Source organism: Prolixibacter bellariivorans ATCC BAA-1284 (assembly GCF_000621705.1).
Taxonomy (GTDB): Bacteria; Bacteroidota; Bacteroidia; order Bacteroidales; family Prolixibacteraceae; genus Prolixibacter; species Prolixibacter bellariivorans.
Genome location: NZ_JHXO01000006.1, coordinates 173,015 through 230,685, shown reverse-complemented (window position 1 = coordinate 230,685; position 57,671 = coordinate 173,015). Strand labels below are relative to the sequence as shown.

At 43.5% G+C, this 57,671-nt stretch carries 51 protein-coding genes, 1 tRNA gene and 1 pseudogene (1 of these 53 cut by a window edge); 22 read left to right on the top strand and 31 right to left on the bottom strand.

Translation table 11 applies throughout. The annotated features are described in order from the left end of the window. Window positions 1-159: 159 nt before the first annotated feature. From T426_RS0106485 to T426_RS0106445, 9 genes are all read right to left on the bottom strand, one after another. Window positions 160-1,284 carry a cytochrome d ubiquinol oxidase subunit II gene (locus tag T426_RS0106485; protein WP_234406411.1) on the bottom strand — a complete coding sequence of 375 codons (1,125 nt, stop codon included), beginning with the start codon at window positions 1,282-1,284 and terminating at the stop codon, window positions 160-162. Window positions 1,285-1,298: 14 nt separating this feature from the next. Beyond that, a complete protein-coding gene (locus tag T426_RS0106480; protein ID WP_025863359.1) occupies window positions 1,299-2,864 on the bottom strand; it encodes a cytochrome ubiquinol oxidase subunit I in 1,566 nt (521 codons plus the stop codon). Between the two features lie 25 nt (window positions 2,865-2,889). Next, the gene (locus tag T426_RS0106475; RefSeq protein WP_025863358.1) at window positions 2,890-3,102 is read right to left on the bottom strand and encodes a DUF4492 domain-containing protein; all 213 of its coding nucleotides are present in this window, start codon (window positions 3,100-3,102) and stop codon (window positions 2,890-2,892) included. Between the two features lie 385 nt (window positions 3,103-3,487). Next, window positions 3,488-4,600: an AI-2E family transporter gene (locus T426_RS0106470; protein ID WP_025863357.1), complete on the bottom strand. Its 1,113-nt coding sequence runs from the start codon at window positions 4,598-4,600 to the stop codon at window positions 3,488-3,490. A gap of 201 nt (window positions 4,601-4,801) precedes the next feature. Beyond that, complete coding sequence (lon, locus tag T426_RS0106465; RefSeq protein ID WP_025863356.1) at window positions 4,802-7,252, bottom strand: endopeptidase La; 2,451 nt, start codon at window positions 7,250-7,252, stop codon at window positions 4,802-4,804. Between the two features lie 179 nt (window positions 7,253-7,431). Next, window positions 7,432-7,695: a type B 50S ribosomal protein L31 gene (locus T426_RS0106460; protein WP_025863355.1), complete on the bottom strand. Its 264-nt coding sequence runs from the start codon at window positions 7,693-7,695 to the stop codon at window positions 7,432-7,434. A gap of 134 nt (window positions 7,696-7,829) precedes the next feature. Continuing rightward, entirely contained in the window at window positions 7,830-9,065 is a 1,236-nt protein-coding gene (locus T426_RS22960) for a GNAT family N-acetyltransferase (protein ID WP_051568951.1), read from the bottom strand. A 95-nt stretch (window positions 9,066-9,160) separates the two neighbouring features. After that, window positions 9,161-9,871 (bottom strand): DNA alkylation repair protein, encoded by a 711-nt coding sequence (locus T426_RS0106450; RefSeq protein WP_025863354.1) that lies wholly within the window; start codon window positions 9,869-9,871, stop codon window positions 9,161-9,163. Window positions 9,872-9,875: 4 nt separating this feature from the next. Next, window positions 9,876-11,192: an MATE family efflux transporter gene (locus tag T426_RS0106445; RefSeq protein WP_027585429.1), complete on the bottom strand. Its 1,317-nt coding sequence runs from the start codon at window positions 11,190-11,192 to the stop codon at window positions 9,876-9,878. 231 nt (window positions 11,193-11,423) lie between these two features. On the opposite strand from T426_RS0106445, the gene T426_RS0106440 reads away from it, so the two are divergent. The 15 genes and pseudogenes from T426_RS0106440 (at window position 11,424) to T426_RS0106370 (ending at window position 27,998) form a co-directional block, all read left to right on the top strand. Beyond that, window positions 11,424-11,500 (top strand) — tRNA-His (locus T426_RS0106440). Window positions 11,501-11,783: 283 nt separating this feature from the next. Beyond that, window positions 11,784-11,969, top strand: a pseudogene (locus T426_RS25495) (T9SS type A sorting domain-containing protein); the annotation flags it as partial. A 169-nt stretch (window positions 11,970-12,138) separates the two neighbouring features. Continuing rightward, window positions 12,139-12,783: a hypothetical protein gene (locus T426_RS0106430; RefSeq protein WP_025863351.1), complete on the top strand. Its 645-nt coding sequence runs from the start codon at window positions 12,139-12,141 to the stop codon at window positions 12,781-12,783. A 112-nt stretch (window positions 12,784-12,895) separates the two neighbouring features. After that, window positions 12,896-13,852 carry a DMT family transporter gene (locus T426_RS22955; RefSeq protein ID WP_025863350.1) on the top strand — a complete coding sequence of 319 codons (957 nt, stop codon included), beginning with the start codon at window positions 12,896-12,898 and terminating at the stop codon, window positions 13,850-13,852. Then, window positions 13,797-14,297 (top strand): YkgJ family cysteine cluster protein, encoded by a 501-nt coding sequence (locus T426_RS0106420; RefSeq protein ID WP_199898463.1) that lies wholly within the window; start codon window positions 13,797-13,799, stop codon window positions 14,295-14,297. The genes T426_RS22955 and T426_RS0106420 overlap by 56 nt, the downstream gene beginning before the upstream one ends. A 102-nt stretch (window positions 14,298-14,399) precedes the next feature. Then, on the top strand, window positions 14,400-15,428 hold the full coding sequence (gene porQ, locus T426_RS0106415) for a type IX secretion system protein PorQ (protein WP_051538542.1): 1,029 nt from the start codon (window positions 14,400-14,402) through the stop codon (window positions 15,426-15,428). Between the two features lie 67 nt (window positions 15,429-15,495). Then, window positions 15,496-16,203 (top strand): (d)CMP kinase, encoded by a 708-nt coding sequence (gene cmk / locus T426_RS0106410; protein ID WP_025863347.1) that lies wholly within the window; start codon window positions 15,496-15,498, stop codon window positions 16,201-16,203. Next, window positions 16,193-17,047: a 4-hydroxy-3-methylbut-2-enyl diphosphate reductase gene (locus T426_RS0106405; protein ID WP_025863346.1), complete on the top strand. Its 855-nt coding sequence runs from the start codon at window positions 16,193-16,195 to the stop codon at window positions 17,045-17,047. Before cmk ends, T426_RS0106405 begins: the two co-directional genes overlap by 11 nt. Window positions 17,048-17,135: 88 nt before the next feature. Next, window positions 17,136-18,161, top strand: coding sequence for a 6-phosphofructokinase (gene pfkA, locus T426_RS0106400; protein WP_262502813.1), 1,026 nt, complete (start codon window positions 17,136-17,138; stop codon window positions 18,159-18,161). Window positions 18,162-18,264: 103 nt separating this feature from the next. Next, on the top strand, window positions 18,265-20,757 hold the full coding sequence (priA, locus tag T426_RS0106395) for a replication restart helicase PriA (RefSeq protein ID WP_025863344.1): 2,493 nt from the start codon (window positions 18,265-18,267) through the stop codon (window positions 20,755-20,757). A 269-nt stretch (window positions 20,758-21,026) separates the two neighbouring features. Beyond that, window positions 21,027-21,827, top strand: coding sequence for a ParA family protein (locus tag T426_RS0106390; protein ID WP_025863343.1), 801 nt, complete (start codon window positions 21,027-21,029; stop codon window positions 21,825-21,827). Between the two features lie 32 nt (window positions 21,828-21,859). After that, a complete protein-coding gene (locus T426_RS0106385) occupies window positions 21,860-22,735 on the top strand; it encodes a ParB/RepB/Spo0J family partition protein (RefSeq protein WP_025863342.1) in 876 nt (291 codons plus the stop codon). 28 nt (window positions 22,736-22,763) lie between these two features. Continuing rightward, window positions 22,764-23,399 carry a DUF5683 domain-containing protein gene (locus tag T426_RS22950; RefSeq protein WP_148303681.1) on the top strand — a complete coding sequence of 212 codons (636 nt, stop codon included), beginning with the start codon at window positions 22,764-22,766 and terminating at the stop codon, window positions 23,397-23,399. Between the two features lie 8 nt (window positions 23,400-23,407). Beyond that, window positions 23,408-25,042, top strand: a complete 1,635-nt coding sequence (locus T426_RS22945) for a lytic transglycosylase domain-containing protein (RefSeq protein ID WP_051538540.1) — start codon at window positions 23,408-23,410, stop codon at window positions 25,040-25,042. Between the two features lie 553 nt (window positions 25,043-25,595). Beyond that, window positions 25,596-27,998 carry a TonB-dependent receptor gene (locus tag T426_RS0106370; RefSeq protein WP_025863339.1) on the top strand — a complete coding sequence of 801 codons (2,403 nt, stop codon included), beginning with the start codon at window positions 25,596-25,598 and terminating at the stop codon, window positions 27,996-27,998. Window positions 27,999-28,051: 53 nt separating this feature from the next. Here the strand turns inward: T426_RS0106370 and T426_RS0106365 are convergent, their stop codons facing one another. The 4 genes from T426_RS0106365 to T426_RS22940 form a co-directional block, all read right to left on the bottom strand. After that, window positions 28,052-28,582 carry a hypothetical protein gene (locus tag T426_RS0106365; protein ID WP_025863338.1) on the bottom strand — a complete coding sequence of 177 codons (531 nt, stop codon included), beginning with the start codon at window positions 28,580-28,582 and terminating at the stop codon, window positions 28,052-28,054. 266 nt (window positions 28,583-28,848) lie between these two features. Beyond that, on the bottom strand, window positions 28,849-29,052 hold the full coding sequence (xseB, locus tag T426_RS0106360; RefSeq protein ID WP_025863337.1) for an exodeoxyribonuclease VII small subunit: 204 nt from the start codon (window positions 29,050-29,052) through the stop codon (window positions 28,849-28,851). Then, window positions 29,049-30,512, bottom strand: coding sequence for an exodeoxyribonuclease VII large subunit (gene xseA / locus T426_RS0106355; protein WP_027585426.1), 1,464 nt, complete (start codon window positions 30,510-30,512; stop codon window positions 29,049-29,051). The genes xseB and xseA overlap by 4 nt, the downstream gene beginning before the upstream one ends. 20 nt (window positions 30,513-30,532) lie before the next feature. Beyond that, window positions 30,533-32,179, bottom strand: a complete 1,647-nt coding sequence (locus tag T426_RS22940) for a S8 family serine peptidase (protein ID WP_025863336.1) — start codon at window positions 32,177-32,179, stop codon at window positions 30,533-30,535. A 144-nt stretch (window positions 32,180-32,323) separates the two neighbouring features. On the opposite strand from T426_RS22940, the gene T426_RS0106345 reads away from it, so the two are divergent. Next, window positions 32,324-33,394 carry a DUF3810 domain-containing protein gene (locus T426_RS0106345; protein WP_025863335.1) on the top strand — a complete coding sequence of 357 codons (1,071 nt, stop codon included), beginning with the start codon at window positions 32,324-32,326 and terminating at the stop codon, window positions 33,392-33,394. Here T426_RS0106345 and T426_RS0106340 read toward each other — a convergent pair. The 7 genes from T426_RS0106340 to T426_RS0106310 form a co-directional block, all read right to left on the bottom strand. Further along, entirely contained in the window at window positions 33,391-34,188 is a 798-nt protein-coding gene (locus T426_RS0106340; RefSeq protein WP_153637567.1) for a toxin-antitoxin system YwqK family antitoxin, read from the bottom strand. The genes T426_RS0106345 and T426_RS0106340 overlap by 4 nt on opposite strands. 146 nt (window positions 34,189-34,334) lie before the next feature. Beyond that, complete coding sequence (gene nqrF / locus T426_RS0106335) at window positions 34,335-35,597, bottom strand: NADH:ubiquinone reductase (Na(+)-transporting) subunit F (RefSeq protein ID WP_025863332.1); 1,263 nt, start codon at window positions 35,595-35,597, stop codon at window positions 34,335-34,337. Window positions 35,598-35,634: 37 nt separating this feature from the next. Next, window positions 35,635-36,252 (bottom strand): NADH:ubiquinone reductase (Na(+)-transporting) subunit E, encoded by a 618-nt coding sequence (nqrE, locus tag T426_RS0106330; protein ID WP_025863331.1) that lies wholly within the window; start codon window positions 36,250-36,252, stop codon window positions 35,635-35,637. A gap of 27 nt (window positions 36,253-36,279) precedes the next feature. After that, the gene (locus T426_RS0106325; RefSeq protein WP_025863330.1) at window positions 36,280-36,930 is read right to left on the bottom strand and encodes an NADH:ubiquinone reductase (Na(+)-transporting) subunit D; all 651 of its coding nucleotides are present in this window, start codon (window positions 36,928-36,930) and stop codon (window positions 36,280-36,282) included. A 1-nt stretch (window position 36,931) separates the two neighbouring features. Then, on the bottom strand, window positions 36,932-37,636 hold the full coding sequence (gene nqrC / locus T426_RS0106320) for an NADH:ubiquinone reductase (Na(+)-transporting) subunit C (protein WP_025863329.1): 705 nt from the start codon (window positions 37,634-37,636) through the stop codon (window positions 36,932-36,934). An 11-nt stretch (window positions 37,637-37,647) separates the two neighbouring features. Further along, entirely contained in the window at window positions 37,648-38,802 is a 1,155-nt protein-coding gene (locus T426_RS0106315; RefSeq protein ID WP_027585424.1) for an NADH:ubiquinone reductase (Na(+)-transporting) subunit B, read from the bottom strand. A 39-nt stretch (window positions 38,803-38,841) separates the two neighbouring features. Further along, the gene (locus tag T426_RS0106310) at window positions 38,842-40,194 is read right to left on the bottom strand and encodes a Na(+)-translocating NADH-quinone reductase subunit A (RefSeq protein ID WP_025863328.1); all 1,353 of its coding nucleotides are present in this window, start codon (window positions 40,192-40,194) and stop codon (window positions 38,842-38,844) included. Between the two features lie 203 nt (window positions 40,195-40,397). On the opposite strand from T426_RS0106310, the gene T426_RS22935 reads away from it, so the two are divergent. Then, window positions 40,398-41,711 carry a type IX secretion system plug protein gene (locus tag T426_RS22935; protein ID WP_051568949.1) on the top strand — a complete coding sequence of 438 codons (1,314 nt, stop codon included), beginning with the start codon at window positions 40,398-40,400 and terminating at the stop codon, window positions 41,709-41,711. Window positions 41,712-41,752: 41 nt separating this feature from the next. On the opposite strand, the gene T426_RS24995 is transcribed toward T426_RS22935, so the two are convergent. Continuing rightward, window positions 41,753-43,846 (bottom strand): PAS domain-containing sensor histidine kinase, encoded by a 2,094-nt coding sequence (locus T426_RS24995; protein WP_025863327.1) that lies wholly within the window; start codon window positions 43,844-43,846, stop codon window positions 41,753-41,755. 231 nt (window positions 43,847-44,077) lie between these two features. Between T426_RS24995 and pruA the strand changes: the two genes are divergently transcribed. The 3 genes from pruA to T426_RS0106285 all read left to right on the top strand — a co-directional run bounded on the left by pruA (window position 44,078) and on the right by T426_RS0106285 (window position 46,835). Further along, a complete protein-coding gene (gene pruA, locus T426_RS0106295) occupies window positions 44,078-45,715 on the top strand; it encodes an L-glutamate gamma-semialdehyde dehydrogenase (protein ID WP_025863326.1) in 1,638 nt (545 codons plus the stop codon). A 103-nt stretch (window positions 45,716-45,818) separates the two neighbouring features. Beyond that, window positions 45,819-46,118 carry an FtsB family cell division protein gene (locus T426_RS0106290; RefSeq protein WP_027585423.1) on the top strand — a complete coding sequence of 100 codons (300 nt, stop codon included), beginning with the start codon at window positions 45,819-45,821 and terminating at the stop codon, window positions 46,116-46,118. A 138-nt stretch (window positions 46,119-46,256) separates the two neighbouring features. After that, window positions 46,257-46,835: a YqgE/AlgH family protein gene (locus T426_RS0106285; RefSeq protein ID WP_025863324.1), complete on the top strand. Its 579-nt coding sequence runs from the start codon at window positions 46,257-46,259 to the stop codon at window positions 46,833-46,835. A gap of 20 nt (window positions 46,836-46,855) precedes the next feature. On the opposite strand, the gene T426_RS0106280 is transcribed toward T426_RS0106285, so the two are convergent. Genes T426_RS0106280 through T426_RS0106260 form a run of 5 tightly spaced genes read right to left on the bottom strand, consistent with a single transcriptional unit; the run spans window position 46,856 to window position 50,641 of the window. Next, a complete protein-coding gene (locus T426_RS0106280; protein ID WP_027585422.1) occupies window positions 46,856-47,713 on the bottom strand; it encodes an aminotransferase class IV in 858 nt (285 codons plus the stop codon). Between the two features lie 30 nt (window positions 47,714-47,743). Then, entirely contained in the window at window positions 47,744-48,253 is a 510-nt protein-coding gene (locus T426_RS0106275) for a D-glycero-alpha-D-manno-heptose-1,7-bisphosphate 7-phosphatase (RefSeq protein WP_025863322.1), read from the bottom strand. Next, entirely contained in the window at window positions 48,254-48,853 is a 600-nt protein-coding gene (locus T426_RS0106270) for a rhomboid family intramembrane serine protease (protein ID WP_025863321.1), read from the bottom strand. Window positions 48,854-48,863: 10 nt separating this feature from the next. After that, on the bottom strand, window positions 48,864-49,865 hold the full coding sequence (gene holA, locus T426_RS0106265) for a DNA polymerase III subunit delta (protein WP_027585421.1): 1,002 nt from the start codon (window positions 49,863-49,865) through the stop codon (window positions 48,864-48,866). Window positions 49,866-49,867: 2 nt separating this feature from the next. Continuing rightward, a complete protein-coding gene (locus T426_RS0106260; protein ID WP_025863320.1) occupies window positions 49,868-50,641 on the bottom strand; it encodes an AMP nucleosidase in 774 nt (257 codons plus the stop codon). A gap of 97 nt (window positions 50,642-50,738) precedes the next feature. Here T426_RS0106260 and T426_RS0106255 point away from each other — a divergent pair, with 97 nt between their 5' ends. Further along, window positions 50,739-51,185 (top strand): type I restriction enzyme HsdR N-terminal domain-containing protein, encoded by a 447-nt coding sequence (locus T426_RS0106255; RefSeq protein ID WP_199898461.1) that lies wholly within the window; start codon window positions 50,739-50,741, stop codon window positions 51,183-51,185. Here T426_RS0106255 and T426_RS0106250 read toward each other — a convergent pair. The 4 genes from T426_RS0106250 to T426_RS22920 all read right to left on the bottom strand — a co-directional run bounded on the left by T426_RS0106250 (window position 51,182) and on the right by T426_RS22920 (window position 56,655). Continuing rightward, a complete protein-coding gene (locus tag T426_RS0106250; protein ID WP_025863318.1) occupies window positions 51,182-51,715 on the bottom strand; it encodes a GNAT family N-acetyltransferase in 534 nt (177 codons plus the stop codon). The genes T426_RS0106255 and T426_RS0106250 overlap by 4 nt on opposite strands. Then, a complete protein-coding gene (locus T426_RS22925; RefSeq protein ID WP_025863317.1) occupies window positions 51,693-53,675 on the bottom strand; it encodes a glycosyltransferase in 1,983 nt (660 codons plus the stop codon). Before T426_RS22925 ends, T426_RS0106250 begins: the two co-directional genes overlap by 23 nt. A 61-nt stretch (window positions 53,676-53,736) precedes the next feature. Then, the gene (gene recR, locus T426_RS0106240) at window positions 53,737-54,363 is read right to left on the bottom strand and encodes a recombination mediator RecR (RefSeq protein WP_025863316.1); all 627 of its coding nucleotides are present in this window, start codon (window positions 54,361-54,363) and stop codon (window positions 53,737-53,739) included. Window positions 54,364-54,441: 78 nt separating this feature from the next. Continuing rightward, window positions 54,442-56,655 carry a pyruvate formate lyase family protein gene (locus T426_RS22920; protein ID WP_081782358.1) on the bottom strand — a complete coding sequence of 738 codons (2,214 nt, stop codon included), beginning with the start codon at window positions 56,653-56,655 and terminating at the stop codon, window positions 54,442-54,444. Window positions 56,656-56,902: 247 nt separating this feature from the next. On the opposite strand from T426_RS22920, the gene T426_RS25915 reads away from it, so the two are divergent. Further along, a complete protein-coding gene (locus T426_RS25915) occupies window positions 56,903-57,274 on the top strand; it encodes a hypothetical protein (RefSeq protein WP_159103294.1) in 372 nt (123 codons plus the stop codon). Window positions 57,275-57,314: 40 nt separating this feature from the next. On the opposite strand, the gene T426_RS0106225 is transcribed toward T426_RS25915, so the two are convergent. Further along, on the bottom strand, window positions 57,315-57,671 hold the end of the coding sequence (locus T426_RS0106225; protein WP_025863313.1) for a carbon starvation CstA family protein. 1,098 nt of this gene lie beyond the right edge of the window; only the last 357 of its 1,455 coding nucleotides appear in the window; its start codon lies beyond the right edge, outside the window; the stop codon is at window positions 57,315-57,317.

Genomic DNA, 57,671 nt, shown 5'->3' with positions numbered 1-57,671 from the left:
CCCTTGAATAGTTTTAAACAAACCGGTTTATTCTTCCTCCAGTTTGTGTTCATATTTTTTGAGTGCATACTGCACCGCTTTTAAGCTGATATAGATAAGTACCGGCCAGCTCAACAACCATAATATCGATTCCAAATACATAGACTTAATTTTTTCGGTTTAATAAACATGACCTTCACCCTCACCGGAAATTTCCGATTCAGTGATTTTCTCGCGATTTATGGCTTTCCATGCATACCAGATATAAGCCAATACAAACGGTACCATCAGCGATACATAACTCATCACCGTAAGAGTAAACTTCGATGAAGAACTATTGACGATGTTCAGCGACGACTGCAAATCGAAATTCGATGGATAGTAACAGGTATTGTTGTAACCGGCAACCAACATCAAAGCAAATACGGTTAATACGGTACCAATTCCTGCATACCATATTCCGTTGGTCTTATCCTTCAGCAGCGAGCTGATGATGCCCCAAAGCACCCCGACAACGCCAACCAGGAAGATAATCAATACCACCGGCATCTGCAGGAAGTTGTGCAGGTATTTATACGGCTCCATCGATACCTCGAGCGTTTTGGGGTCGTAAGCAAATCCTTTGATGAAAAGCAAACGTATCACAAAGTACAGGAAGAATACCAGGAACGGAATGGTATTGTACAGCAACTGTTTCTTGGCATTCCGGAAAATAGGCTCGTGATCGATGCTGTTCATGAAATACAGAAGAGCCAGAACCCGTGCCAGGAAAAATATTGCCAGTCCTAAAGCCACGTTGCTGAAAGTAAGAACCGCTTCCAAACCGTGTGCCGGGTTTTCCCACCGCGAAAGATTCATGTTGCTGACCGAAAAATTGGCTCCGTTGAAGAAGGTGCCGACCACTACGCCAAGTAACACGGTTGCAAGTAATCCGTTTGCGAACAGAAAAGCATCAAAGGTGCGTTTTCCGAGGAAGTTGCTCGGACGGCTTCGAAATTCATACGAAACAGCTTGAATGATAAAGGCGAACAATAAGGCCATCCAGGCCCAGTAGGCTCCGCCGAAGCTGGTTGAATAAAATAATGGGAACGAAGCAAAAAATGCTCCACCGAAGGTTACCAGCGTGGTAAACGTGAATTCCCATTTACGTCCCAATGCATTCACAATCATGGTCCGCTCGTTACTGGTTTTTCCCAGTCGGTAAATTAGCGTCTGGCCTCCCTGAACAAACATCAGGAAAACAAGCAGCGCTGCCAAAAGTGCTATGATGGCCCACCAATAGTGTTGGAGGGTTAAATGACTCATTGATCCAAACATGGTTAGTGTCCTCCGTCTTTAGGTCCGATTTTAATTTGCTTAGTCATGATTTTCACTTCAGCAATTAACAGCAGAGTGAATACAAAGGCGAATAGCCAGAAAGTCACCTGAACAGCGCTAACACCAATTTGTGATACCGCAGCGACTGTAGGAAGCAGATCCTGAATAACCCAGGGCTGGCGGCCAACTTCGGCCAAAATCCAACCCGACATGGAAGCCAGATAAGCAAGTGGCATCGTAATCAACGCCAATCGGAGGAACCACTTCTTCTTTTCTAACGTTCCTCTGGTAAGCCACAAGAGGGTAAAAATGAAGAAGAATACAAAATAGGTCCCCAACATCACCATGATACGGAAACTATAGAATACCATCGGAATATCCGGAATCAAATCGGTCGGATTCTTAATGTATCCATATCCAAAGTACTTAAAGTAATTTTTCTGAAAATCGTCAGACATGAACTTGGCCCGCAATGTAGAAGCTTCTTCCGCATTTCCATCATCCTTGGCCATCTTGTAATCCTTCAAAAGCTGGATAGCCATTTTCCCCCGGGCAATTTTTTCCGGTGCCGACAAAATGTTGTGTTCACTATTGCCATCCAATAAATCCTTTATTCCCGGCATAAACTGCGTTGTATTAAGATAGGCAAGAACAGACAACCCTTTGGGAATTTCGACACGGAATAAAAAGTCTTTCAGTTGTTTATATTCCGGATCTGTTTTTTTGGTAGAAAGAACGCCCATAGCAATCAAGCCAGGACCATTCTGACCTTCGTAAAGACCTTCCATGGCAGCCAGTTTCATCGGCTGGTGGTAAGCTACCTGCTGTGTTGATGCATGACCGAAACCGATAACAAAAACCGAGCTTATCAAACCAAAAACTGCAGCTACGAGGATACTTTTGCGTGCAAAAATAACTTCCCTCTTCTTCAGAAGGTACCAGGCTGAGATACCAATAACAAAAATGGATGCCAGCTCAAAGCCTGAGAAGATGGTGTGCAAAAATTTGCTGGTTGCTACTGGTGAGAGAAACACATCCCAGAAATTAACCATTTCATTTCGGGCGGTATCCGGATTAAACTGCATTCCTACCGGGAATTGCATCCAGCCGTTGGCGACCAATATCCACAATGCCGAGAGATTAGCTCCTAATGCAGTTAGCCAGGTAGACACAAGGTGGAACCTTTTGCTCACCTTTCCCCAACCGAAAAACATCACGGCAATAAAGGTCGACTCCATAAAGAAGGCCATGATACCTTCGATGGCCAGAGGAGCACCAAAGATGTCACCTACAAACCAGGAATAGTTAGACCAGTTGGTTCCAAATTCAAATTCCAGAATAATTCCGGTTGCCACACCAATGGCAAAATTAATCCCGAATACTTTCATCCAGAATTTGGTAATTTTTTTCCACTCAGGATTTCCGGTCTTCACATAGATAGTCTCCATGATCGCCAGAATAAATGTAATCCCAAGTGTCAGTGGGACGAATAACCAATGGTACATCGCGGTGAGAGCAAATTGAGCCCTCGACCAGTCTACCAAGGATAGATCAAGTAATTCATTCATGTTTTACGATTATTTGATTAATTGATTATTTGATATTGGTCAGATTTTCGATAACATGCTCACTCCGTTGCTTATCCGTCTTAAAATTTTGTTTTAGCAAATCTGGAAAGAAAAACAGTTTGAGCACAAAAAACATTACAAACAGTTTCACTAAAATGATTACCCAGAGACTCTTTCCCCATGTCATCTGCCTGAAGCCTTCATAATAGAAGTGGACGATTTTCTTCAATATTCTCATTTCGTGTAAAACATTATGTGTAAAAAACCAACTAAACCACTTAACAAAATAAATTGGGAGTTGTTTACTTAGTTTCATTCTGAATAAGCATGTCATTCATAAAGCCCCCCAACATAAAAATGTCGTTGGTTATTATTCTAAGAATCTGAAAAATGAATTTGAATATTATGTATTGTTGTATGTCGTTTAGGTATAGCGTTGTCCGCCAACATTTGTTTACAATGGCTCAAGATAAAAGCATCAAAATAATATTCATCCCAAAGCAATCATGTTTTACGGCAGCTTTTTGCAGGGCATCAACCCCTAAACACATCTATTCCAGCTAGAAAGGCAATTATAATGCAGGTATTAAAATACTGACAAAAATTAGCTTTAAGCCCAAAAACTAATCATCCATCATATTGGAAGTCAATTCGCGCACCAGGCGAAATTGCGACAGGAATTCGCGGGCAATAACCCGAAGGACAGTATAAACGGGAATGGCTAATATCATTCCGGCAATTCCTGCAAAGCTTCCTGCCATGAGAATAACCAGGAAGATTTCCAGCGGGTGCGCCTTCACACTATTGGAATAAATCACCGGCTGAAACACCACATTATCGATCACCTGAACGATAATCACCACCAAAAGAACCAGCAATATCAGCGGTAAAGTCACGTCCGGGAAACTATCGCCAAGATGTGTTGCAATAGCAACCAAGATACCAAATGCCCCTCCAATCCATGGTCCAATGTAAGGTATGACATTCATAACTCCGGCAAAAACCGCTACGACCAATCCGTGATTGAACCCCAGGCCAATAATGGAAAATCCGATGGTATCCAACGTCATAACGCCTAATACTTCGAAGATTATACCAATAAAATATCGCTTCAGAAGATGATTAATGGAGGTCATGACATGCCTGGCTTTTTCCTCATATCTCAGCGGGACAAAAACCAGAATAATGTGGCTGAATAACAGCTCTTCTTTTAAAAAGAAGAACAGAATAAAAGAAACGGAAAAGAACATCAGAAACAAATTCCCTAATGTTCCGGCTACTGATGAGAATAGGTCGGTTACCTGTCCAAAGTTCATCATATTGGCCAGCTGTCCCTGAATATAATCCTGCATTCCTGAATCGGCACCACTGTAACTAATAAAATGTGGCATTTTATCAGACAAATGAGCAAAAGCCACGTCAAGATAATCCATCACCGAGGTAATGTTGATAGCAGATAGATCCTTTATTTCCATAGCCACCAACGGAATTAAAGCAGCTAAAAAACCAATGGTCGCCGCCAACATGAGCAGTAAGGTAATCAAGGCACTGGGAATCTTTCCGAGATGCTTTTTCCAAAACGGAATGCGCTGGATTCCCTTCATAATAGGTCTTCCAATCAACGAAAGCACCCCGGCAATGAGGATATAAGCGACAATATTTCTGAAATAAAATAACAGGAAAATCAGGATACTAATCCCAACAAACAAGATGACATTGCGGGTGCGCTGGCTCATAAATTTAGCATTTCGGATAAACAAAAATACAAATTAGTTCCTCGTTTTGCATCTGTTAGCAGATTTATCCTCAGCATTTGTATTTTGCCCGAGTAAATTATCAGAACCGGCTTATACTGCATAAAAAAGGAACTGTCCGGTCGGTACAGTTCCTTTTCTGTTTTCAAACAAAGAATAACAGGTGTCAATTCCCTGTTTTCACTATCTAATTCTTAATGGACTATTTACTTTTTGTTTCAGCAAGGCAATTTCCAGAACATCCATTACCGTTTCAACAAAATGAAATTTTAGTCCCTTAATGTAGATGGGTTTAATCTCTTCCAAATCTTTTTCATTCTGCCGCGAAATAATTATTTCCTTGATGCCTGCCCTCTTGGCCGCCAGTATTTTTTCCTTTATTCCGCCTACCGGCAGTACTTTTCCCCGTAAGGTAATCTCTCCGGTCATCGCCAGATTACGTTTTACTTTCCGTTGCGTAAATGCCGAAGCCAACGAAGTGGCCATCGTAATACCCGCCGAAGGACCATCTTTGGGAATGGCGCCTTCCGGAACGTGAACATGGACATCCCATTTTTCAAACGACTGAGAAGTCAGGCCTAAATCCGGAGCATGCGAACGAAGATATTCCAGCGCAATGGTGGCCGACTCCTTCATCACCTCACCCAGATTTCCGGTTAACGTGAAACGGCCTTTCCCCTTACTTAAACTGGTTTCAACATAGAGAATTTCTCCTCCAACAGCAGTCCAGGCCAAGCCGGTTACCACACCGGCAAACTCATTTCCTTCGTAAGTCTCACGTGTATAAATCGGAACGCCGAGGTATTCCTTTACATCTTCAACTTTGAGCTTCTTGTTATATTTTTCGCCAAAGGCTATTTTTCGCGCTACACGACGAGCCACCTTGGCCAATTGCTTATCGAGCGCACGAACACCCGACTCGCGTGTATAATTCTCGATAATGCGAACCAAAACTTCTTTGGGAAAAGTCAGACTTCCCTTGGCCATTCCATGATTCTTCAACTGACGGGGAACAAGGTGCCGCTTGGCAATTTCAGTCTTCTCCTCAACCAGGTAACCACTTACATCAATCAATTCCATCCGGTCGCGAAGTGCCGGTTGTATGGTGCTCAATGTATTCGCGGTAGCAATGAACATGACACGCGAAAGGTCAAAGTCGACGTCCAGGTAGTTATCGTGGAATTCCGAATTCTGTTCGGGATCCAATACTTCCAACAACGCGGAAGCCGGATCGCCATGAAAATCCTGTGAGACCTTGTCTATCTCGTCAAGAATAAAAACCGGATTGGCAGAACCCGCCTTCTTCAGGTTCTGGATAATACGTCCGGGCATAGCGCCAATATACGTTTTCCGGTGTCCGCGAATCTCCGCCTCATCGTGCAGACCGCCCAGACTCATCCGGATGTATTTCCGGCCCAGTGAGCGAGCGATGGATTTACCCAGTGAAGTTTTACCTACTCCGGGAGGTCCGTACAAACAGAGAATGGGCGATTTCATATCACCTTTCAACTTGAGTACTGCCAAATGCTCCAGGATACGCTCCTTCACCTTCTCCAAACCATAATGGTCATCATCCAGCACTTTTTCGGCATGTTGCAAATCGAAATTATCCTCGGTGTATGCGTTCCATGGGAGATCGAGCAAGGTTTCGAGGTAACCCACCTGAATGGAATATTCTCCGGCAGCCGGGTTCATCCGGTTCAGCTTTTCCACTTCCTTGTTGAAAAAGCCTGCCATTTCTTCATTCCACTTCATCTCGGCTCCCCGTTTCTTCAGCTCCTCAATCTCCTTCTCAATGGGGTTTCCGCCAAGTTCATCCTGAATGGTTTTTATTTGCTGATTAAGAAGATATTCACGTTGTTGTTGATCCAAATCAACCTTCACCTTACGCTGAATATCTTTTTTCAACTCCATCACTTGAACCTCACGAACCAGGAAGCCCATCAGCTGGTTTCCGCGGCTACGAATGTCATTCTCTTCGAGCAACTCTTGTTTTTCGTGCGTTTCAAGCTCGACATTGTTACAAATGAAATTGATGAGGAAAGTCGGGCTCTCAATATTCTTGATGGCAAACTGGGCCTCTGGCGGAACATTACCGGTATATTTCATCAACTTGAGCGACAAATCCTTCAGTGATTCTATCACCACACCAAATTCAGAGTCCTCATTGTCCAACTCGTGTTCATCATACGGATGCACAAGCGCCTTCATGTAAGGCAATTGTTCGGTAATTCCGGCAACCTTAATTCTTCGTTTTCCCTGGATAATAATGGAGGTCGTACCATCAGGCATCTCCAAAATTTTCAGGATTTCGGCCATTGTTCCTACCGGGAAAAGATCTTCGGTTTGCGGTTCTTCTACTTTGCCATCCTTTTGGGTAACTGTTCCCAGTAATTTGTCACCGGCATATACATCGCGGATGAGTTTCAGCGATTTCTGTCGCCCCACGGTTATTGGCATCACCACTCCGGGAAACAAAACAGCATTCCGAAGCGGCAATATTGGCAGACTTTCCGGCACTTCAACCGATTTAAAATCTGACTCATCACCATCGGCAATAATTGGAATAAATTCCCCCTGGTCCTCCATTAAACTGCTAAATACGAACTTATGTTTTTGACTATCTCGTTTCATGTATGATCTCTCTAATGACATATTGTCGTTGTTTTTCATTTTCACAAGCTGTGGGTTAACAGGTCAATTCCTATGCCAAAATCACGTGTTACGCATTACTGCCGGCTCTACCGAATGACTCTTACAACAAAAAAAGCCCCGTAATGATTACGAGGCTTCCTTCATATACTAAAAGTTGATTACTTTTTTCTATTGTCCATGTGTTTCTGGTAACGGTTCATGAACTTGTCAACACGTCCAGCGGTGTCAACCAATTTCATCTTACCAGTATAGAAAGGGTGAGAGGTACTTGAGATTTCCAGTTTAATCAGCGGATACTCAACACCATCAATTTCAACATTTTCCCGTGAAGGGGCAGCCGATTTGGTGATAAATGTATGTCCGTTGGACATATCTTTGAAGACCACCATTCGATAATTTTCCGGATGTATTCCCTTTTTCATTTTTTCCTCGTTTAATATCTTATTCTGAATTTCTTACTTTTCCAAACGGTTTGCAAAGATATATATACTTAAGAAATCTGCAAAAGAATTCAACAAAAGATTTGTCTAAATAATATACTGAAACTGAACTGAAATCAATCTTCTTTCTTGGTTTCAGTTGCTTCGTTTTTCTCTTTGTTTTTGCGTTCCTCGCGCAAAAGACGCACATCTTTCATCAACTTTGGGGCACGCTCAAACGGCTGGTTCGGATCGAACAGGTAGCGCATCGTGTAATGCGTTTTGGCATGTACTCCACCAACCGATTTATACATGGCTACCATTTTCGGATTGAAATCTCCAACCCACGACATCTCAACCTCGTTGTACCAATATTTCCGTTTCATTACCTTGTCAAGGTGCCAGAAAATAGCTGATTCCAAACCGGAGCCCTGAAATTTCGGAACAACGCCCATGATAAGAATGCGGGTACGCGTAATGGTTTTCTTCTTTTTATAGTAGAAGAACTTCAGCAGATTGATCAAATTGATCTTTCCATTCAGTTTTGTAAGGATCTGATTCCAGTCAGGAATCATACCAAAGAAAGCCACCGGTTCGTCATTGTGATAGGCAAACCAAATGAATTCTTCTTCGGCAATAAACTTGGCCAGGCGAATCATGCCCCGAACGTCATCCAGGTCTACCGACTGATGATTGTCGTGCCGCGCCCAGGCCTGATCATATATCTTGCTAAAATCCTGAATGTATTTTTCAATGTTACTGAACCGGACATGTTCGAAGTGGTAATTGGGCTTTTGCGCTACCCAACCAGCAATTTTCCAAAATCTTTCAGGAAAGGGCTTTTTATGATCGAGATGGTAACTGTATTGCTCAAAGTAAACTTTGAATCCGTATGCATCAAAAAGATCGCGGTAGTAAGGCTTGTGGTAAGGCATACCGAAAGCCTGCGGCATAAAGCCATCAACCAGCAACCCCCAATTTAACAGGTTCTCGCCAAAATTCACAGGTCCGTCCATGGCTTCCATACCACGTTCCTTCAGCCAGTTTTTTGCTGTATCGAACAATAAAAACGCAGCTTCCTGATTTTCCACACACTCGAAATACCCCATTCCTCCAGTTGGTTGCTGGAAAGTATAGGCCTTGTTTCCATTAATGAAAGCTCCTACCCGTCCCAACAATCTACCATCGCCATCCGTCAGGACCCATCGGGTACCATCGCCGTTCTTATAAAATGCGTTTTTCTGCGGATCGAACGTACTGTCAATCATGGCTTCCAATGGAGGCGTCCAATTTGTGTCGCCACGATACACCTCGTGTGCTACCTTGTGAAAAAGCTTGCGCGTTTGTTTATCGTTTACTTCCCTGACTTGCATATTCCTTGACTTGGTATTTTATCCGCTAAATTAGAGTAAAAATTGAAATTGACAGTATCAATATTTTGATTACCTGAAATCGTTCATCTGGTCGTTCATGCCTTCGCATTCAGCATTTCCTGAACATAATCGGACTCCAGTTCTTCAATTATCGCATCTGCGACCATCTGTGAAACAGGCGAATCGATGGTTTTTAATGTGCGCGCAAACATGATGGCTAGTTTATTCAAATTTAGGTTTCTGCGCCCCAGATGCGTAAACGATCGAATGAAAATACTCGATAATTCCGGATCCTTGGAAAGCGGGGGCAACACTTCAAAAAATGATTCGAAAGCCTCATCAGCCGTCGTTTTATCTGTCATCGCCAGCCGCCCCATTAAAAGTAGCCCAGCCATTTTTACCAGATTCTTTTTCTCCAGGCACCACTCTTTTGCCTTCTGAAAAGCAAAAGGCGTGTAGACAAACAAGTTCATCGAAGCCTGCTCTGCCATTTCAATGTTCGGAAAACTCTTCACCCAATAATCCAATTGTTCTTCAGTTACCTGCTCCGGTTCATCGAGCAATGTAGCCAGTATCATGGTCTCCCGCCATTGCTTGTTCCATAATTTCAGCGCAAGCAAATGATTCCTGGTATAACCTGCTGCCAGTTGCCGCAGCGAAACAACCGATGCCCCCATATTGACCTTATACTCCAGCCCTCTTTGGGCCATCATTTCTGCTACCGCTCCGTTCTGAATAGGTCGGAGCTTCCGGATAATTTCCTGGTACGTGTTTTCAATTTGCGGATTATCAAGCAGGTATTCCATTATTTCAATTTATGACAGTTTCAATCAGAACGAACAAAGTTAATATTCCTGCAGAAAACAACAGATGCCTCTTCCAGTCGATATAAGCTGCTACCGAAATTCCATCAAGCCTAAACAGCTGGTAAGCAAGATAACATTTTTCGAACAGATAGGCGATAACCGTAGCCATAGCAATGCCCTCCAACCCGAAAGGAAAAGACAGTAATACACTCAATCCGACATTGATGATAATTTCATAGAAAGAAGCCTGACTGATGAGCTTCGTTCGTCCGATTCCATTCAGGATGGTCTGAGGGAAAATGAGTCGTGGAATAATGAGTAACAGGTAAATATTAAAAATAGAAGCCGATTCGGCGAAAGCCTGATTAAAAATGAACGGAAAAATGCGGGGAGATAAAACCATCAGCAACGCGGTAAGCGGAAACATCCAGTCCATCATCTTTGCCGAACGCTCCCTGATTTCTTCCAGGTTACTGGCCAAACCCGCCGGCTTTCCAAATTTTGGTAACATAGCATTGCTGAAGGCATTCGCGATGAGCACAACCACCGGAAGTTCGCGCGCACCAAACCGAAAAATCGCAAATGCAGCCGGATCGAAACGAATGGTCACCAGCCAACCATCGATATATTGTGCCGAACCGCTTAGTAATGCAGCTAAAATGAGTGGCCACGAACGGACCAAAAGCTTTCGGGCGAGCTCTACTGAGAATATGATGGATGAATAACGAAGAACCATTCGGACCAGCCACAAGAACTGAAGCAAGGCAACCAAGGCAAGTATCTTCAGTATCGTGCTAACACCTTCTCCGGATACTAACGCAAACAGAATTAACATAAGCTGTAACCCGAAAATACCGAATCCGTATAGCAGCATTCCAATCGGACGGTCATTGAGCAAATAGACATAAACAATCAGGTTTGCCGGTATCCCGAAAACAACATAAAGAAGAAACCAATACCAGGCGTGACCACTTAAAAAGGAAAGAAGGCCGACTTGGTACAGTATCGTAAATACGAGAGCGATAAAAGTTGAGAACACCAAAAGAACAAAGAACACAGTGAAGAGGAATGGAGATTTCTGTTTTCCGCCTGAGGTCTTTTCTTCTGCTCCAGCGATGGGCAATGCACCCTGTATCAATCCATTCAACCAAAAAAAACTGGCCAATCCAGCCCAAAAGAGAAATGATTCGTATTGACCAATATCGGCAACACTTAGTTTCGAATGGGTCAGTAATACGCCAATCAAAACAAGCATCCCGAAACGGAGCAATTGAAAAATCTGCAGGGATTTTCCGCTATTCCAATTCTCTTTTCGTATCAAATTCTGCTTTTTTATTGTTTACCCGAAAGACCAAACTTAATGATTCTCTGCCGGATGAAAAATTAACCTCCTTTTCAAAACTCATTCGAATAAAAAACCATCCTGCCGCCCTTGGATTATTTGATAAAGTAACGAAATCGAAAGATGAGATTTTTTCCAATATTTTTTGTCCGATGATTTGTCGCAATCAAAAAACATTATCTATATTTGCATCCGCAATCGCGAAAAATGGTGGATGTAGCTCAGTTGGTTAGAGCACTGGATTGTGGTTCCAGGGGTCGTGGGTTCAAATCCCATCTTCCACCCCACTTAAACCGGTTTCTGAAAATTCAGAAACCGGTTTTTTATTATTAATGCTCCCCATCGTTTTCTCATCTATTTCCCTCGAAATTACATCCCCAATTTATCAATTTTCACTATTGTACTTTAAACAATAACCAGTGTGTCAATTTTCCGTTCACCACTCAAAATTGAACATTCACCACTCAAAATCGACCGTTCGTCAAAAAAAGTTGGTCATTTCACTACAATACTTTTAATTTATCACAAAGAGTAAACCAAAGCTATTAATCAACCACTCAAAACCGTTCACCCATGAAAGTCAAAATGTTTAACATCGATGGCGAAGTTCTATTCCTGAAAAAGATTTCTACTAAGAACCTTGGACGCAGCCAATCCAGAGAAGAGAATAAAATAAAAAACCTCAAAAAAGGCATCTATTTTCTTCATTACGACTTTGAGACCAGTCATTTTACAAAAAAAGTCGTAATCAGTTAGATCTTTCCACCAAAACCGGGCAAAAGCCCGGTTTTTTTTATTCCCTTTCCTGAAGCTGTACTTTTCTATTTCATGGATTTCTCCTGAAAAAGTCCTAAATTTCATCTACATAATTGACTTCCGGACGTTCATTCGGATGGAGTAAATCTAACCCGCAACCTGCTAACCGATGAAAAAGGTAACCTTCCTTCTTTTGTTATTCATTATGCTGCCCTTAATTTCTCTGGCGCAGGAGCAAGAGAGAAGGGTACTTTCCAACAAAGTCAGAACCATTGTTGCCCGCGACCGGCTGGACGGCTGGTATGGTGCATTCAACCTCGGATACTCTCCCATCGATGATCGTAATTCTGTTGTATTCGGACTTCGGGGTGGTTGGATAATAGGCCATTCGTTCACCCTCGGGTTAGCTGGAAATGCTTTTATCGCTGAAAAGAACGCGCGAAGTAACATCCCTGAGTTGAACCGGTACCTGGCAGGCGGTTATGGAGGACTACTATTGGAACCTATTTTGATGCCGCGTTCGCCGGTTCACGTTGCTTTTCCTGTGATTGTCGGAGCCGGAGCCATTAATTATTGGGAAGGCTATGATACCTTATCGGGAAGCACAACCGTTGTTACGGCCAATTACCACGACCTAAGTCCTTTCTTTGTTGTCGAACCTGGCTTAGAAATTGAGTTCAATGTATCCCGATTTTTCCGACTCGACCTGGGTGGTACCTACCGCTTTACCAACGAAATCAAGTCGAATAATTTCGCCCCCGATGTGCTTCAAACCTGGACTGCCTACCTCAATTTCAAGTTCGGTCGTTTTTAACCCTCCCGCTCTCCTTTCTCAAATGATTTGCTATTCTTCTTTTACCAACCTGACAACAATTAGGTGTCTCATCTAAAAATATGGATACATTTGCGGTTCAAAATGACACGTTGTGAAAAATAAGATAGTTGTATACCTGGCCGCCATTATGGCAATGGCTTTTTGGGCCATTTCCTTTGTGTGGGTAAAAATCGTTTACCAGGCATATGGCCCGCTGACCACTGTATTTTTCAGGCTGGTAATTGCGACGGTACTTTTGTTCATTTATACCAAGCTTACGGGCAGGTTAATGAAACCTGAACGAAAAGACTGGAAAGCATTCATCCTGCTGGCCTTCTTCGAACCATTCCTCTATTTCATGGGCGAAAGTTTTGGTTTGAAATACGTTGCCAGCACCGTTGCTGCAGTTATTGTAGCAACCATACCGTTGTTTTCACCACTGGCCGCTTCCCGTTTTCACGGAGAAAAAGTATCGGTTCGTACCATTTTAGGAATCATCCTTTCCTTTGCCGGCGTAACCGTGGTCGTTTTGGATACTTCCGAAAATTTGTCCGCTTCGTTACTGGGGATAGGACTGGAATTTGTTGCCGTGCTGGCCACCATCGGTTACACTGTTGTATTAAAAGGACTGACGAAAAAATACAATACTACCAGCATTGTCACTTACCAAAGCTTCATTGGCATTTTTTACTTTCTGCCCTTTTGGATGACGTTCGAAATGAATAGCTTCATACATACGCCGGTCAATGTCGATTCGCTTATCGCGATACTGAAACTCGCCATCTTCGCTTCCGGATTTGCTTTCCTGTTTTTCACCTACAGTGTGGGAAAATTAGGAATCAACAAAGCCAACATTTTCATGAATAGCATTCCGGTCTTCACGGCAATTTTTGCCTGGCTGATTTTGGGAGAAACACTCTCGCTCCAAAAATTAACCGGAATTACCATTGTGATTGCCGGATTATTCCTGGCACAAATGAGAATCAGAAAAAAAGCATTCAAGAATATTCAGGATGAAGTACATCGAAGTAAACGCGAAGAACGTCCGGGAACTGTCTCAGCGCAATGAGGACGAGACCCGCAAGTTTTTCGCTCAACTGAAGAAAAAGAAACCAAAACAACTCGATAGTGTTGTGTCGAGACTGCACGATGAAGCATTTCAGGAATTCGACTGCCTCGATTGTGCCAACTGCTGCAGCAACTTTAGCCCGATTATTACTGAGAAAGACATCGACCGGCTGGCCAGGCACATGAAGATGAAACCGCCGGCGTTCATCGACCAGTATTTGCATGTTGACAACGAAGGCGACTACGTTTTCAACGAAACGCCCTGCCCTTTTCTGATGCCCGATAACTATTGCATGGTGTATGAAAGTCGTCCAAAAGCTTGCCGCGAATATCCACATACCAATCGCCGGAAGTTCGTCCAGATTCTGAATCTCACACAGAAAAACCGCGAAGCTTGCCCCATCGTTTATAAGATTGTGGAAAACCTGAAAGAGGAAAACTGGTAAAACACATTTCCACACTATTCAGCAAAAAACATATCTTAGCATAATCATTGTGGTTTCCCATAAGGAGACTACTGCGAAAAGGCACGAATAATTCAGGCTTACGTGAAAACCAGACTACTAATTGTATTATTACTTCTTGCATCCCGGATGGCATTCGGCCAGGTGGGCGGTGAAGGAACGTACCGTTTTCTCGATCTGACAACATCCGCCCGGTCTGCAGCTCTTGGAGGCTATCAGGTAGCATTGGATGATAATGATTTAGACCTGGTTTTTCATAATCCGGCTCTGCTGCGAGATACCATGCGCAATCAACTCGTCCTGAATTATGTGGATTATTTTTCGGACATCAAATTCGGCTATGCGTCCTATGCCTGGCACCTCAACAAAATAGGGACAGTCGCTGCAGGTATACATTTTATCGACTACGGAAAATTCATCGAAGCCCGCGAAGACGGCACCATTACCGGTACCTTCCGGGCAGCCGAGTATGCACTGAACATTTACTGGGCCAGACAGATAACGCCTCGCTTGCGCGGAGGAATCAACATCAAGCCTATTTATTCCGTTCTCGAAACGTATCATTCATTTGGATTGGCGATGGATGCCGGGCTTATCCTTTCCGGTCGCGACAATCAATCCACCGTTGCACTGGTGGCCAAAAATATCGGAACTCAAATCACAACGTATTACCAGGATGGAAATTACGAAAAACTGCCATTTGACTTGCAGTTTGGTTTTTCAAAACGGCTGGAACATGCACCGCTCCGGCTCATGTTTACGGCGCATCATCTCACCAACTGGAATTTAACCTACAACGAAGTAACATCAGGAACAACCACTTCCTCATTAACGGGTACAACTTCCGAAAGTAGTGTCTCCAAAGTGATGCGGCACCTTATTTTGGGTGCGGAATTGCTGCCCAGTAAGAATTTCACGATTCGTGTTGGCTATAACCACCAACGGAGAAAAGAACTGTCGGTTGAGTCTCGCCCGGGCATGGTTGGCTTTTCTGCCGGATTTGGCGTTCGCATTTCCAAATTCAACCTGAGCTATGGACTTGCTTCGTATCACATTGCCGGAGCTTCTCACCATTTTTCCATCAGTACCAACCTTTCTCAATTCCTCCCCTGATTCAGGGGATATTCCATTCCGTTTCTTCATCAAGAAACTTATCTTTGCCCTGCAAACTGAGAACAACATGTCTGAAAATAAAAAAATAGTCATCGCTGTCGATGGCCATTCCTCCTGTGGTAAAAGCACGCTCGCTAAAGCGTTGGCATCAAGATTGAATTATGCATACATCGACACGGGCGCCATGTACCGTGCTGTCACCCTTTACGGTCTTCGCAACAATTTAATTGCCGAAGGTAAAGTAGACGAAGCCGACCTAACTGCACAACTCCATCAGATTAAAATTACGTTTCGATATAGCGAAGCTGCCGGAAAAAGCGAAACATACCTCAACGGCGAAAACGTAGAAGAAGAAATCAGACAGTTACCGGTTTCCCGGAGTGTCAGTCCGGTAGCAACCATTGGTGAAGTTCGAAAACATCTGGTTGCTCTTCAACAGGAAATGGGCAAGAACAAAGGAATCGTCATGGATGGTCGGGACATTGGAACGGTTGTTTTCCCTGATGCCGAACTGAAAATTTACATGACGGCTTCACCCGAAGTGAGGGCCCAACGCCGCTACGACGAGCTAAAAGCCAAGGGTGAAGACATTTCATTTGAAGAGATAAAAGCCAATGTGATAGAGCGCGACTACATTGACGAGAACCGGGAAGAGAGTCCACTCAGACAAGCGGACGATGCGATAGTTCTCGACAACAGCTACTTCACACCTGAAGAACAGCTGGACTGGGCATTTGAGAAAGTAATGGAAAGATTGAATCGCAATGGAAATTGAGATTGACAGCAAATCGGGATTTTGCTTTGGCGTAGTGAACGCGATTCAGAAGGCAGAAAGGACACTGGAAACAGAGGACAGTCTATATTGCCTTGGTGATATCGTTCACAATAATTCTGAGGTGGAACGTCTTTCCCGAAAAGGATTAATTACCATCGATCACGAACAGTTTTTTCAGTTAAAAGATTGTACGGTACTGCTCCGTGCCCATGGCGAGCCGCCTTCCACTTATGAACATGCCCGTAAAAACAACATCACCCTGTTAGACGCCACCTGCCCCGTCGTTTTGAAACTTCAGGAAAGAGTTAGAAAAGGTCAGACAGAGCAGGAAGCACGTAATGGACAGGTAGTCATTTATGGCCGGAAAGGACATGCTGAAGTGAATGGTTTGGTAGGCCAAACTAATAATAAAGCAATTGTCATCGAATCCGCCGATGATATAGACAGCATTGACTTCAATCGCCCGGTAGAGCTTTTCTCTCAAACCACGAAAGACATGGATGGCTTTTACAAACTGGCTGAAGAGATTAAACAGCGGGGTACCGATGTCATCATTCACGATACACTTTGCCGGCAGGTTTCCAACCGTGTTCCCGGTATCAGGGAATTTGCCCGCCGTTTCGATTTGGTCCTGTTTGTCAGCGGAAGAAAAAGCTCTAACGGAAAAATGTTGTACGGAATCAGCAAGGAAACCAATCCAAATTCAAAATTCATTTCGTCTCCGGAAGAAGTGGAAGCGGAATGGTTTCAAAACATCGAAAAAGTTGGTATCTGTGGAGCCACTTCCACTCCCTGGCATTTGATGGAAGATGTGGCTGAGAGAGTCAGAACACTCACGAAATAGTCATTTTATTTATAATAAATTAACCATAGGGTGTTGGTGAAAAGTCGTCATCAACGTTACTTTTGGCTCAGATTCAAATTTCTACAAAATGAAGGAGAATATTCTCAGCATGCCTGCCCCCGATATGTACAGCGACTGTCGCATTAAAAAAATAGCCGTTTTAACATCGGGTGGTGATGCTCCCGGAATGAATGCTGCTATCCGTGCGGTAACCCGAAGTGCCATCTATTTTGGCCGCGAAGTAGTCGGAATTTACTATGGTTACAAGGGAATGATTAACAAGAATTTTCAGATCATGAAATCCGGTGATGTTAGTAACATCATTCAGTCGGGTGGTACTATTTTAAAATCGGCCCGAAGTAAGGAGTTCATGACTAAGGAAGGCCGCGAAAAGGCTTATCAAAACCTGAAGGAAGAAAACATCGATGCCCTGGTGGTTATCGGTGGTGACGGAACCTTTACCGGTGCCCGCATCTTTGCTCAGGAATTCAATTTTCCCATCGTAGGAGTACCCGGAACCATCGACAACGATTTGTTCGGAACCGACTTTACCGTTGGATACGATACAGCGCTCAATACCATCGTTCAGGCGGTCGATAAAATTCGCGATACGGCAACTGCTCACGAGCGTCTGTTCTTTATTGAAGTAATGGGTCGAGACGCCGGTTTTCTGGCCTTGAACGGTGGAATTGCAGCAGGTTCAGAAGCTGTTCTGATTCCCGAGTTTGAGACCGACATGGGAACGCTGGAAACCTACATCGAAACAGGATACCGTAAAAATAAAAAATCATCCATCGTTTTAGTGGCTGAAGGCGATAAAGCCGGAGGTGCTTTTAGTATTGCTTCAAAAATTGAACGGGAATATCCGCAATACGATGTTCGTGTAACTGTTTTAGGTCATGTACAGCGCGGTGGTTCGCCAACCGCTTCCGATCGTATTCTGGCCGGCCGGTTGGGCGTTGCTGCAATTGAAGCACTTCTCGACGATCAGAAAAGTGTGATGGTGGGTATTGAATTCGATGAAATTGTTCATGTACCTTTCAATAAAGCCATCAAAAACGAAAAATCGGTCAACCAGCACCTGCTAAGAGTACTGCGAATGCTCTCGATTTAATTTTGCCACATCTGAAAATATATACACATCGGCCGGAGTTTTCTCCGGCTTTTTTGTTCTTTAGGGAAATCAATTAGTTTTGCTTCAAACTGTTTTTACGTCAATGATACACCACCCACAGCGCTTTGTCGATGTTATTCTGCCTCTTCCGTTACCGGGAAAATTTACCTATTCGGTTCCGGAAGAGATGAATGGCGAGCTGCAACCTGGAGTGCGCGTCATTGTGCAGTTTGGAAAGAAAAAATTCTATTCCGCACTGATTCACCGAATCCACAACGAAGAACCATCGGGTTATGAGATCAAATCCATTGAAACGGTGCTGGACAAGCAACCGGTCGTTCATCCGGAATTGTTCGAATTTTGGGAATGGATTGCCTCTTACTATCACTGTTCGTTGGGCGAAGTAATGAAGGCAGCTCTTCCGTCCGGATTAAAACTGGAAAGTGAAACAAGGGTTATTTTCAATCCGGAATTTGAGGAAGATAAAAACGACTTGTCTTCCCGGGAGCGTCTGATTTTAACTTTTCTTCGTATCCGGAAAATATCTTCGGTATCTGATTTGAACCGTGCCGATGAAAAAGGGAATGCTTATTCTGTCATTAAGTCGTTGTTAAGTCGCGGCGCTATCTCGGTAGAAGAATCATTGCGCTCAGGATACAAGCCAAGAACAGAAACCTTTGTTCGGCTGGCAGAAGCATATTCAGGCGAAAGCCGGCTGACTGAACTGGTTGATGATTTATCGCGGGCGCCCAAACAACAAGAGCTGTTGATGCGGTTTCTGGAATATACCCGATTCGGAAATGAGGAGGCAATACCAGAATACAGCAAGAAACGTCTGTTGGAAAAAGTGGGAACAACAACCGCTACACTGAATACACTCATAAAAAAGGGAGTATTTGAGCTTGCTGAAAGACGGGTCGACCGCCTCAGTCAGTACGCCGGAAATATCCGGGAAGGATTTGAATTAAGTCAGGCACAAGAACAGGCTTACGCCGAAATTGAGCAAAATCTCGAGGAAAAGCAGGTCACCTTGCTTCACGGGGTGACTTCCAGTGGAAAGACTGAAATTTATATCCGTCTCATAAAGAAATATATTCAGGAAAATAAACAGGTTTTGTACCTCCTGCCCGAAATCGCCCTGACAACTCAAATTGTACAGCGATTGAAGCAGGTTTTTGGCGACAAAGCCGGAATTTACCACAGCCGTTTCAACGATGCCGAACGGGTGGAAATCTGGAACAAGGTTCTAAATTTTGATCCGGAATCCGATGAGAACCAATATCAGGTTATTATTGGTGCCCGTTCTTCTGTCTTTCTTCCATACCGGTTCCCCGGATTGATCATTGTGGATGAAGAGCACGAAAATTCCTATAAGCAGTTCGATCCGGCTCCGCGTTACCATGCTCGAGATGCGGCAATTGTTTTAAGCCATCTGACGGGAGCCCGCGTTTTATTGGGTACTGCCACACCCGCTATCGAATCGTACTTCAATGCCCTTTCGGGGAAATATGGATTGGTAGAGCTTTCGGAACGTTTTAAGCAAATTGAACTGCCGAAAATACTTACGGCCGATTTGCGGGATGCCTACAAACGGAAGCAAATGCGGGGACACTTTACGCCACTGCTCTTCGAGGAAATTGAAAAAGCGCTGGAAGCAAATGAACAGGTTATTTTGTTCCAGAATCGTCGTGGTTTTGCTCCGTTCATCGAATGTAAAACCTGTGGCTGGGTTCCTAAATGCAAACATTGCGACGTTAGTTTGACCTACCACAAACACAACAATTCGCTGGTTTGTCATTATTGTGGGTATACCATTCATCACCCAACCAATTGCCAGGCCTGCGGTAGCAATGAAATTAACACCAAAGGATTCGGGACCGAAAAAATTGAAGACGAAGTCTCCCTTATTTTCCCTGAGGCCAGAATAGCCCGCATGGATTTGGATACGACACGGGCAAGAAAATCATTCGAAAAGATCATCCATGATTATGATTCGGGAAAAATCGATATCCTAATTGGCACGCAAATGGTTACCAAAGGACTCGATTTTCAGAACGTGAGTGTGGTTGGAATTCTGAATGCCGACAACCTGCTCAATTATCCCGATTTCAGAGCGTACGAACGCAGTTACCAATTAATGGCGCAGGTGAGCGGTCGTGCAGGTCGGAAATATCGCCAGGGAAAAGTAATTATTCAGACGTCGGAGCCAGACCATCACATCATTCAGCAAGTCATTCAAAATGACTATTTAGGAATGTATAAGGGACAGCTCGCCGAGCGAAAGCATTTCAAATATCCCCCATACTACCGGTTGATCGGCCTGGTGCTGAAACATCGCGACAAGCGCGAAGTCGAACGAATTGCCAATCAACTGGCCAGCATGCTGAAACGTTCATTCCGTAGTCGTGTTCTGGGACCGGAAGATCCGGTAATTAACCGAATACAAAACTGGTACATCAAGCAATTCTGGCTAAAAATTGAACGTGAAATTTCCATCGTTAGTGCCAAAAAAAAGCTGCAGGAAATTTTGGATGAAGTCAAAACCCAACCGGGAAATTCCGGAGTTCAAATCAACATCGATGTAGATCCAATGTAGACCTTCCGTTTTAAAGTTAGGATAATGAATATCACGTCAACTGCGGTGATGTTCCACGCAAAAAATTTATCAACGTTCCACGCTCAAATAAAAAACACTTACACTCTGTTTAACTGACACTTATCAAGATACCACCCCTTTACTGATCGAGAAATTGTTAATAAAGACAGGGTTATTAACAATCTATGCCTGCCGATTCCGTTCTTCATTTATCTGTTTACATGTAAATTTTTAAATTTGACGAACATTCTTAATCCAAAACAAACGTAATGGGAAAGATTATTGCATTAGCGAACCAAAAGGGCGGCGTGGGTAAAACAACCACGGCAATCAACCTTGCGGCAAGCCTTGCTGTACTGGAGCAGAAGGTACTGATTATCGATGCCGACCCCCAGGCAAACGCAACGTCTGGTGTAGGATTCGACGTTCGCAACGTAACCACGAGCATTTACGAATGTATTGTGGACGACGTCGATCCGCACAAGACGATTCTGAAGACTGAAACAGAAAATCTTGAACTTCTTCCTTCACACATCGATTTGGTTGGAGCAGAAATTGAAATGCTTAACCGCCCAAACAGAGAGATGGTGATGAAACATGTTTTGGAGAAAGTCCGCGATGATTATGATTTTATTTTAATTGACTGTTCTCCTTCTCTCGGACTGATTACTGTGAACGCTTTAACAGCTGCCGATTCAGTAATCATCCCGGTTCAATGTGAGTATTTTGCACTGGAAGGATTGGGAAAACTGCTCAATACTATTAAAATCATTCAAAATCGGTTGAACCAACAGCTGGAAATTGAAGGTTTCCTTCTGACAATGTACGATGCTCGTCTCAACCTGTCGAACCAGGTTTATGAAGAGGTAAAACGGCATTTCCAGGATATGGTTTTCGAAACCATTATTGCACGGAACATTAAGTTGTCTGAAGCTCCAAGTTATGGTGTACCGGCAATTTCATACGACGCCAGTTCGAAAGGTGCCATCAGCTACCTGAACCTGGCCCGTGAATTATTGCAAAACAACGAAATGACAAAACTCAACAGCAAACAAGCTGTCGAACAATAAAATCAATCTAATCATTATTTAATTTCTGAATTATGGCCAAACGAAATGCTCTGGGAAGAGGACTGGGTGCTTTGATTGATGATGCCGATCAGGTAAAGGAAGCGACCTCAGTATCGAATGAAGTTGAATTATCGAAAATTCAGGCTAATCCGTTTCAGCCCAGGACCAATTTTGACCAGGAAGCACTCGAAGAACTGGCAAGTTCCATTCGTGAAATTGGAATTATTCAGCCATTAACACTTCGGAAATTAAACGATGACCAGTACCAAATCATTGCCGGAGAACGGAGATTCAGAGCAGCAAAACTTGCTGGGTTGGAAAAGGTTCCAGCCTTTGTCAGGGAAGCCGGCGATGAAGAGATGCTGGAGTTGGCTTTGGTCGAAAACATCCAGCGTGAAGACCTGGATGCAATTGAGGTAGCCCTCAGTTATCAACGACTTATTGAAGAGTGTCAGCTTACACAGGAAAGTCTGAGTGAGCGTGTTGGGAAAAAGCGTTCCACTGTATCAAATTACCTGCGCTTGTTGCGTCTACCCGCTCTTATCCAAAAAGGTATTCGTGAGCAGGAAATCAGTATGGGACACGCCCGCGCGTTGGTAAACATTGCCGAACCGGAAACGCAGGTAATGATTTTCAAGCAGATCGTTAAGTATGATTTTTCGGTGCGTAAAGTGGAAGAAATCGTTCGGAAAATCAATTCAGACGACGGTGAAGGAAATGCCGCCCCCAAGAAAACACAAAGTTTCCCGGAAGAATATGGTCAACTGAAAACTCACCTGGCGAAATACTTCAATACCAGTGTCGATTTTAAAATAAATGACAAAGGAAAAGGCAAAATTGTTATTCCTTTTTCCGATCCAAAGGAATTAGAGCGGATCATTGGCATTTTTGACAGACTGAATTCCTAAATTTGTGTCGGAAAAAAGAATCGACATTTTGAAAAAAGTTTTATCGGGGCTACTTATCATCATATGCCTGTTGGGGGGTAGTTTAGCAAGCCAGGCACAGGTGCTGAAAACGGCGAATGACAGTGTGAAGATTTCTGAAAGTCTCTATCACAAAAAGCATTCACCGAAAAAAGCGTCAATATATTCGGCCCTGTTTCCAGGTCTTGGTCAGATATATAATCGAAAATACTGGAAACTTCCGATTATTTACGGAGGTTTTGCTGGTTTGATATATGGATTTAGTTGGAATAATAATTTATACAACGATTATTTTGAAGCCTACCGTACCATATCGCAGTATAGTAGTCCAAGTCAAATGACGGCTAAAGACAAGGCATACCTTGATAAATTCATCAATAATCCGTCTATCGATCTGACCAACTCCACACATTTTACTTATGTAACCAAGCAGCTGCAAAGCGGCAAAGATTTTTATCGGAGAAACAGGGATTTAACAATTATTGGTATGTTTGCATTGCATGTGTTGAATATCATTGATGCGAGCGTTGATGCTAACTTTTTCGATTATGACATCAGTGATGATTTAAGTATGAGGGTAGAACCTCTACCAATGAACTATTACGGCAGGCAAGCAGTTGGCGTGAAGGTCAACATCAAATTTTAGAGAACGATATGATGGGAAAGTGGAAGAAAATTACCATACTCGTGGCATTTGCGGGATTGCTCCCGGCAACATTGGTTGCTAAGGATGATTCCAAGACCAGCCGCGATTACGATTTAAAGAAGGCAAAATTTATTGCTGTTACCAAGCTCGACACCGTCGACAATGGTTACGACAAGACCTATACCCTCCCGAACGAAGATTTAAGCGAACTCGAAGCACAGAAATTGGATTCGATGGTCAACTCCTGGTATGTCCAGAATGCCTTCGAATTCGATAGTCTCAGTTACAATACGCTACCTGACTCACTGAAGAAAGCACTTCCTGATTCAGTATACATCAGCAGGCTTCAGGATATTAATTCGTACATCGATCTTTCGTACAACAATACAGTCAAGAATTTTATCACGCTCTACACTATCAAACGGCGTGACCAGGTAAAAGTGATGCTGGGGCTGGCCAATTATTACTTCCCGATATTCGAGCAGATTCTCGACAAATATAATCTGCCACTGGAATTGAAATACATGGCTATCATTGAATCGGCATTGAATCCGAGAGCTTTCTCCCGGGCTGGTGCCTGCGGTCTGTGGCAGTTTATGTACGGAACGGGTAAAATGTTAGGACTGGAAATCAATTCATATGTTGACGAACGTCGCGACCCGGTGAAATCAACGGAAGCAGCGGCCAAATACCTCCAGGATCTGTACAATATTTATGGCGACTGGCATCTGGTAATTGCGGCCTATAACTGTGGTCCGGGTAATGTAAACAAAGCGATTCGCCGTTCCGGTGGCGCCCGAAATTACTGGAAAATCTACTACCACCTTCCACGCGAAACCCGTGGTTACGTGCCGGCATTTATTGCCGCTGCGTATGTGATGAACTATGCAAAAGAGCATCATCTGTCTCCCACAGAACCTTCGTTTGATATTGTAACAGATACCATTCAGGTTCATAATTATCTCAACTTCCAACAGGTTTCAGCGGTGCTAAATATTCCGGTAGAAGAGCTTCGTGATTTAAACCCGCAATATCGCAGGGACATTATTCCGGCGACAGCAAAAAAGCCATACACACTGAAGATTCCGGCCAACAAGACTTCGGATTTCATCGATAAGGAATCGTTTGTTTTCGCATACAATCGCGATAAATTCTTCCCCAACAACAAAATTGTTGTTCCCAGCCGGCATTATTCATACTTCACCCCAGGTGACGTCGCAGGTAAAGACAAAGTTTATTATACTGTAAAAAGAGGTGATAATGTGGGATTTATTGCTGAGTGGTTCCACGTAAGAGCTTCCGAGCTAAGGTATTGGAATAATATTCACCGTAACCTGATTCGCGTTGGACAAAAATTAGTTGTTTATGTACCAAAGGGAAAAGGAGCGCATTACAAACAGTATAACTCCATGACTCTTGCGCAAAAACAGTCAGGTAAAGTTCCTCAAAACAAAACCATTACGTCAACGGTAGATGTTAGCGGACCATATACCATTTACACGGTACGCAGAGGCGACAATCTCTGGACGATTGCACGTAAATTTCCCGGGGTTTCCAATTTCGATATCATGAAAATGAATAACATCAGTAATGCCAAGAGCTTACGCCCCGGACAGAAACTGAAAATTCCAAGCAATGCATAAAGGATACATGATATAAAAGAATAAAGGGCTGGCAAAAACCAGCCCTTTTCTTTTTTCTAATTCATTTTGCACCGGAGCAATTTTGGAGCATTCAAACTCCGGTGAGGTAAAAAGGCAATTAGAATAAAAAGGAGTATGCGCAATATTACCTTTTTATGTCCATACATACAAATTTCCCCACAAATTTTCAGTGTTATAACATACTCATTTCTGCACCTTAATGCCAAGATCCAACGAATTAAAGGAAGAGAGCAACCATTCCTAATTCTGGTATCAAGCATCATCCCTTATCGGTATTTACAATTTCTTTACGTAGCTCTATTGCGTTGATTTTATGTCAGCTCCATCACTGGTTATGACGCTACATGCTAGTTCCGACCTGGTATTCATACAGATTCTAAATATTTCTATACCTTTGTACCGCTTTCAAACAATGGGGTGCCTTAAATTTCAGGCTGAGAACATACCCTTTGAACCTGTCCGGGTAATTCCGGAAAGGGAACATGTGTACTCTACTCCCATTGGTTTTTATTCATCTAAAAACCGATTTAAAATGAAAAAAATTCTTGCTTTATGGATGCTGCAGCTGATTTTCTTTTCAGCGAATGCACAGAACACGCTGAATGGACGTGTGGAAAACGAAAAGGGCCAACCGCTGATTGGGGCCAATGTTGTTATTGAAAACACATTTGTCGGGATGCCGACGGACCAAAACGGAAAATTCAGTTTTGACGGATTAAAACCGGGGAACTATGAGCTGAAGGTTTCCTACCTGGGCTATCAACCAATAGCCAGAAAAATTACCTTGCCAGAAAAAGACTTAATCACCATTACCATGAAGCCCTCGGCTGTGCTGGCCGACGAGGTCATTGTTTCGGCCACGCGGGCAGGCGACAAAACGCCCGTTGCTTATTCGGATGTAACGAAAAAGAGCATTGAAGAGCAGAACATGGGACAAGATATTCCCTATTTGCTGAGCATGACACCCTCGTTGGTGACCACATCTGATGCCGGGACTGGAATTGGCTATACCGGCTTCCGGATAAGGGGAACCGATGCCAATCGTATCAACGTAACGGTGAATGGGATTCCGGTAAACGATGCCGAGTCGCATGGAGTGTACTGGGTAGATTTGCCCGACCTGGCTTCATCACTCCAAAATGTGCAGGTTCAACGTGGTGTGGGAACATCAACCAATGGTGCCGGAGCTTTTGGTGCAACCATCAACATGCAAACCAACAACCTTAATAAAGATGCTTACGCGGAAGTCAATTCTTCTGCCGGTTCTTTCAACACCTTCAAAAATACGGTATCGGCCGGAACCGGTTTGTTGAATGGTAAATTCTCTTTTGATGCCCGGCTTTCTAAAATCACTTCTGACGGCTATATCGACCGGGGATGGTCTGATTTGAAATCATATTATGTCTCAGGCGGATATTACACCGCCAAGTCGATTCTGAAGGTCAACATCTTCTCAGGTGTGGAGAAAACATACCAGGCATGGTATGGAATTCCATCCGATATGCTGGCTACAAACCGCAGATATAATCCGGCCGGCGAGTATACCGACTCCCAGGGGAAGGTGCATTACTACAATAACGAAACCGACAATTACTGGCAGGATAATTATCAGCTGCTCTACTCTCATCGTTTTAATGAGTATCTTAACCTGAACGCTGCATTGCACTATACTTACGGCCGTGGCTATTACGAGGAATACAAGCCAGACCAAAGCTTTTCAGATTACCTGATGACATCCCCGACCATTGGTGGCACGCAGGTGCAATCGACAGATTTGGTGCGCCGGAAATGGCTGAATAATGATTTCTACGGAACAACCTTTTCATTAAATTACAACAAGGGGAAAAATAACATGACACTGGGAGGTGCATGCAACCAATATGACGGCCGCCATTTTGGAAAGGTAATTTGGGCCCGGTATTACGGCGAAAATCCAATTAACCACCAATGGTACTATTCCACCGGACTAAAGACGGATTACAACGTATATGGAAAGCTAAACCATCAATTCTCATCAAGACTGAATGCCTACATCGATATCCAGTACCGGCACATCAGTTACAAAATTGATGGCAATGACGATGATCTGCGCGACTTAACACAAAATCACTATTTCGACTTTTTCAACCCGAAAGTAGGACTCTATTACTCGCCAAACGATCGCAACAAACTGTATGTATCCTTCGCAAAAGCACATCGCGAACCGAACCGCAGTAACTATAAAGACGCTGACCCGAATGGCCCGGTACCCACATCGGAAACGCTGAACGACTATGAAGCAGGTTATAATTTCCGGTCGACGAACTTCGCTTTCGGTGTCAATCTCTATTTCATGGATTATGTCAATCAGCTTATCCTGACGGGCGAAATCAACGATGTTGGTTCAGCCATTATGACCAATGCACCGAATAGTTACCGTGCAGGAATCGAATTAACCGGAGGATGGAGAATATGTAAATCACTCAGGTGGGATGCCAATGCTACCTTCAGCCGGAATAAGATTAAAGACTTCACGGAATATGTTGACGATTGGGATAACTGGGGACAACAGATTTCCAATTACCTGGGAACAACAGATATTGCCTTTTCTCCGGATGTCGTTGCAGGAAGTAAGATCAACTGGCAACCAGCGAAGGCGTTTTCAGTGAACTTTTCGTCCCACTATGTCGGGAAACAATACATCGACAACACTTCATCGGAAAACCGGAAGCTTAATGCTTACTTCTTTAGTAACCTAAAAGCCGATTATCACATCCCCACCAATCTCTTCAAGGAATTAACTCTTTCTGTTATGGTAAACAACATCTTTAATGCCATGTACGAAAGCAATGCATGGGTTTACTCCTATTACGAAAGTGGTGTGAGAAAAAAGATGGATGGATATTATCCGCAGGCAGGTATCAATTACCTGATCGGAATCCGAGCCAGATTTTAAAACGAGTTAAAAAAGAATATAAAAAAACCCGCGTTAAGCGGGTTTTTTTATCCTTAATCTTCTTGATTGGCATCGCCAATAATGGCCTGAATACCTTCGTTTGTCAAGACAAACTCTTTATCTTCCTTAATGCAGAAACCCTTCTTCACATTCTTGTTCAGACAGTCGCTGGCATTAGAAAGCTTCGGAATTCCGGCGGCCTTCAATTTCTTTGAAATCATCGGCGTTGAGAATTTCTGAGCTCCCTGTGAATGCAGATAAACTGCGGTAGCCAAAAATTTCCGCACCTGATTATTATCGGCTTTTTTCTCCTTCAGATAATCCAACAAAGGATCACTTGAAGCAGTTTTTTTCGCCTTAACTTCCCGTGGTTTACGGCCACGGCGTGTTACCGGACGGGCTTCTTCGGTTGATACTTCTCCAACTTCTTCCCCTAAAGAAGTTGTTGCTACCTCACCCCCTAAACTTAACAAAGCTGGAGCACGGTCAAGAATCCGTCCTAACTGGACTTCTACCCATTCCTTTTCGCCCTCGCACGAGAAACGAAATGAACCTAACGATAATTCAATTTTTGAGTCGGCCATCTTTTAGAATTTTAAATATGCTGCTATCAGAAATGTGATAGTATTTGGAATACTATCGAGCCAAAATTACAACACTTATAGCTATGTTGCAAGCTTTTTATTTTCAATATTCAATTATAATAGCATTTATAACATATTTTAAAGCATGCCCATTCAATCAAATACAAGATTGTAAATCAACAACAAATGCTCCATACTACATCTTTACTAATTTTTAACATGCAGTAACAATAGCCTCGAAAAGCTTCTGTTCTATAACTCAAACATTAATTATCATCCATTTGATTGAGGATATTTTCAACTTCCTCTTCCGTTTGGTGTAACCGATCCTTACATACTTTAATCAGATAGGATACTCTTTTCACCTTGTCGGAAAGCTCATCTACATCAAGTTCTTCACTTTCCATCTGCTCAAGTATCTCTTCTATTTCACTTACCGCTTCTTTGTATGAGATTTTCTTTTTCGTCATGACTTATTTCTTTTTGATTCCTTCGTTTTCTCTATCACACGACTGGTGAAGGTACCGTCAACAAGCATGGTACGAACTTCATCACCTTCCTGTAATTGAGCAATTTCTTTTAATGCTTTCCCACTATGATAAGTAATTGAATAGCCCCGCTTCAGAATATTTAGCGGATCCAGCAGCTCCCTTCTCTTTTCGGCAAGCAACAAATGATTCCGTTCCGCAAAAAAGCGACTTTTCGACTGCCTTTTAAGCTTTTCCAGCAATGCATTCATCCGCAGCTTTCCTTCTTCCAATTGATGAGCCGAGGCCCGACTGATAAAATGATGGTACTCATCAAGCCTGTACCGCTTATCATGAATTAGTCGCCCGGATAATTCCTTTATCTCATCCTTCTTCCGGGATAACCGGTATTCATTGCTCCGCAATATCTCACTGACCGAACTTTCCATCTGCCACACATATCGGCTCAACTTCTTTTGCCGGTTAAAAAGAAGCTGCTGAACGACCGGCTTCAAGGTTTTAACCGCATTATCGAGTCGTTGGCGCGATTCCGCCAGAATATCTTCCACCGAATTGACAAACTCCTGCTGCAGCTCGTCGAGGTGTACTTCGAACTGCATAACACCGGCCACCAGAAATTCGGCTACAGCCGTCGGCGTCTTCATTCGTGTATGTGCCACCATGTCGCTGATGGTATCATCTTTTTCGTGTCCTATACCGGTTAACACCGGAAGGGGAAATTGCGTAATGTGAAAGGCCAACTCATAGTCGTCGAAACAGCTTAAATCGAGCTGAGAGCCTCCACCTCGGATGATAACCACCACATCGAAGAAATCTTCGTACAGGTAAATGTGTTCCAACGCTGCAATAATTGATTCACTGGCTTGATTTCCCTGCATCAGTGCCGGGAAAAGATGCGTATAAAACCGGTAACCATAGGCATTGTTATTCAGTTGATTCTGAAAATCCTGGTAACCTGCCGCCGTAGAAGAAGAAATAACCGCCACTTTTTGCGGAACCATCGGTAATTCCAGGTCCTTATTCATTTCGAATATGCCCTCTTCTTTCAACCGGTTGATTATCTCAAGCCTTTTCCGGGCCATGTCGCCCAACGTGTACGTCGGATCGATATCGCGGATATTCAGGCTAAAACCATATAACGGATGAAACTCAACTGAAGCATTCACCAACACCTTCATACCCTCGGAAAGGGGCCGGCCGGCAGTCGTCTCGAAAAATGGCCGAAGCATTCGAAAAGTGTACGACCAAATGGTTCCACGCGCTTGTGCCAGGATTTCATCTGAATCTTCATCCTTTTCCACCAATACCAGGTAACAATGCCCGCTTCGGTTTACCTTCATCTCGGATATTTCGGCAATAACCCAGACAGTCGCTGGGAAAGCATCCTGAAGAACTCCCTTTATTCGGTTATTTAATTCGGATAGTCGCAGTTTATTTTCCATTGATGAAGCCATGTATGGTGTTACCTCTTTATGAGTTTATGGTTTTCTGTTGTTCCATTGGTAATTACTTGCAGAAAGTACAAACCCGACGGCAATGCACCAAGATTATTTACCAATTCGACTCTGCCTGACAAACGTTCTTCCTTTAAAATTGTTCCCGTACTACTAATCAATATAAAAGTAGCTGAAGCGTCATCCAACAATCCATTTCCCTGGTACTCTAGTCGAATATTTTCATCAAACGGATTAGGCGATACTTTCCATTGCTTTTCAGAATCTCCATCGGCCAGTGTCTCCTGCAAAAGTAATGATGCCTTCCCGAAATCGGGAACCCCATATCCGAGGTAATTATCGGGAGATGCGTACTGACTGGCACTTTGGATAATTGCATCGACTATTTCCGCAGGACTCTTATCAGGGTACTCCTGCCACAGGCAAGCTGTCAATCCAGCTACCAAAGGAGAAGAAAAAGAAGTTCCATTCGAAACGCCAATTTCGTCCGGGTATTTTTGAATCCAGGTGTCCCACCCACAAGCGGCCACTTCCGGTTTGATGCGACCATCGGCCGAAGGACCAGTGGAACTGAACGGGGCCCTCTCTCCAGCTATATTTACAGCGGCCATACTTAAAACACCGTTTGCATCGACCGGAGCAATGATGTGCTGCCATGCATTGTCTCCCTCATTTCCTGCGCTAACACAAACAATCATACCTTTTTGTTCAGCTGTTTCCACCGCTTGCGTAATCATCAGCGTTTTTCCGTCAAGCTCGTCGTAATTGAGATTGTCAGCAGGATCATCAAAATAGAAGTAGCCCAGCGAAGCATTAATGACATCGGCACCAATGCTATCGGCCAGTTCCAACCCAGCGATGTAGTTATCCATCTCAACCGGATACTCCGAATTTTCATCTTCCGTCCGGATGAGAAAATAGGACGCATCAGGAGCCGTACCTACCAATTTACCGGGAGTATTGGCCCCCATCAACGAAAGAACATTCATGCCATGCTGGTATTCCTCAAAAACATTGGATTCGGGATTGACAAAATCACGTATTCCCAACATTCTGTCTTGCAGAAAAAGCGAATCGAACACGGCCAGTTGGTTGGCTGCTCTGAACCCGGCATCAAGAATAGCAATCACCATGCCTTGTCCCTTAAAACCATTCTCATGAAGTACTTTCCCATTTAACTGAGCAATTTGTTCACTGGAATAACCGTAGCTGTCATCAGCTTCAGTTTGTATACTTTTTGTTGCAGGTGTTTTAATCTCAGACCACTTTTTGATAGCATTTTTCAACATATTATCCGGTCTGGTTAGTTTTATCGAACGAACAAAATTCCATTTCGAAACTCCGGCAGTATCTTCAGGAGAAACAACAGCAACGGTCGCAAAATTAAACCACCGGGAGGTATATAGCACTTTAAATCCATGCCTCTTCAAACTATCAAGATATACTGACGATACAGGCAAATCGTTTTCATCTACCGGAATGTGGTATCGATTACGGCGTGAAAGTGCCCGCTCCGATAAAAACGCTTCCGGATGCGGTATATCATAGACTGAACCTGCTTTATCAGTAAATTCAACCCGGTACCGCGCACCGTTGCTCTGAGCATTGGCCAGCAGCGGAAGGCAAAACAATATCCATAAACAGGTTAGTTTCATTCAGAAGCTTTTCAGTAAAATTAATTTTTCCGGCGATGAAACAGAATTTTCATTGCATTCTTATTCTATTCATATAGTAAATCATCTGCCTTCGATCGGATTTACCAAAGCTCATTTTTATATTTTTGAGGAAAAGTGATGCTAATGAGTTACTGGCAAAAAGTACGCGGATTTCTGTTTCCGACCCGTTATTTACCGTTTTGGGTGGCAGCTGTTGTTTTCCTTATAACACGGTTGGCTATCCGCTTTCCACAATTGACAGATAGATGGTACTCCCATGGACTTTATCCCGTGATTGCCTCGATGCTCTCTTTTTTCAGCCGTTTTATACCGTTTTCGCTGTGGGATGTTTTCTGGACTGCTTTTGTGCTCTCAGCCATTGTTGTTATTCTTTTACTGATATTCCGGAAAATCAGGTTCACTCCGACACTACTAAAGACCTTGCAGTTTCTGGCCATTCTTTATAGCTACTTCTACCTCGTTTGGGGATTCAATTATTTTCGGCCTTCCATCGATAACCGTCTCCACTTTTCTACGGCGAAATTACCCGATAGTCTTTTCGTGGAAACACTCGACACTTTGATTGCTCAAACCAACGCATCGTGGATAGAAATGGACAGCATGAGGAAAGGAGATGTCAACCGGGCGGTTGAAGCTTCGTATAAGGCCCATTCTGCATTTTTGCAAATAAACTATCCCAACGGTTACCGACGTCCCAAAACGATGCTTTATTCGGGCCTGTTTGCCAAATCTGGCGTGAGTGGCTATTTCGGGCCATTCTTCAATGAAGTTCATACTAACGGGAAGTTGTTGCCTACGGAATATCCGTTTGTGTTGGCGCATGAAAAAGCCCATCAGTTTGGAATGGCGCGGGAATCAGAAGCGAACTTTTGTGCCTATGTGGTTTGTAGCACTTCCCAGGATCCCTATTTACGCTACTCCGCCAACTTTAACCTGATACAGTACTTTCTGGTAGATGCACTCCCCCTGAAAAACTATCGTGATTATGTGAAAAAATTAAAGCCTGAGGTGATTGCTGATATCAGGGCGGAACAAAAATACTGGCGAGCTATGCGTAATGAAAAGCTTGACCGTATTCAAACAGCAGCCAACGATGCCTACCTGAAAAGCAATAACATTAAGCAGGGAACCTTAAACTACAATCAGGTGGTTGAGCTTGTTCTTCGCTGGTATGCCCAAAAAGACAAACCTTAAGGTCCGGGTGCCATATATCCGGAAGGATCATTGCGATATTTTTCCGGGTCTTTTAGTACTTCCCGGTTTTTCTCCATTTCATTGAATTCTTTCTGCTGAGCTTTGTTCAACACGTCGGAATTCAGCAAAACACCTTTATCGTATTTCAGGGTATATTTTAAAGTTCCATCCTGGTTATAAAATTTCCAGTCACCGGTACGCAGGTTATTGATGTAATTACCTTCGATCTCAGGTGTACCATTCTGATAATAAGCCATCGTTAACCCGTTCCTTTTCCCGTCGGCATAATGCATTTCGAACTTGGTTTTGCCGCTTTCGTAAAAATCACGCATCACACCATTCATCTTGCCGCTTTCCCATTCACTTGTTCGGGCTGGTTTTCCGCTTTTAAACCGGATAGTATCCGTTCCCATATGCTGTCCATCCAGATAATGTTCGCAAGAAACAACCCTGTCACCATCGAAGTAAGTCCAGGTACCCGATTTTTTCTTTCCCAGGAAAACTCCTTTAGCTGTTCTTTTGCCTTCCTTATTATAAATCTCGGCAATGATACTGTCCGATCCGGGAACATAATGCATCCGCGCCTGTATCTTCCCGTCGGGATAATATCGTTTCATTTCGCCCACGGGTTCACCATCGATAAACGTTCCTTCGTATTGTTTCTGACCATTGGGATACCGGCCAATCCAATGGCCCTGTTTCAATCCGCTGGAATCCGTTTGATTAATCGGTTCCTGCGCAAATCCGAAGCTCATTATACCGATGAGCACAACCAACATCATGAATATTCTCACAGCATTGTTTTTAATTACCAAAATCTTTTCACGGTAGGAAAACAAGTAGTCATGGCGTTCGTGTTAGAACGATTTCAGGGCTAATATAGAAAGAAAAAGACCGTCTCCTTTAAGAAAACGGCCTTTTTAAATTATTATCGGTTTTATTAACCTCCAAAATCGTCGAACAATACGTTCTCATCCGGAACGCCGAGTTCGTATAGCATTTTGGTTGCTGCCGAGTTCATCATTGGAGGACCGCAGAGATAGTAATCGATCTCTTCAGGTTCTTCGTGTTTACTGAGGTAATTGTCATAAATTACCTGGTGTATGAAACCTACCGGTCCGTCCCAATTGTCTTCGGGTTGCGGCTCCGACAAGGCCAGATTGAACTGGAAGTTCGGAAAATTCTTCTCAATATCGCGGAACTGATCATAGTAGAAGACTTCTTTCCATGAACGGGCGCCATACCAGAAGGTCACTTTCTTTTTCGTTTCCTTCACCGTGTGGAACAAGTGGAACAAGTGCGAACGCATCGGTGCCATTCCGGCTCCACCACCGATAAACATCATCTCGTTATCGTTATCCTTCAGGAAGAATTCACCGTAAGGTCCGGAAATAGTAATTTTATCACCCGGTTTCAGTGAATAGATATAAGAAGAACAGATTCCCGGATTTACTTTCTGGAATCCACCATTTACCCTATCGAAAGGAGGTGTCGCAATACGAATGTTCAGCATCACGATGTTACCTTCGGCTGGATGGTTGGCCATTGAGTAAGCACGGTATGTTGGTTCCGGGTTCTTCATCTTCAGATCGAACATGCCGAATTTCTCCCAGTCGCCACGGAATTTCTCATCGATGTCGAAATCTTTGAAGTCCACTTCAACCTTCGGAACATCAATCTGGATATAACCACCTGATTTGAAGTCGAGGTTTTCGCCTTCGGGCAGTTTAACCACAAATTCCTTGATGAAAGTAGCCACGTTATTGTTGGAAACAACTGTACACTCCCACTTCTTGATACCCATCACCTCCTGAGGCACGTGCATCTCGATATCTTCTTTCACTTTCACCTGGCATGACAGACGCCAGTTGTTCTGCTGCTCTTTCCGGGTAAAAAATCCGGTTTCAGTAGGAAGAATACTTCCGGCACCCGAATCAACCTGACAACGGCACATACCACAAGTACCACCGCCACCACAGGCTGAAGGCAGAAAGATTTTATTATTTCCAAGTGTTGAAAGCAACGTAGAACCGGGCTCCGTTTCAATCGTTTTCTCGCCACCGTTGATGCTTACAACGACAGACCCCGATGGGGTTAACTTCTTTTTCGCATACAGCAAAATACCAACCAGCAGCAGTATAACCAAAAGGAATACCACTACACTGGTTACGATAACTGCTGTTTGTGTTGCCAGAATTATCATGATTTCAATTGATTTTATCATTTAACCCTTTCGGAGATTAAAACTTAATTCCCATAAAGCCCATAAATGCAATCCCCATCAGACCAGTGATGATGAAAGTAATGCCTAAACCACGAAGCGGAGCCGGTACATTCGAGTACTGAATCTTTTCGCGGATAGCCGCAATTGCGACAATTGCCAGGAACCAACCGACGCCGGAACCTAAACCATAAGACGTTGCTTCGCCGATGTTCACAAACTCACGCTGTTGCATGAACAGTGAACCACCGAGGATGGCACAGTTTACTGCAATCAGGGGAAGGAAAATCCCCAGGTTGGTATACAGAGCAGGTGCATATTTTTCAACTACCATTTCCACCAACTGTACCATCGACGCAATGACAGCAATGAACATGATGAAACTGAGGAAGCTCAAATCAACACTGGCAAAATCTTTACTCAGCCAGGTTAACGCACCTTCTTTTAATACATAGTTTTGAAGCAGGTAATCGACCGGTACGGTGATTCCTAATACAAATATTACTGCAAGTCCTAGTCCCGTAGCTGTTTTGACCGATTTTGATACCGCCAGGAATGAACACATTCCCAAGAAGTAGGCGAATACCATGTTGTCGACAAAGATGGACTTGACAAACAGATTAATATAATTTTCCATATCGCTTGTTCGTTTTTCAGTTTCCGATTAGTCCTCGATCAAATCACGGTTTTTACTACGCTGCACCCAGATAATCATTCCAACGGTAATCAGAGCCATAGGTGGCAGAATCATCATACCATTGTTCGAGTACCATCCTCCGTTGTCGATATACCAGCTGGCAGGAATAACATGATATCCCCAGATGGTTCCCGACCCGAGTAACTCACGGAAGAAAGCAACGATAACCAGGATGAGTCCGTAACCTGCACCATTACCAATACCATCGAGGAAGGCAGGAATCGGCTTGTTGCCAAGTGCAAAGGCCTCCAAACGTCCCATGATGATACAGTTTGTAATAATCAGACCGACGAACACAGAGAGCTGCTTACTTACATCGTAAACATAGGCTTTCAGCAGCTGGTCAACCACAATTACCAATGCGGCAATCACAACCAACTGAACGATGATTCGAATCCGGTTTGGAATACCGTTCCGCAGCAGTGAAATAGTAAAATTGGAAAATGCCGTAACCACCATTACAGCCAGCGACATTACCACTGCCGGTTTCAACTGAGCGGTAACTGCCAATGCTGAACAAATACCCAAAACCTGAACGGTAATCGGATTTTTGCTGTTCAGCGGATCAGTCAGCAAGCTCAGGTTCTTTTTAGAGAATAAAGGTTCCTTGTCGCTCATTTTATCTTAATTTTTTAAAGAATTCGGTGTATTTGCTCAAGTCATCCTGAAGCATTTTTTGCAATCCTTTACTGGTAATGGTTCCACCAGAGATGGCATCGACACTATGCTTGGGATTCGCTTTCCCTTTTTCGCTCGCTTTGGCCACGAAGATGGAAACAAATTTACCTTCGGAATTAAAGATGGATTTGCCTGCAAATTGCTTCTGAAATCCTTCGGTCGAAATCTGTGCACCAAGTCCGGGAGTTTCGCCTTCATTATCAAAAGTTGCTCCGTAGATGGTACTGAGATCACTGTCGAAAGCAAGATATCCCCAGATAGGTCCCCATAAACCGGTTCCCCTAACGGGTATAATGTATTTCTTACCTTGATCGCCCAAATCAGCAACATAAACAGGCAATTTCTGCTCATCTACCGGCTTGGCATGTTCTTCTTTCAGGTTAACAGTGAAGGCATCGCCTTTTACTTTGTCACCTTTTGTATTAACAATGTATGAGTCGGTAATTGTCTTTTTGTAGACTTGCTCTGCTTTATCCGCGCTGACATCAATATTTAACGACTTGAGTATACTTTGTTGTTTTTCTATCTCCACATTTCTATCCTGCGGTGCTTTCAGTTTCATGGCAGCAAACGACAGAACCGCAGCTACCAGAACAACCATTACCGAGGCATATATAAATGTGTAAGCGTTTCCGTTCTTATCCATTTCTTAATTATTTAGGCTTTAACAGTTGCGCGTTTCATTCTCCGTTTAATATTGCCCTCTACCACATAGTGGTCAATCAGCGGAGCAAATACGTTCATCAGCAGGATGGCAAGCATCACACCTTCAGGATAAGCCGGATTTACAACCCTAATCAGGATGGCAAGGAATCCGATAAGGAAACCATAAATCCATTTTCCTTTTGGCGTTTGAGCAGCCGAAACCGGGTCGGTAGCCATGAATACCACACCGAAGGCAAATCCACCCATGATGAAATGTTCCCAGAATGGAATAGCCATGTAGGCATTTACTGCAAAGATATTCAGCAGAATTCCCATGACAGTTCCACCCAATACGGCAGAAAGCATGATTTTCCAGCTTCCAACTCCTGTCCAAATCAAAATGGCAGCGCCAATCAGAATGGCTACAGTGGAAGTTTCACCAATGGAACCAGGTATAAATCCGAAGAACATATCCGATACGGAATAAGTGATGGGATGCCCCTGTGCTGCCTGGGCCATCGCGGTAGCACCGGAATACCCATCAACAGCATGGCTACCTGCTCCAATACGTGTCCAGACTGAATCGCCGGACATGAAAGAAGGATAGGCGAAGAAGAGAAACGCACGCGCTGTAAGTGCCGGGTTCAGGATATTCATCCCTGTTCCGCCGAACACCTCTTTACCGAAGATGACGGCAAAAGCAGTGGCAACAGCAATCATCCACAGAGGCGTGTTGATTGGCATTACCAGCGGTATCAGCATACCCGACACCAGGAATCCTTCGTTAATTTCGTGCCCACGCATCTGCGCCGCAGCAAACTCAATTCCCAATCCGGTAACGTACGAAACGACTATTATCGGTAAAACACGAATAAAACCATAAAAGAAAGTCTGCCAGAAATCAGTCGTTTCTCCTACAGCCAAATTGTGTTGATAACCTATATTATACATGCCGAAAAGCAAGGCGGGAATAAGGGAAAGGACTACAATCACCATGGTTCTCTTCAGGTCAACATAGTCACGGATGTGTGTTCCGTTCTTGTTGGTGTGATTCGGGACAAACATGAATGTCTCCATTCCACCAAAGACCGATTTGAACATGTGAAATTTACCACCCTTTTCAAAATGGGGCTTTGCTTTATCGAACAAATTTCTAATTGCTTTCATCGATATATTTGAATTATTTTCAACTAAAAAGACAGTCCGTTAGCCTAACTCTTTTATCATGGAGTCAATACCTTTCCGAACGATACTTTGTACTTCAATTTTCGAGGTGCAAACGTATTCGCAAAGCGCCATATCTTCTTCCACAATGTCATAAATACCCAGCTTCTCCATCTTATCGATGTCGTTGGCCAGAATGGACTTTAACAGGTAGACAGGCAAAATATCCATAGGTAAAACCTTTTCATACTCACCTGAAACGACAAAAGCACGTTCTTCACCGTGCATGTTGGTATCCAACCGGTATTTCTTTTTCTTAGATCCCATCCACGAAAAGAAAGTTCTGGAAGGACTGAACTTATTGAATCCGGGAAGCGCCCAACCAAAGGCCTCATAGTAATCACCTTCCGGGATAACCGAAACCATCGCGTCATAAAAACTGAGGAATCCATCGGCTTCGATACGTGTACCTGTCAGAACGTTTCCACTGACGAAGCGAACGTGGTCATTAGTCAGGCGACCTTTGAACAAGCCAGCCAGATTGGCTCCAACCCAGGTACGGTAATAACGGGGCTCTTTTACCTCAGAGCCCGTCAAAGCAATGATGCGGGATGAGTCATAAATGCCTTTTTCAAAAAGCCATCCTATGGCAACTACATCCTGTGGCTGTATGGTCCACACCACATCACCCTTAGCAAGCGGTGCTACATGATGCAACTGGATACCGACGTTTCCGGCAGGATGTGGTCCCTCAAAACGGTTGATTTCAACACCCTTTGAATTGGCAAAAACCTTGTTGGCACCTTCAGCCGGCAAACCGAGATAGATCTTACCATCGGTCAACTTGCTCAGTGCATCAAGACCAGTCTGCCAGGCGCTTTCTTCACCGCTTAAGACATAATCATAATCGGGAGCCAGAGGGGCACTGTCGAAACAGGAAATGAAGATATCCCTTGGATTCTCATCCGGTTGAGCCACTATACCATAAGGTCGTTTCCGGATAGTTGGCCATAAACCTGACCGGAGCAATTCCTCACGAACCTCATCGCGGCTTAAATCAGCCGGGTTGGCTTTCCTGAATTCTTCAGACTGGTTTTCACCATCTGCCTTCACAACCACCTCTAAAATCTTGCGACGCTCACCCCTGTTGATGGCAACCACCTCGCCACTTACCGGAGAAACATACTTTACATCCGGCTGATACTTGTCGAAAAACAGCGGAGAACCGGCTTTCACCTTATCTCCCTCTTTTGCTGCAAGTTTCGGGGTAAGCCCATGAAAGTCGGTAGGTTTAATGGCAAAAGTGTCGGGACGATCCATTTGTTCCAGGATCTGTTCTGCCCTACCCTTAAGCTGAATATCTAAACCTCTCTTGAGCTTTATAACGTTTGACATTGTAGTGATTTGAATGATTAATTTGATGCACAAAAGTAAATATTTAGGTACTTTTTCACAATCTTTGCTCTAATTTATAAGCCCATTCTAAAATATTCATTCCCAACACTATTCATTTTTCAAAAGTGAATCTTGCAAATGTCTGAATATATGAATGTTTTAACACGTGTAAACTTAATTTAGTTTTTCGTTAATTTTACCATATGCATCACATTTCCACCATACGTATCATTTTCATCCTCATGGCCTCTCTCTTCTGTTGGCCAACCGCTTCAGAAAAAAACATACAGAAAAACAATAATCCCGACAACGAAAACCTCCTGACCGATCAAGTTTACAGTGATAATATTCATACTGTTCAGTTCTACAGAGAAGGATGGGAATTTTCGCAGCCTGTGCTCTTTTTGGGTTCCGACCAACATTTGGTACTCAAGTTCGATGACCTTTCCGGCGAAGCCCATACGTACAGTTACACCATCAAACATTGTACTGCCGACTGGGCTCCTTCCAACCTGATTGAATCGGAATACCTCGATGGTTTTTTTGAGAATTCCATTGATGATTATGAATATTCAGTCAATACCACGATTCCATATGTCAATTATCTGCTTCGTATTCCGAACGACGATGTCAAGCCAAAGCTTTCAGGAAATTATGTTTTAACTGTCTGGCGCGACTACGATCATACCAAGCCGGTACTCTCCCGGCGCTTTTTCGTTGTAGACCAAAAAGTAGGTGTGACAGGAAGAGTAAAAGCGGCCACTTACGATAGTTATAAAGGTCCAAATCAGGAAGTCGATTTTGAAATACAACATCCCGATTTTGCCATTCAAAATCCACGAAACGAGGTGAAAGTTTTGCTGATGCAAAACGGACGATGGGACAATGCCAAAACAGATTTGCTTCCGCAGTTTATCCGTGAAAATTCATTGGTATACGACTACAGCGAGGAGAATGTATTCCCGGGAGGAAATGAATTCCGGAACTTCGACATGAAGAGCCTAAGGGTGAATGGCAAAGGAATAGCCAGCATTCAATATTTATCGCCACTATATCATGTTACTTTATATACCGATAAAGACCGGCACGGACAGGATTACCATTTCGAAAACGATTTGAATGGACATTACCTGGTCAAAAGAGATAATGTAACCGACAGTGATGTGGAATCCGATTATGCGATGGTTCACTTTTCACTTGATATCCAAGCTCCGTTGACCGAAGGAAATATTTATGTTTTCGGGGAATTATCAGGATGGCAGTGTTCTCCGTCCAATCAGATGGTTTACAGCATCGAGCGCAAACAATACGAGCTGGCACTCTTACTGAAACAGGGCTTCTACGACTATGAATACGCCTATGTGCGTAATAATGATGGGAAGATTGACACCTCGCTGTTAGAAGGGAGCCATGTGGAAACCGAGAACAATTACCAGATTTTTGTTTATTACCGGGGCATCAGTTCCAGATTCGATCAATTAATTGGGTATCAAGTCATCAACTCGGCCAATCGGTAAAAACAAATAACAGCCGGGCAAAATAACAATCGACGAAAGTTCTATACGACTCTCAGAAATCCGTTACCAGCTTCAATTGGAATCACGAAGAAGAACCTGGCGCCTTTTCCAGACTCGGAGGAGACCTGTAAACGGGAGCCCAGTTTATCGACAAAATCCTGAGCAACTGACAGTCCAATACCCGTCCCACCATATTCACGTGTCAGGCTGTTGTCGAGCTGGTGAAACCGCCGGAAAATGTCTTTGTGCATATCTTCCGGAATTCCAATGCCGGTATCGCGCACAAAAAATTCAATATTGTTCTGCTCCAGTATACGATATCCAAATTCAATCTCCCCTTCGTGAGTAAATTTCACTGCGTTATCAAGCAGATTTTCCATGATATCCCTGATTTTGTTTCCATCGGAATAGATGGAAAATTGAGGATTATCATTGCCGGTAGAGATATTAAGGTGCAGATGCTTTCTTCCACGTTGCTCTTTCTCGTAGATGAACTGACGGTGCAAGTCCACCATCAGGTTATTGACGGAGAAGAATTGCTTTTTAACTTCAATCTGACCGCTTTCAATCCTGGCCAGCTTAATCATATCGTTTATCAGATGTAGCAGCGTTTGTCCGTTTTTGGTAATTAACTGAAGGTACTTATCTCGTTCTGCTTTTGGCACTTCTTCAGCAATCAACATATTGGAGAAACCGAGAATCGCATTCATCGGCGTACGCACTTCATGCGAAATATTCTGAAGGAAAGCTGACTTGAGTAGATCTGCTTCTTCTGCTTTTTTCTTCGCTTCTTCAAGCCGTTGCTCGGCGATTTTCCGTTTGGTAATATCGCGCGAAACGGCCATCACGGCCACATCGGACAATTTCACCATACGCATCTCAAATAAGCAAGTTCCCCTTCCGGGAATATCGAGTGCATATTCGATGGTTTCAATCGCATCAAATTTTATGACTGTCTGAATGGAATGGAAAACCTGCCGTACCATGCGTTCCGAAAATCCGACTTCGAAAATGGAACTGCCGATAATATCGTCGGGTGCGATATCGATTCCTTCCTCTTCTTTGGCCACATAATCGATGTAGGTTCCGTCTTTATCGATAACAAAGAAAATATCGGGAATGGTCTCGAGCAGCAACTTATACCGATGACGACTGGAAGACAAATCATCCAGCGTCTTTTTTGCCGCTGTCACATCACTAAACACGCCAATCAATTCTTCCTTATCGAGGTGAAGAAGGGAAATTTCGTACCACGTCTCCGTGTGTGGCACATATATTTCATGCTTACTTTTTTTCCCGTTTAGGAAAATTTTCTGCCAATCAACTTTGTCCCTAAATATCTTTTGAAAAATGGACGATGCCGGACGACCGCGAACCTCGCTGTTCTTTATTCCAAACATTTCCTCGAATGCCGGATTAATGCGCAACATGCTTAATCCTGTTTTCTGTCCCTGCTCATCACGGACATAGGACATGTGCAAAATTCCGTCAGGAATCTGAAGCAAAATGCTGCCAACTCTGCGTTGCTGAAGGACAAGTCGATCGGATGTTTCTTCCAAGGCCCGCCGATTAAACGAGAAAATGATGTATGAAAGTAGCCAAACGATCAGATAGATGAACAGCGGATTGATATAAGGATTATGGTCGGGCCAGAAAATAGACAAAATATATCCGTGATCCTTTACCCACCATGTATGAAGAAACAACGTGGTAAATGAAATCACAAAGTAGATGGGAAACTGTACCTGTTGTTTGGCAAATATGAGCAGAAAGAATAACCCAAAAACCAACACACTTAAAGTAAGCGGAATAGATTGTTCGGGTGGCAACATCGCATATTCCGATGAAATAAAAAGGAAATAGATGGGGAATGGTAAGAGATGAATGAGGCCAACAGCTGCACTTCGCTGTCCTTTACTAGTAAAGTAATAGCCAAGAATGGCCATTCCAAAAAGACTTAACTCTCCCTGATAGTTATTCCGCGTTGGAAAACTGAATGAATCGAAAATAATCCATCCCGATGTAAGAATAATGGCGGCAAGATAAAAGAAGAAAAGCGTTCGGATTTTTCTCAGGTCTCCGTGAGTTGCTGAAGGATACGCTCTCCCAATAAAATTTAGTAATTTTTCAAACATCTAATCCCCAGGGTTAGTATTGCAATTTTAAGCAATTAAAATTAGTAATTTTTCTTCCTTTACCAATTTCCGATTTTTTTTCATTTTCTCTCCACTTCCGCATGAATAAAGGGACAGCTTTAAAGCTGATTTTTATTAGCAAATCTCTACATCTAAATCCATAGATTTGTTGCAAAAGGATCGAATTAGAAAATCCTGATATTATATAATAACGCAAAAATCAATAAAATCATGCCCAAAGGATTCTTTAATATTCCTGAAGTAAAAAATGAGCCGGTATTGAGCTATGCTCCAGGTACGCCGGAACGTAAGGAATTACAGGAAAAAATCAAAGAACTGCGCGCGATGACAGTTAGCCTCCCAATGATTATTGGAGGAAGAGAAGTGACAACCGACAAGAAGATTGAGATGCGTCCTCCGCACGATCTGGGGCACCTGCTGGGGCACTACTATCAAGGTGATGCTTCGCATGTCAGCCAGGCAATCGACGCGGCCCTTGAGGCCCGTGAGAAATGGTCCAAAATGTCATGGCAACACCGCGCGTCCATTTTCCTGAAAGCAGCCGATTTGTTGGCCGGACCGTATCGTTCCAAAATCAATGCAGCCACCATGCTGGGACAGTCGAAAAACGCGTTCCAGTCGGAAATTGACGCAGCTTGCGAATTGGCCGACTTCTACCGCTACGGTGTGAAGTGCATGGTTGACATTTACGAAATGCAACCAGAATCATCCAAAGGAATCTGGAACTATGCGGCTTACCGTCCGCTCGAAGGCTTCGTCTTTGCACTGACTCCTTTCAACTTTACTTCCATTGCCGGTAACCTTCCGGTTGCCCCCGCCCTGATGGGTAATACCGTTGTTTGGAAACCATCGAAGACCGCAGTTTACTCTGCAGCCGTTATCATGGAAGTACTACGCGAAGCAGGTGTACCGGACGGAGTAATTAACCTGGTTCACGTTTCCGGGCCAACTGCAGCCGATGTGGTATTCAATCACCCGGACTTTGCCGGAATCCACTTTACCGGTTCAACCGGAGTCTTCCAGAACATCTGGAAAACCATCGGTGAGAATATTCATAAATACAAAACGTATCCGCGTATCGTTGGCGAAACCGGTGGAAAAGACTTCATTTTTGCCGACAACACCGCTGATGTTCAGGCATTGGCCACCGCCTTTGTTCGGGGAGCATTCGAATACCAGGGACAAAAATGTTCTGCAGCATCCCGCGTATACATCCCGAAGAGCATTTGGCCAAAAACCTGGGAAGCTATCGAAGCCCAGCTTAAAACTGTTAAAATGGGTGGCCCCGAAGACTTCACGAACTTCGTTAACGCGGTTATCGATGAATCTTCGTACGACAAACTGAAAGGTTTTATCGACGATGCTCGTACCGATGCTGACGCAGAAGTAATCTGGGGAGGAAAATGTGATAAGACCAAAGGTTACTTTATCGAACCAACAGTTATTCTGGCAAAGAAACCTGACTACATTACCATGCAGGAAGAGTTGTTTGGACCGGTTGTGACTGTTTACGTCTATGAAGATGACAAGCTCGACGAAACGCTGACCATCCTGGATAATACCTCGATGTATGCGTTGACCGGAGCTGTTTTCTCTCAAGATCGCTACAGCATTGAGAAGATTATGGACCGACTGGAAAATGCAGCCGGTAACTTCTATATCAACGATAAACCGACCGGAGCAGTTGTTGGTCAGCAGCCGTTTGGCGGTGCCCGTGGTTCAGGAACAAACGACAAAGCCGGTTCCGTTTTCAACTTTATTCGTTGGGTATCCATCCGGGCGATTAAAGAAAACTTTGTTCCGCCGCATAACTACATGTATCCAAATTTCCTTCCCGATAACGAGTAGGATAGTTAAGCATACTTTCATAATAAAGAGGAACCTTTTGCCGGGTTCCTCTTTTTCTTTTGAAAAGGATTGTTTTAATTTGAATAAAAATCCGGAGGTTGACATGCCGAAAATCCCACGAGTACTGCTAAGAATTGTAGCCAATAAATATTTACTGGCTTTTGTAGTATTCTTTGTATGGATGACTTTTCTGGATGATCACAATTTTATTTCTCTTTTTCAGAATCAACAAAAGCTGCATAAGCTGAATGCCGACAAAGCTTATTACGAGAATAAAATTGAATCGGACCGAAGAAAATTAAAGGAGTTACAGACAGATTCCCGAAACCTTGAAAAATTTGCCCGAGAGCAATACCTGATGAAGAAGAAGAACGAAGATATCTTCATTATTGAAGAAAAATAATTCGTTTTTTAACAGGGCATAGTTTTTGTTTTCACGTATTTGCATAGCAGACCTGTACATAATCGTACATGACTGCGGGCTTTAGCTATTTGAAAACTCGGGATTAATTTCTAATTTACTAAGAAGAACAAACCCACTATGCAATTCGATTTCTTTAAAATAGAAAGTAAAATTGCTCCGAAACAAGGTCGAATTATCATTTCGGAACCTTTCCTACCGGGAAATTATTTTAACCGGTCGGCAGTTCTTCTAGTGGAGCATTCCGGTGAAGGAGCGGTCGGATTCATCCTTAACAAACCGGTAGAGTTTCCGGTACACGAATTCATGAATGAGTTCACCAATTTCGATACACAGGTTTTTATTGGCGGTCCGGTAAGTACCAATATGATTTACTTCATCCACACGTTGGGCGGTTTAGTTCCCGGAAGTGTTAAGGTAATGGACGGACTTTACTGGGGCGGCGATTTCGATCACTTGAAAATGTTAATAACCTCAGGTGTGGTGAATCCGGATCAGGTGCGTTTCTTCCTCGGTTATTCCGGGTGGAGCGATGGACAACTAGAGGCAGAAATCAAAGAAAATTCTTGGCTCGTAGCCGAAACCAACGTGAAAAGTATCATGAGCAGCGATCAGAATTTCTGGTTGGAAAGTGTCAAACAGGTGGGAGGACGCTACACCATGTGGCAAAATTTCCCGGAGGACCCAAACTGGAATTAAAATAATCGATTACATATAGATCAGCCTTTTGCATTGCGAAAGGCTTTTTTATTTTGCGCCATTAGCTGCAGCTTCTTTACTATTTCAAATGTTTTAGTACTGTAGTAACGTCGGTTACCAATTCCCAAAACCCACTGAATTCCCAATGCATTATCAATCAGGAAAACTTCTTCGGCCTGCTCCAAATCAGATGTAGAGATTTCGTCCTTCTCTGCTGCCATAAAACCGGCCTGTCGGGCCGCCTCCCGAACCATTTCAGTAAGTACAACCCTGTAACCTTCACTTTTTCCGGAAGGTACATACAACACATTTTCATGAATATATCCGAACGATGTACCAATTCCCTCACAACAAAAACCCGCACGATTCATTAAAATCATATTCTGCCGGTGTAACGACTGCGCCTTAGCAGCGGCAATCAGCCACAAAAAACGACTCCCTGTTTCATACGGATTCATCACCGTATCCGACTTTCTGCCTTCATTGAAAATATCAATTAGCAAACCGTTTTCATTCATCGGAAAGAAACCACGGGGAATTTCCTCTGCTGTTAGCAGCACATCAGTTCCGTTGACACCAGGAAAAAGATACACCACTACCCGACCAGCCAGGTAGAATTTATTCTTGTTGAGTAACCGGGAAACATCACGTCGCAAACGTGCTCCGCCCAAATCAAAATCCTCGGGAAGAACCAGATTGATCGCTCTGGTGGCAGCACACAAATAGGCATAGTTTTGCTCATGAAACAGGATTTCGTTATCCTCGGTTCGAAACCAGATTTTGATACCTGCTTCGAGACGGAATAACTCATCTCCCGAAAACAATTTCTCGTCAGCACGAAAAAATTTGCCGTTATATAAAACAAAACCGCCTTTCACCAATTCATTGTATTCTTTAAAACAATGCTGCTATGGTTTGTATACATCATCGAGAATGGGCTGAATGGCATCACCCCAGGGCTTGTTGGTTTCAACCCGAATCTTCCTCAATCCGGCCCGCTTAGCTGCTTCCATGTCCACATCCGAATCACCAATAAACCATGAACACTCCCGATCGATTTCATACATTTCAATCGCTTCCTCAATCAATAAGGTTCCCGGTTTCCGACATTCGCATTCCTGAACATCGGAATGGTGCGGACAGTAAAAAACGTCTGTCAGTTGTACTCCTTCTGATTCAAGCAATTCCCGCATATACCTGTGCACCCGGGCCACATCCTTGTGGGTGTACTCTCCCTTGTCTATGCCTCCCTGGTTCGTTATCACAATCAATAAGTAACCTGCATCCTGCAACTTCTTCAGGTTAGCACCAACACCTTCAATTAACTTGAAATTGGCTGTGGTGTAAATGTAATATGCCGGCGTTTTATCGTTAATCGTTCCATCACGATCGATAAAAACCGCTTGATTGTGTCCCATTTAAAACAGGTTATTGATGAACTCGAGAAATAATGACGGTCGAATAATAATGGGCAATATGAACCCAAATATCGCGCCCAGAAAATGAGCATCATGCCCTACATTGTCCACATTTCGTTTGCTCATCTGATATGAATAAACCAGGTACAGGACTGCGAATACAATTCCCGGAATGGGCAGCAGTCCGAAAAAGTAGATTTTATTCCACGGAGCAAAAAAGATGGCAGAAAAAACAACGGCTGAAACCGCTCCCGACGCTCCGACAGCATTGTAGTAATAATTGTTCTTTTGTTTGATCAAGCCTCCCAGACTGGAGAAAAGTATGGCTCCGAAATACAACAGCAGATACAGGTACGTTCCTCGTGAACCGAAATTCAGGTAGTAATAATGTTCTACCGCAGTTCCAAACGACCAGAGTACAATCATATTAATCAGCAGGTGCTCCCAGTTCGCGTGCAGAAATGCATGTGTGAAAATCCGGAAATATTCCTTCCGGTGAACAACCTGGTAGGCGTTAAACTGCAAACGTCCCATAATATCCTGTTGCGAAAAAGCCAGAATTGATACAAGTGAGGTGATAATGATGATAATAATTGTCATGTCTGAGTTCTTAATGTAAAATTTTATAAATCAACTCACGAAGCAATTCTCCACTATCAGTCGAACCTCCACGCGCTCCTTTCGAGCGCATATCGTATTCACGCAAAAGCGAAACAGCCTTAACCGATCTCTTGATGTTATAATTTCGGGCTGCATCAACGTAATCGCTGATGAAGTAAGGATTTACCCCAATCGCCCCTGCCACAGCATTCCGGTTGGTTTTATTCTCCAAAAAATGATAGGCCAGGATTTTTCGAAAGTAAGAATGCAAAATCCCGATAACAACCGGAAATGGATGCATCTTCTGATTATCGGCAAAATAGTTGACAATGCGATTTGCCTTTAATACATCTCTTTTGCCAATGGCTTTTTGCAACTCAAAGGTATTGTAATCCTTACTGATGCCGATATTGTGTTCAACCTCAACAGGTGTAACACTCATACCCGGCGGCAAGGAAATAATAACCTTTTCCAGTTCACTCACTATCCGCTTTAAATCATTACCGACATGATCGGTAATTAACTGGGCTGCTCGAGGCTCAATTCCGTAACCTTTTGCGCGCAGATATTTCGTGATCCAGGCAGGTATCTTACTTTCGTAAATGGGTTTTGCTTCGAAATAAACTCCATTTTTTTGCAGCGCTTTATAAAGTCGCTTGCGCTTATCAATATTTTTGTATTTGTAATTGATTACCAACAATGTCGAAGGCTGGGGATGTTCGATATAAGAAGCCAAATCTTCAATGTTTTTTATGTTCTGGGCTTCCCGCACTACCACCACCTGGTGCGATGTCATCATCGGGAAACGGCGGGCTGCCGTAATAATGGTGTCTACATCGGTGTCCTTGCCATAAAGGATCGTCTGATTGAATCCCTTTTCCGCTTCAGTCAACACATTGCTGGTTATCTCTTCACTGATTCGATCAATAAAATAGGTCTCCTCCCCTTCCAAAAAATAGACGGGTTGGTAATGTTTGTTTTCTATATCAGATAAGATGGCATTAAAATCCATAATTAGTCGAATCTCAAGTGTTTTATGGATTTGCCATTATTGTTCAGTTCAAGCAGCGATTCGATACCAATCTGCAAGTGTTCATCCACATATTTTTGGGTCACTTCCCGGTCGCTTGCTTCTGTTTTTACTCCCGTCGAAATCATGGGTTGATCGGAGACAAGTAGTAAAGCGCCACTGGGAATCTGGTTATAAAAACCTACCGTGAAAATGGTAGCCGTTTCCATATCAACAGCCATGGCACGGGTTTTTTGCAGATATCTCTTGAAGCGTTCATCGTATTCCCATACCCTTTTGTTGGTGGTAAATACGGTACCCGTCCAATAATCGCGTTTGTGATCGCGAATGGTAGATGAAATAGCGCGCTGCAGGTTAAATGCCGGAAGTGCAGGAACTTCAGGAGGTAAATAGTCATTCGAAGTACCGTCACTACGAATAGCAGCAATCGGTAGAATCAGATCACCCAGCTCGTTTTTCTTCTTTATCCCGCCACATTTACCAAGGAACAGCACTCCATGCGGAGCAATCGCGCTAAGCAAATCCATTATCAGTGCTGCATTCGGACTTCCAATTCCAAAATTAATGATGGTAATACCGTTTGCACTAGCGTTGGGCATAGCCTTGTCTTCACCCACAATGGGTACATTGAACTTCTTGGCAAACATGTCGACATATTTTTGGAAATTTACCAACAGGATATAATTTCCAAAGTCATCCAATTTTCGGCCGGTATAACGTGGCAACCAGTTTTTTACAATTTCTTCTTTTGTTTTCATCTGTCAATTTTATGCAAAATTATCAGCTTTTTCCTTTTCGTCCAGCTCACCAATCATAAATTAAACAATTAGTTTTGCCTGAACAGAATACTATTTGATGAACCTAAATCTGCCGAAATACAACCTGCGCGTTCGCCTGACTGACGGGAAAAAAAGTGTCTTCGATCCCTGTCGTAAAAAATGGGTTCCGCTAACTCCGGAAGAACGGGTCAGGCAATTGTTTATTCGTTATCTAAACGAAGAAAAGCAATATCCACTCTCCTTAATTGCGGTGGAAATGTCTTTACGCATCAACCGCAATGCCTTCCGCAGCGATCTTGTTATTTTTAGCTCACAAGGCACACCTTTGCTAGCTGTAGAATGTAAAGCACCGAAGGTAAAAATTACCCAGGAAACCTTTGACCAAATTGCACGATACAATATGCAGCTAAAAGTCAAATACCTTGTGGTGACCAATGGGATACAGCATTATTGCTGTCGATTCTCGACCGAAGCAAACAGTTACGAATTTTTACCCATCATTCCGGATTATCAATCCCTCTAATCTTCAGGATTTATCAACTGAAACAAATGCTCATCTTTCCATCCCCGGGCGTCACGAATCCAGTCTTTGCGAGTTCCTGCCAACTCAAATCCGAATTTTTTAAATAACCCGATACTGGCTTCATTGTTCGCATCGATGTTGGCATAAACCATATGAAGGTTCAACCGCTTGAAACAGTATTCCAAAACAAGTTTCAATGCTTCAGTGGCATAACCATTTTTTCGATCTTCGGGTTCACCAATCAAAATTCCGATGCCGGCACGTGAATGGTGCGGTTCAAAATCAAACAGGTCAATCGCGCCTACTGCCCGGCCTTCGCTGTTTTCAACCATCAAACGAAGTTGTTTACTCTCGTAAATATCTTTGTCCGAGTTTTTGATGTAAAGCGCCAGTAAATATTTCGAAAACGGAGCCAGCGTATCGCTGACTTCCCAAACTTCACTGTTGTTTTCCCAGCGGTACAGCAGTTCAATATCTTCAGGCTCGAGCGCCCTCAATGTGATTTTCTCACTCTTCAGGTATTGTGTCATACGATGTAGTGTTTCCCAGTTTGGATATATTTCGACAAATTATTTCCAGATCGTTCCAAATCCGGTAATCTTTAGCATACAATGTATTAATTTTTTTCACATCCGCGAGGTCTTCCAATTCCGTTGTTCTGTCGACACATGACAATACGCCGGGAAGCAAAACCGGCAATTCAATATCTGTTTCAGCTTCTTCCACGAAGTATCCTACCCATGTTTTGTTTCCCTTCAGTACCTCGAATATGTTAGATAAGTAGTTTTTTTTCGACTTAATGAAAGGTAGAAGAAAAGGCGACAGAATAAATCCCAACGTAGAGATCGTCACATCAAACATTCTTTTACGCCTCCTGTTTTCCGGCAAACTAATCGCATTAATATCGAATAAAATCAAGTCGCCGGTATCGTTGGCCGAATGGCTGGCAATAAAAAAGCCTTCCCTGGAATTATATATCCTGAAGCGGAGCGATTGGCTGCTAACCTGCACCATCGAGCGAATCATTTCTCCGGTAGGAACATCTTCGGCACAATACACTACCTCGTCTACCCGATTGATGCGGACAATTTCCGGTAATTGAGTGAGCGTGCCCAACGTATCTCCGGTTTCGTCCTCTTCATGTAACACAACGCTACCCAACCATTGACTGCGGTTTCCCTGCTGAACTAAAATCTCCCTTACTTTTTGGTTTTGGTTGCGGGAACCAACTGATACAATGCGCCTGTTTTTTTCCTTTCCGGCAGGATAATTCATCCAACCCGATTTCGCCATCAAAAGCCTTGCTGGCAACAACGTGAGCAAGCCCCAACCGGCCTCCAGGAGAATAATAGCTCGCGAGAATCGCATGTTTTCACTCATCAGCGAATAAGCTACCAGTAAAACCAACGCAGCCGTGAACCAGCTTCGAAAAAAACCGCGAATGCGCCAATGACGATGATATGCACCGGAAAGCGCGAGAGAAAAGACAAATAAAAGCACATAAACAGGAATGACCGTCTGCAACAGACCTTCCGGATAATAGCCGGGCTCGTGTGCTATTGTCTCCCAAACCGGCACCAACCAACTGAAGCCGGCAAACATCAGCAACGCATCAACCAGGGGTTTCCAAAGCCGCTCTGCCGCTCTTTTCAGTATACTGAGAAAGGCCTTAAAAAATATGGCCAAACGAATCAGAAGGCTAAACAGTTTTGCACCGGACGTCAAGTAATGCTTCCGCACGAAAATGAGCATGGCTTTGTAAAACAAGCGCACGTAATTAAAACTTCCTTTGCGCGTACTTTCGCCTTTGTAGTGGATGATGGTTGTTTCGGGAAAGTAGTAATTCTCATATCCGGCTTGCTGAATCCGGTATGAAAGATCGATGTCTTCTCCATACATAAAAAAAGTTTCATCCAGCAAACCGGTTTGGTCAAGTGTTTCCCGACGAAGCAGCATAAAGGCACCAGCCAGCACATCAATGCGGTTGGTTTTGTCTTCCGGAAGATGCCCCAAGTAATAACGGGCAAAAACAGCAGAACGGGGGAAAAGCCGGGTAAAACCGAAAATCTTGTAAAACGAAGCCAAAGGTGTTGGGAAACCACGTTTTGACTCGGACAGAAATTTTCCGCCCCCGTCAATCATCCGCACACCTAGTCCGCCCGCTTGCGGATGCTCGTCCATAAAAACGATCACTTTCCGGAAGGTATCTTCTTGCACAATCGTATCCGGGTTCAGCAAAAGAATATATTCCCCTTTTGCCTTTCGGATAGCCTGGTTATTTGCTTTGGAGAAGCCAACATTTTCGCGATTAGCAATCAGATTTACCCATGGGAAGGAGTCCCTCAGCATGGAGTGGGAACCATCAGTCGAGTTATTATCAACGACAAAAACTTCCACCTCCAATCCCTCGGATGCTTTCTGCACCGATGCCAGACATTGAGATAGGAAAAATCTGACGTTATAATTGACAATAACGACCGATAATTTCATTGATGGACAGGTTTATATGTTTAAGTCAGGTTAAAATTTCATCCGGTTACCGAAATTTGAATTATTGCCCGAGAGACTGCTCAAACAACTGACGATTAATCAAAGAACGGCCCAACGTAACTTCATCAATATACTCCAGTTCATCGCCAATGGAGACCCCCCGCGCCAGCATGGAAACCTTCACTCCGGAATCTTTTAATTTCTTAAATATATAGAAGTTTGTGCTATCTCCTTCCATCGTGGTGCTCAATGCGAGAATAATCTCCTTCACATCGCCCTCGATGACCCGCTTTATCAATGAATCAACTTCCAGATCTGCAGGCCCGATTCCATCCATCGGAGAGATAATACCACCCAGCACATGAAAGACACCGTGATATTGCTGCGTATTTTCGATGGACATCACATCACGTATGTTCTCCACGACACAAATGGTTGCATGGTCGCGGGAATTATTGCTGCAAATATTGCAAACTTCAGTGTCCGAAATATTCCGGCAAATTTTACAATGCCTTATTTCATCGCGCAAGCGGGTAATGGAACTGCTGAAACGATGCACCTCCTCCTTTTCCTGCTTAAGCAGATGCAGGACCAACCGTAGTGCTGTTTTTTTTCCAATGCCCGGAAGCTTGGCAAATTCCGTTACAGCATTTTCAAGTAATTTAGATGGGAAAGTATCTTGGGTCATGTTTCACAAATTCAGTGTGCCCAAAGGTAAGAAGCATGCCTGAAAAAGAAAAGTGTTTACCAGAAACCTCAAACCGCCTCAATCATCGAGCTGGATGATAATTTGTTCCTGCGTATCGGCATCAAGTTCCACAAAACGGACAGCTCCCGACCCCAGACGTACCATAACATTGCGATAGTTCTCCGGATCACGACGAGCGGCCTCCAATGTGTCTCGATCCAACACGTTTACCACCATTTGCCCAACTCCCAGCTGCCTTAATGCCTGAAGAATGGTGAGTTGTTGTCCCACGTCCAACATTTTACTCACCTGAAAAAGATGCATACCATTTCGTTGAAGAATTTCCGTATCGGGGAAAGTAATTTTTTCAGGGTGACTTTGTAGAATGATACGATGGTTCAGCGAACAATCCAGCAACTCCATCCCTTTTCGCCCATTGGCACTGGCAGCTGTTTTTCGGCCAAAAGCCATATTTATTTTTCCGTTTGCCGGACAATGGGCAAAGTAATGCATGCCCGATTTTTTTGCGTACCCGGAACCTGTATTCGACAATAGCTGATCTATCCTCCGGATAAAATCGTCGGATTTATTCCTGATATCCCGCCGATAAAGTGACTTCGACAGCAATTCCCGTTCACTTTCAAAGCCCTCATAATTTTCGCCAATAATGTAACTCAACTTAACCGGATAAATTAATTTATCCTGAAAAACGATTGAATCAATTGCTGCCAGACTGTCACCAACATTTTTCGCGCCGGCCACTTCTACTCCACTTCCCAGCAGGGGACCCTCACCATCAAAAATGGAATGTCCATCAGAAATGCATTGGTCATGCAGGATGGAAGCATAAATAAAGGATGCCTCCCGGTTGATAACGGTGTTCAATATTTCCTCCTGGATGGCCAGGGCTTCTACGAAATATTCTACCTCCCGGGAAAAGGCATCCCATATGCCATCCAAGTTATGAAATTCGGAGAATTTTCCAAAGTCAGGTCCCACTTCAGTCCCGGAAATAAAATCTCGTCCGCTATTTATCGAAAGCTCAAGTACTTTTAGCAGGTTTATAGCACCGGCGGGTCCGCCGATACTTCGGTGCCAAAACACAAAGCCTCCATTACCATTGGGAATATATTGTTCAGCTTCTTCCTCCGAAACTGCATAATTCTGAACGATGTAAGGCAACAGGCTGGAATCGTTAAATAGAAGCGGATTAATATTTCCTTCCGACAATAAACCCGCAGCCTGCGTAAAAAGCGTCTCATTCTGTCCGTCGTAATACCTAAGACAGATTTGTGGTAACGCCTCTTTTACCGAGGCACTCGTCTGTAGCGCGAGTTGGGCAAACTTGTCGGCTGCTTCTTCGTTTGGACGACCTTTCCCACCAATCACCATTCGTCCTTCAGCTCCTAATTGACGTGCATTGATCAGTAGCCAAAACGATTCCATCAGTTGATGTGCCAACTCTTCTGTCAGTTCTCCGTTTTCTAAATCGCGTACCAGAAAATCGCCAAGACAAACATCAAGACGGCCATAATTCCCGGTTCCCGACAGCAAGGAAAACAAATGAATCAACTGAACAGCTTCTCTGAATGTGGTTGGCTTTGAATCGGATATGGTTTCCAAAGCCGTTGCCATGTGCAGCAATTCCGCCTTGCTTTCTTCATGTACACACTCATCGCTTAAATCGCGGGCGTATACAGCATATTGATTAATAACCCGAACAAGAATATCCAGTGCCCCCAGCATGGAAGTCACGGTTGCCCGCTTTTTATCATCTGCCTCCGCTAAATCAACCGATTGTAATTCCTCGCGAAGTCCAGGGATTCCTTTTTGCAATAACTTTGAATAATCAGGATTGACACCGTTTATGCGATAGTATGGTTCTATAACACCATGATTCTGGAAACGCCTTATCTTATCGGGAGTATACTTTACCTCTGCCTGGCGTTGTGCCGACTTAATTTTAGCAACCGAATTTTCGCCCCGCCAAAAAGCCTCCAGTGTTCTGAGGCGTAATTCAAGTTTAAAACTCAACTGCGGATGTCCCAGCAAGGCGTTCATCCGTGCTCCATCGTAAAAATATCCCAAATAACCTTCGTAAATGGAAATACCTATGGGTAACGGTTCAACTCGTCCGACAAACCGATCGGTTTTACCAACAGGCTGCAATATAGCCGGAAACAATACCTCCAGACAACGCAACTCCCTAACCGAAGGTTCTGCTGTCCGGAACTCCTGGTACACCCGGGTAAACTTTTCCATTATGCAAATCTTCCGACGGAGACTTTTCATATCAAACTAGTTTCGTTTACCTGAAAAATGTAGCTTCCCATTTCCAATTATAACCCGATACTTTATCTGTCAGCTGAAAACAACTTCTTGCCAATTTAATTAAAAATACAAGCGATGCTTCACAATTTTTAAAAACGACTGCCAAACAACACGTTAAAATATGTTAATTAATCTTTAGTCAAAGAATTCAATTAAACTTTTCTTTATCATTCCTATCTTAGGCATGTAATCACTTAATTTCGTTCAGATGAAAACAAGACTCTTATTTATCCTGCTAAGTTTGTTCATGGGAATCGCCATGGCCAATGCACAACCTCGTCGGGGCAATATGTCTGCTGAAGATATTGCCAAACGCCAGACTAAGCAGACAACCGAAGCGTTGAATCTTGATAAAGCCACTTCGGAAAAGTTGTATCAGATCAATCTGAAATATGCCGAAAAAATGAAGGAAGCTTTCGCCGATCGCAGCTCAGATCGCGAAGCTATGCGCGATGAAATGATGTCGATAAGGGACCAAAAGAATAAGGAACTAAATCAACTTTTCACCAAGGAGCAATTCGAGAAATACCAGAAGCATCAGCAGGAAATGATGCAGCAACGAAGAGGCATGAGAAGATAATAAGAAACCCCGGATGATTTCCGGGGTTTTGTTTTTTGAGCTAATCAATTTCGTATTGCAATTTTTTTTCCATCCGACGATATTTTCGCCGGTAACGGTCAAACAATACATACAACAACAACGAAGCGGTCAAACCAACTGTCAGTGATGCTGCCCATGTAATGCTAAATCCTTCCGGGGCAAAGAAGAGGTAGGTGGTTATTACCGTCGTCATGAAAAGCGCCGGCAACAGTGTAACCTGATACAACTTGTTTTCCTGCATCAGATAAACGGTTACCGCCCACAAGACAATCGTCGCCAGTGTTTGGTTCGACCAGGCAAAATAACGCCAGATCACGCCAAAATTGATTTGCGTTAGTAAAAAGCCAATGACGAAAATTGGAATACTCACCAACAA

Bases quoted from the DNA above. Each gene is read 5' to 3' on its own strand.
- T426_RS0106275 (WP_025863322.1), bottom strand. From the start codon at position 48,253: ATGGGACACAATCAAGCGGTTTTTATCGATCGTGATGGAACGATTAAC.
- T426_RS0106290 (WP_027585423.1), top strand. From the start codon at position 45,819: ATGCCGAAAATCCCACGAGTACTGCTAAGAATTGTAGCCAATAAATAT.
- T426_RS0106405 (WP_025863346.1), top strand. From the start codon at position 16,193: ATGGAAATTGAGATTGACAGCAAATCGGGATTTTGCTTTGGCGTAGTG.
- T426_RS25915 (WP_159103294.1), top strand. From the start codon at position 56,903: ATGAAAACAAGACTCTTATTTATCCTGCTAAGTTTGTTCATGGGAATC.
- priA (WP_025863344.1), top strand. From the start codon at position 18,265: ATGATACACCACCCACAGCGCTTTGTCGATGTTATTCTGCCTCTTCCG.
- T426_RS0106475 (WP_025863358.1), bottom strand. From the start codon at position 3,102: ATGAGAATATTGAAGAAAATCGTCCACTTCTATTATGAAGGCTTCAGG.
- T426_RS0106385 (WP_025863342.1), top strand. From the start codon at position 21,860: ATGGCCAAACGAAATGCTCTGGGAAGAGGACTGGGTGCTTTGATTGAT.
- xseA (WP_027585426.1), bottom strand. From the start codon at position 30,512: ATGGAAAATAAACTGCGACTATCCGAATTAAATAACCGAATAAAGGGA.
- T426_RS24995 (WP_025863327.1), bottom strand. From the start codon at position 43,846: ATGTTTGAAAAATTACTAAATTTTATTGGGAGAGCGTATCCTTCAGCA.
- recR (WP_025863316.1), bottom strand. From the start codon at position 54,363: ATGACCCAAGATACTTTCCCATCTAAATTACTTGAAAATGCTGTAACG.
- T426_RS22960 (WP_051568951.1), bottom strand. From the start codon at position 9,065: ATGCAAGTCAGGGAAGTAAACGATAAACAAACGCGCAAGCTTTTTCAC.
- T426_RS0106315 (WP_027585424.1), bottom strand. From the start codon at position 38,802: ATGAAAGCAATTAGAAATTTGTTCGATAAAGCAAAGCCCCATTTTGAA.
- T426_RS0106390 (WP_025863343.1), top strand. From the start codon at position 21,027: ATGGGAAAGATTATTGCATTAGCGAACCAAAAGGGCGGCGTGGGTAAA.
- T426_RS22935 (WP_051568949.1), top strand. From the start codon at position 40,398: ATGCATCACATTTCCACCATACGTATCATTTTCATCCTCATGGCCTCT.
- T426_RS22920 (WP_081782358.1), bottom strand. From the start codon at position 56,655: ATGAAAAGTCTCCGTCGGAAGATTTGCATAATGGAAAAGTTTACCCGG.
- xseB (WP_025863337.1), bottom strand. From the start codon at position 29,052: ATGACGAAAAAGAAAATCTCATACAAAGAAGCGGTAAGTGAAATAGAA.
- T426_RS0106250 (WP_025863318.1), bottom strand. From the start codon at position 51,715: ATGACACAATACCTGAAGAGTGAGAAAATCACATTGAGGGCGCTCGAG.
- T426_RS0106370 (WP_025863339.1), top strand. From the start codon at position 25,596: ATGAAAAAAATTCTTGCTTTATGGATGCTGCAGCTGATTTTCTTTTCA.
- T426_RS0106420 (WP_199898463.1), top strand. From the start codon at position 13,797: ATGAAGTACATCGAAGTAAACGCGAAGAACGTCCGGGAACTGTCTCAG.
- nqrC (WP_025863329.1), bottom strand. From the start codon at position 37,636: ATGGATAAGAACGGAAACGCTTACACATTTATATATGCCTCGGTAATG.
- T426_RS0106260 (WP_025863320.1), bottom strand. From the start codon at position 50,641: ATGAAAACAAAAGAAGAAATTGTAAAAAACTGGTTGCCACGTTATACC.
- T426_RS22925 (WP_025863317.1), bottom strand. From the start codon at position 53,675: ATGAAATTATCGGTCGTTATTGTCAATTATAACGTCAGATTTTTCCTA.
- T426_RS0106345 (WP_025863335.1), top strand. From the start codon at position 32,324: ATGAGTTACTGGCAAAAAGTACGCGGATTTCTGTTTCCGACCCGTTAT.
- nqrF (WP_025863332.1), bottom strand. From the start codon at position 35,597: ATGATAATTCTGGCAACACAAACAGCAGTTATCGTAACCAGTGTAGTG.
- T426_RS0106310 (WP_025863328.1), bottom strand. From the start codon at position 40,194: ATGTCAAACGTTATAAAGCTCAAGAGAGGTTTAGATATTCAGCTTAAG.
- pfkA (WP_262502813.1), top strand. From the start codon at position 17,136: ATGAAGGAGAATATTCTCAGCATGCCTGCCCCCGATATGTACAGCGAC.
- cmk (WP_025863347.1), top strand. From the start codon at position 15,496: ATGTCTGAAAATAAAAAAATAGTCATCGCTGTCGATGGCCATTCCTCC.
- T426_RS0106270 (WP_025863321.1), bottom strand. From the start codon at position 48,853: ATGACAATTATTATCATCATTATCACCTCACTTGTATCAATTCTGGCT.
- T426_RS0106430 (WP_025863351.1), top strand. From the start codon at position 12,139: ATGAAAAAGGTAACCTTCCTTCTTTTGTTATTCATTATGCTGCCCTTA.
- T426_RS22940 (WP_025863336.1), bottom strand. From the start codon at position 32,179: ATGAAACTAACCTGTTTATGGATATTGTTTTGCCTTCCGCTGCTGGCC.
- nqrE (WP_025863331.1), bottom strand. From the start codon at position 36,252: ATGGAAAATTATATTAATCTGTTTGTCAAGTCCATCTTTGTCGACAAC.
- T426_RS0106460 (WP_025863355.1), bottom strand. From the start codon at position 7,695: ATGAAAAAGGGAATACATCCGGAAAATTATCGAATGGTGGTCTTCAAA.
- T426_RS0106325 (WP_025863330.1), bottom strand. From the start codon at position 36,930: ATGAGCGACAAGGAACCTTTATTCTCTAAAAAGAACCTGAGCTTGCTG.
- T426_RS0106255 (WP_199898461.1), top strand. From the start codon at position 50,739: ATGAACCTAAATCTGCCGAAATACAACCTGCGCGTTCGCCTGACTGAC.
- T426_RS0106365 (WP_025863338.1), bottom strand. From the start codon at position 28,582: ATGGCCGACTCAAAAATTGAATTATCGTTAGGTTCATTTCGTTTCTCG.
- T426_RS22945 (WP_051538540.1), top strand. From the start codon at position 23,408: ATGATGGGAAAGTGGAAGAAAATTACCATACTCGTGGCATTTGCGGGA.
- T426_RS0106285 (WP_025863324.1), top strand. From the start codon at position 46,257: ATGCAATTCGATTTCTTTAAAATAGAAAGTAAAATTGCTCCGAAACAA.
- T426_RS0106450 (WP_025863354.1), bottom strand. From the start codon at position 9,871: ATGGAATACCTGCTTGATAATCCGCAAATTGAAAACACGTACCAGGAA.
- lon (WP_025863356.1), bottom strand. From the start codon at position 7,252: ATGAAACGAGATAGTCAAAAACATAAGTTCGTATTTAGCAGTTTAATG.
- T426_RS0106485 (WP_234406411.1), bottom strand. From the start codon at position 1,284: ATGAGTCATTTAACCCTCCAACACTATTGGTGGGCCATCATAGCACTT.
- T426_RS0106470 (WP_025863357.1), bottom strand. From the start codon at position 4,600: ATGAGCCAGCGCACCCGCAATGTCATCTTGTTTGTTGGGATTAGTATC.
- holA (WP_027585421.1), bottom strand. From the start codon at position 49,865: ATGGATTTTAATGCCATCTTATCTGATATAGAAAACAAACATTACCAA.
- T426_RS0106480 (WP_025863359.1), bottom strand. From the start codon at position 2,864: ATGAATGAATTACTTGATCTATCCTTGGTAGACTGGTCGAGGGCTCAA.
- pruA (WP_025863326.1), top strand. From the start codon at position 44,078: ATGCCCAAAGGATTCTTTAATATTCCTGAAGTAAAAAATGAGCCGGTA.